At 63.3% G+C, this 57671-nt stretch carries 46 protein-coding genes and 2 pseudogenes; 25 read left to right on the top strand and 23 right to left on the bottom strand.

Annotated features, from left to right (window positions below; all coding sequences use genetic code 11):
* Positions 1–69 precede the first annotated feature (69 nt).
* From NKH98_RS25940 to NKH98_RS25930, 3 genes are all read right to left on the bottom strand, one after another.
* The gene (locus NKH98_RS25940; RefSeq protein WP_352902822.1) at positions 70–1722 is read right to left on the bottom strand and encodes an ABC transporter substrate-binding protein; all 1653 of its coding nucleotides are present in this window, start codon (positions 1720–1722) and stop codon (positions 70–72) included.
* A 261-nt stretch (positions 1723–1983) separates the two neighbouring features.
* Positions 1984–8034, bottom strand: coding sequence for a translocation/assembly module TamB domain-containing protein (locus NKH98_RS25935; RefSeq protein ID WP_352902819.1), 6051 nt, complete (start codon positions 8032–8034; stop codon positions 1984–1986).
* Positions 8034–9962 carry an autotransporter assembly complex protein TamA gene (locus NKH98_RS25930; RefSeq protein WP_352902816.1) on the bottom strand — a complete coding sequence of 643 codons (1929 nt, stop codon included), beginning with the start codon at positions 9960–9962 and terminating at the stop codon, positions 8034–8036. The genes NKH98_RS25935 and NKH98_RS25930 overlap by 1 nt, the downstream gene beginning before the upstream one ends.
* Before the next feature lie 273 nt (positions 9963–10235).
* On the opposite strand from NKH98_RS25930, the gene NKH98_RS25925 reads away from it, so the two are divergent.
* The 7 genes from NKH98_RS25925 (at position 10236) to NKH98_RS25895 (ending at position 22892) form a co-directional block, all read left to right on the top strand.
* Positions 10236–15716: an alpha-2-macroglobulin family protein gene (locus NKH98_RS25925; protein WP_352902813.1), complete on the top strand. Its 5481-nt coding sequence runs from the start codon at positions 10236–10238 to the stop codon at positions 15714–15716.
* Between the two features lie 214 nt (positions 15717–15930).
* Positions 15931–18021 (top strand): penicillin-binding protein 1C, encoded by a 2091-nt coding sequence (gene pbpC / locus NKH98_RS25920; RefSeq protein WP_352902810.1) that lies wholly within the window; start codon positions 15931–15933, stop codon positions 18019–18021.
* 27 nt (positions 18022–18048) lie between these two features.
* Entirely contained in the window at positions 18049–18780 is a 732-nt protein-coding gene (locus tag NKH98_RS25915) for a M15 family metallopeptidase (protein WP_352902808.1), read from the top strand.
* Between the two features lie 222 nt (positions 18781–19002).
* Positions 19003–20031: a sulfate ABC transporter substrate-binding protein gene (locus tag NKH98_RS25910; RefSeq protein ID WP_254819065.1), complete on the top strand. Its 1029-nt coding sequence runs from the start codon at positions 19003–19005 to the stop codon at positions 20029–20031.
* Between the two features lie 18 nt (positions 20032–20049).
* Complete coding sequence (gene cysT, locus NKH98_RS25905) at positions 20050–20901, top strand: sulfate ABC transporter permease subunit CysT (protein WP_023720880.1); 852 nt, start codon at positions 20050–20052, stop codon at positions 20899–20901.
* On the top strand, positions 20894–21778 hold the full coding sequence (gene cysW, locus NKH98_RS25900) for a sulfate ABC transporter permease subunit CysW (protein ID WP_254819066.1): 885 nt from the start codon (positions 20894–20896) through the stop codon (positions 21776–21778). Before cysT ends, cysW begins: the two co-directional genes overlap by 8 nt.
* Before the next feature lie 73 nt (positions 21779–21851).
* Positions 21852–22892: a sulfate/molybdate ABC transporter ATP-binding protein gene (locus NKH98_RS25895; RefSeq protein ID WP_352902805.1), complete on the top strand. Its 1041-nt coding sequence runs from the start codon at positions 21852–21854 to the stop codon at positions 22890–22892.
* 14 nt (positions 22893–22906) lie between these two features.
* On the opposite strand, the gene NKH98_RS25890 is transcribed toward NKH98_RS25895, so the two are convergent.
* Entirely contained in the window at positions 22907–23305 is a 399-nt protein-coding gene (locus tag NKH98_RS25890) for a type II toxin-antitoxin system VapC family toxin (RefSeq protein ID WP_352902802.1), read from the bottom strand.
* The gene (locus NKH98_RS25885; protein ID WP_254819069.1) at positions 23305–23577 is read right to left on the bottom strand and encodes an antitoxin; all 273 of its coding nucleotides are present in this window, start codon (positions 23575–23577) and stop codon (positions 23305–23307) included. Before NKH98_RS25885 ends, NKH98_RS25890 begins: the two co-directional genes overlap by 1 nt.
* 283 nt (positions 23578–23860) lie before the next feature.
* Here NKH98_RS25885 and NKH98_RS25880 point away from each other — a divergent pair, with 283 nt between their 5' ends.
* Both NKH98_RS25880 and NKH98_RS25875 read left to right on the top strand, forming a co-directional pair.
* A complete protein-coding gene (locus NKH98_RS25880) occupies positions 23861–24847 on the top strand; it encodes a sulfate ABC transporter substrate-binding protein (RefSeq protein WP_352687523.1) in 987 nt (328 codons plus the stop codon).
* A gap of 245 nt (positions 24848–25092) precedes the next feature.
* A complete protein-coding gene (locus tag NKH98_RS25875; protein ID WP_006202816.1) occupies positions 25093–25542 on the top strand; it encodes an RrF2 family transcriptional regulator in 450 nt (149 codons plus the stop codon).
* Here the strand turns inward: NKH98_RS25875 and NKH98_RS25870 are convergent.
* The 7 genes from NKH98_RS25870 to NKH98_RS25840 all read right to left on the bottom strand — a co-directional run bounded on the left by NKH98_RS25870 (position 25539) and on the right by NKH98_RS25840 (position 33522).
* On the bottom strand, positions 25539–26018 hold the full coding sequence (locus NKH98_RS25870) for a gluconokinase (RefSeq protein WP_352902800.1): 480 nt from the start codon (positions 26016–26018) through the stop codon (positions 25539–25541). The two genes, NKH98_RS25875 and NKH98_RS25870, sit on opposite strands and share 4 nt — an antisense overlap.
* 71 nt (positions 26019–26089) lie before the next feature.
* Positions 26090–27076 carry an ABC transporter permease gene (locus NKH98_RS25865; RefSeq protein WP_254819072.1) on the bottom strand — a complete coding sequence of 329 codons (987 nt, stop codon included), beginning with the start codon at positions 27074–27076 and terminating at the stop codon, positions 26090–26092.
* Positions 27073–28053, bottom strand: a complete 981-nt coding sequence (locus NKH98_RS25860) for an ABC transporter permease (RefSeq protein WP_352475436.1) — start codon at positions 28051–28053, stop codon at positions 27073–27075. The genes NKH98_RS25865 and NKH98_RS25860 overlap by 4 nt, the downstream gene beginning before the upstream one ends.
* Positions 28050–29591, bottom strand: a complete 1542-nt coding sequence (locus NKH98_RS25855; protein ID WP_352564357.1) for a sugar ABC transporter ATP-binding protein — start codon at positions 29589–29591, stop codon at positions 28050–28052. Before NKH98_RS25855 ends, NKH98_RS25860 begins: the two co-directional genes overlap by 4 nt.
* A gap of 79 nt (positions 29592–29670) precedes the next feature.
* Positions 29671–30795 (bottom strand): sugar ABC transporter substrate-binding protein, encoded by a 1125-nt coding sequence (locus tag NKH98_RS25850; RefSeq protein ID WP_352807309.1) that lies wholly within the window; start codon positions 30793–30795, stop codon positions 29671–29673.
* Positions 30796–31089: 294 nt separating this feature from the next.
* Positions 31090–32118 (bottom strand): HTH-type transcriptional regulator GntR, encoded by a 1029-nt coding sequence (gene gntR / locus NKH98_RS25845; RefSeq protein WP_254819076.1) that lies wholly within the window; start codon positions 32116–32118, stop codon positions 31090–31092.
* A 171-nt stretch (positions 32119–32289) separates the two neighbouring features.
* Positions 32290–33522, bottom strand: a complete 1233-nt coding sequence (locus NKH98_RS25840) for an MFS transporter (RefSeq protein ID WP_352902798.1) — start codon at positions 33520–33522, stop codon at positions 32290–32292.
* 175 nt (positions 33523–33697) lie between these two features.
* On the opposite strand from NKH98_RS25840, the gene NKH98_RS25835 reads away from it, so the two are divergent.
* The gene (locus NKH98_RS25835; protein ID WP_352475440.1) at positions 33698–33985 is read left to right on the top strand and encodes a DUF3175 domain-containing protein; all 288 of its coding nucleotides are present in this window, start codon (positions 33698–33700) and stop codon (positions 33983–33985) included.
* A gap of 84 nt (positions 33986–34069) precedes the next feature.
* On the opposite strand, the gene NKH98_RS25830 is transcribed toward NKH98_RS25835, so the two are convergent.
* The 3 genes and pseudogenes from NKH98_RS25830 to NKH98_RS25820 all read right to left on the bottom strand — a co-directional run bounded on the left by NKH98_RS25830 (position 34070) and on the right by NKH98_RS25820 (position 35176).
* Positions 34070–34246 (bottom strand): hypothetical protein, encoded by a 177-nt coding sequence (locus NKH98_RS25830; RefSeq protein WP_352902797.1) that lies wholly within the window; start codon positions 34244–34246, stop codon positions 34070–34072.
* A gap of 58 nt (positions 34247–34304) precedes the next feature.
* Positions 34305–34674, bottom strand: a pseudogene (locus tag NKH98_RS25825) (IS5 family transposase); the annotation flags it as partial.
* 22 nt (positions 34675–34696) lie between these two features.
* Complete coding sequence (locus NKH98_RS25820) at positions 34697–35176, bottom strand: hypothetical protein (RefSeq protein WP_352900575.1); 480 nt, start codon at positions 35174–35176, stop codon at positions 34697–34699.
* Between the two features lie 387 nt (positions 35177–35563).
* On the opposite strand from NKH98_RS25820, the gene iolE reads away from it, so the two are divergent.
* From iolE to NKH98_RS25800, 4 genes are all read left to right on the top strand, one after another.
* Positions 35564–36475 carry a myo-inosose-2 dehydratase gene (gene iolE, locus NKH98_RS25815; protein WP_352902794.1) on the top strand — a complete coding sequence of 304 codons (912 nt, stop codon included), beginning with the start codon at positions 35564–35566 and terminating at the stop codon, positions 36473–36475.
* Between the two features lie 200 nt (positions 36476–36675).
* A complete protein-coding gene (locus NKH98_RS25810) occupies positions 36676–36882 on the top strand; it encodes a LacI family DNA-binding transcriptional regulator (protein WP_352902793.1) in 207 nt (68 codons plus the stop codon).
* Between the two features lie 4 nt (positions 36883–36886).
* On the top strand, positions 36887–38353 hold the full coding sequence (gene mocR, locus NKH98_RS25805) for a rhizopine catabolism transcriptional regulator MocR (protein WP_352902791.1): 1467 nt from the start codon (positions 36887–36889) through the stop codon (positions 38351–38353).
* Positions 38354–38541: 188 nt separating this feature from the next.
* Positions 38542–38907: a GFA family protein gene (locus NKH98_RS25800; protein WP_352644841.1), complete on the top strand. Its 366-nt coding sequence runs from the start codon at positions 38542–38544 to the stop codon at positions 38905–38907.
* Between the two features lie 31 nt (positions 38908–38938).
* On the opposite strand, the gene NKH98_RS25795 is transcribed toward NKH98_RS25800, so the two are convergent.
* Positions 38939–39382 (bottom strand): SRPBCC family protein, encoded by a 444-nt coding sequence (locus tag NKH98_RS25795; protein WP_023675820.1) that lies wholly within the window; start codon positions 39380–39382, stop codon positions 38939–38941.
* Positions 39383–39552: 170 nt separating this feature from the next.
* Positions 39553–40797 (bottom strand): DegT/DnrJ/EryC1/StrS family aminotransferase, encoded by a 1245-nt coding sequence (locus tag NKH98_RS25790; RefSeq protein ID WP_352902788.1) that lies wholly within the window; start codon positions 40795–40797, stop codon positions 39553–39555.
* 347 nt (positions 40798–41144) lie between these two features.
* Between NKH98_RS25790 and NKH98_RS25785 the strand changes: the two genes are divergently transcribed.
* From NKH98_RS25785 to NKH98_RS25765, 5 genes are all read left to right on the top strand, one after another.
* The gene (locus tag NKH98_RS25785; protein WP_352902786.1) at positions 41145–42119 is read left to right on the top strand and encodes a polysaccharide deacetylase family protein; all 975 of its coding nucleotides are present in this window, start codon (positions 41145–41147) and stop codon (positions 42117–42119) included.
* 66 nt (positions 42120–42185) lie between these two features.
* Positions 42186–43154, top strand: coding sequence for a rhizopine catabolism ABC transporter substrate-binding protein (locus NKH98_RS25780; RefSeq protein WP_352644847.1), 969 nt, complete (start codon positions 42186–42188; stop codon positions 43152–43154).
* 205 nt (positions 43155–43359) lie between these two features.
* Positions 43360–44475, top strand: coding sequence for an ABC transporter permease (locus NKH98_RS25775; protein ID WP_352491125.1), 1116 nt, complete (start codon positions 43360–43362; stop codon positions 44473–44475).
* Between the two features lie 14 nt (positions 44476–44489).
* The gene (locus NKH98_RS25770; protein ID WP_352902852.1) at positions 44490–45302 is read left to right on the top strand and encodes an ATP-binding cassette domain-containing protein; all 813 of its coding nucleotides are present in this window, start codon (positions 44490–44492) and stop codon (positions 45300–45302) included.
* 32 nt (positions 45303–45334) lie between these two features.
* Positions 45335–46441 carry a Gfo/Idh/MocA family protein gene (locus NKH98_RS25765; protein ID WP_352902784.1) on the top strand — a complete coding sequence of 369 codons (1107 nt, stop codon included), beginning with the start codon at positions 45335–45337 and terminating at the stop codon, positions 46439–46441.
* 26 nt (positions 46442–46467) lie between these two features.
* Here NKH98_RS25765 and NKH98_RS25760 read toward each other — a convergent pair whose 3' ends face one another.
* Both NKH98_RS25760 and NKH98_RS25755 read right to left on the bottom strand, forming a co-directional pair.
* Positions 46468–47241, bottom strand: a complete 774-nt coding sequence (locus tag NKH98_RS25760; protein ID WP_254819087.1) for a FadR/GntR family transcriptional regulator — start codon at positions 47239–47241, stop codon at positions 46468–46470.
* A gap of 30 nt (positions 47242–47271) precedes the next feature.
* Positions 47272–48273, bottom strand: coding sequence for a LysR family transcriptional regulator (locus tag NKH98_RS25755; RefSeq protein ID WP_352902782.1), 1002 nt, complete (start codon positions 48271–48273; stop codon positions 47272–47274).
* 106 nt (positions 48274–48379) lie between these two features.
* Here NKH98_RS25755 and NKH98_RS25750 point away from each other — a divergent pair, with 106 nt between their 5' ends.
* The 3 genes and pseudogenes from NKH98_RS25750 (at position 48380) to NKH98_RS25740 (ending at position 50566) form a co-directional block, all read left to right on the top strand.
* Positions 48380–48997 (top strand): nitroreductase family protein, encoded by a 618-nt coding sequence (locus NKH98_RS25750; protein WP_502894324.1) that lies wholly within the window; start codon positions 48380–48382, stop codon positions 48995–48997.
* Positions 48994–49857 (top strand): EamA family transporter, encoded by an 864-nt coding sequence (locus NKH98_RS25745; RefSeq protein ID WP_352902779.1) that lies wholly within the window; start codon positions 48994–48996, stop codon positions 49855–49857. Before NKH98_RS25750 ends, NKH98_RS25745 begins: the two co-directional genes overlap by 4 nt.
* Positions 49858–50081: 224 nt before the next feature.
* Positions 50082–50566: pseudogene (locus NKH98_RS25740) on the top strand (nucleoside deaminase).
* Positions 50567–50659: 93 nt separating this feature from the next.
* Here the strand turns inward: NKH98_RS25740 and NKH98_RS25735 are convergent.
* Complete coding sequence (locus NKH98_RS25735) at positions 50660–51556, bottom strand: NAD-dependent epimerase/dehydratase family protein (protein WP_352902776.1); 897 nt, start codon at positions 51554–51556, stop codon at positions 50660–50662.
* 146 nt (positions 51557–51702) lie between these two features.
* Here NKH98_RS25735 and NKH98_RS25730 point away from each other — a divergent pair, with 146 nt between their 5' ends.
* Positions 51703–52641 carry an NAD(P)-dependent oxidoreductase gene (locus tag NKH98_RS25730; protein WP_352902773.1) on the top strand — a complete coding sequence of 313 codons (939 nt, stop codon included), beginning with the start codon at positions 51703–51705 and terminating at the stop codon, positions 52639–52641.
* A 563-nt stretch (positions 52642–53204) separates the two neighbouring features.
* Here NKH98_RS25730 and NKH98_RS25725 read toward each other — a convergent pair.
* The 3 genes from NKH98_RS25725 to NKH98_RS25715 form a co-directional block, all read right to left on the bottom strand.
* The gene (locus NKH98_RS25725) at positions 53205–53447 is read right to left on the bottom strand and encodes a hypothetical protein (RefSeq protein ID WP_352902770.1); all 243 of its coding nucleotides are present in this window, start codon (positions 53445–53447) and stop codon (positions 53205–53207) included.
* Positions 53447–54223, bottom strand: coding sequence for a FadR/GntR family transcriptional regulator (locus NKH98_RS25720; RefSeq protein ID WP_352902767.1), 777 nt, complete (start codon positions 54221–54223; stop codon positions 53447–53449). Before NKH98_RS25720 ends, NKH98_RS25725 begins: the two co-directional genes overlap by 1 nt.
* 144 nt (positions 54224–54367) lie before the next feature.
* Positions 54368–55357 carry a sugar-binding protein gene (locus NKH98_RS25715; protein ID WP_254820533.1) on the bottom strand — a complete coding sequence of 330 codons (990 nt, stop codon included), beginning with the start codon at positions 55355–55357 and terminating at the stop codon, positions 54368–54370.
* Between the two features lie 427 nt (positions 55358–55784).
* Here NKH98_RS25715 and NKH98_RS25710 point away from each other — a divergent pair, with 427 nt between their 5' ends.
* Entirely contained in the window at positions 55785–56525 is a 741-nt protein-coding gene (locus tag NKH98_RS25710) for an ATP-binding cassette domain-containing protein (protein WP_023675804.1), read from the top strand.
* 33 nt (positions 56526–56558) lie between these two features.
* Positions 56559–57557 (top strand): ABC transporter permease, encoded by a 999-nt coding sequence (locus NKH98_RS25705; protein WP_254820532.1) that lies wholly within the window; start codon positions 56559–56561, stop codon positions 57555–57557.
* Positions 57558–57671: the final 114 nt, after the last annotated feature.

The following is a 57671-nucleotide window of genomic DNA, read 5'->3' as shown; positions in this document are numbered from 1 at the left end:
GACTTCCGGTCCATGGATCATGCAAAGAGCGACGGAAAGGGGCGAGACGCCCCTTTCCGGATCGTCCGGTCAGGCCTGCTCGAGCCAGACCTTGCCATAGTCGCGCTCGAAGGTCGGGTGCATCTTGTAGTTCTGCACCGCCTTGACCGAATGGCTGTAGAGCTTGCGCCAATAAGGCTGGATGATAATGCCGGAATCCAGCAGGATCTGCTCGATGTCCTTCATCATTTCCTTGCGCTTGGCGGCGTCGGCGACTGCGAGCGCAGCATTGAGCTTGGCATCCCACTCCGGATTCGACCAGGCCGTCTCGTTCCAGGCTTCACCTGTGCGATAGCCGATCGCCAGAACCTGGACGCCGAGCGGCCGCATGTTCCAGTTGGTCATCGACAGCGGATACTTCGTCCAGTCGTTCCAGAAGGTCGAACCCGGCAGCACGGTACGCTTCACCTTGATGCCGGCGTCGCGCATCTGCGCGGCGATCGCATCGCCTGTATTCTTGTGCCAGTCCTCGTCGACCGTGATCAGCTCGTGCTCGAAATCGGCCTGGCCGGCTTCCGCCATCAGCGCCTTCGCCTTTGCCGGGTCGCGAGCAATCTTCGGCAGTTCGTAGTATTCCGGATGGATCGGGGCGACATGGTGGTTTTCGGCAACCGTGCCGGCATTGCCGTAGCCGAGCTGGAGGACGACATTGTTGTCGACCGCGAGCTGCAGGGCGTTGCGAACCTTCTGGTCGCCGTAAGGCTTGTTGGTCACATTGGTGCGGCAGACGATCGTCGAGGCGGTGACAATCTCCGACTTCACCAGGTCCATGCCGTCGAGGATTGACACATAGTCGGCCGACGTCTCGAAGTTGGTGTGCACCTCGCCTGCTTCGAAGGCGCTGACCATGGCCGCCGGATCGGTGCCGTAGTCGATGAACTCGATGCCGTCGAGGAAGACGTCACCATCCCACCATTTGTTATCTTCGCGGCGCTTGTAAACCACTTTCTGGCCGACATCGTAGGAGACCAGCTCGAACGGCCCAGTGCCGATCGGGCAGGACTTGAAGTCGCCGCCTTTTTCATCGAACGTCTTGTGGACGATGAGCCCGGGATAGTCGCACACGTTGGGAATGAGGGCGATATCCGGCTTGCTGAGCGTCAGCTTGATCGTGTGGTCGTCGACCTTGGTCACCGCGCTCTCATCCAGCTTGTCGTCCTTGACCAGCGAACCGAGGCGACCCGGCATGGAATTGCCTTCGGCCTTCTTGTCGGCCCAACGCTTGAGGTTGAAGATGACGTCGTCTGCGGTGAACGGATCGCCGTTGTTCCAGGTGACGCCTTTGCGCACATGCAGCGTGTATTCGGTAGCGTCGTCATTCACGTCCCAGCTCTCCAGCAGATAGGGGCGGAATGTGTATTCGGTGGTATATTTGACCAGCGGCTCGAGCGCCTGGCGCTCGGCATTGGCGATTTCCGACCAGTCGGACTTGCGCGGATCCTTCGGATCCTTGATCCATTGCGCGACCTTCAACACGCCGCCTTTCTTGCCCTGGACCTCTTCCGCCTTGGCCGGCGTCGGGTCTGCAAGGCCAAGCATGCCATAGGCCATCGCCGTCGAGGCTCCGAAGACGCTGGCGAGAGCCAGAAATTCGCGACGATCCATCTTGCCTGCCTTGGCGTCTTCGGCCATGGCCAGGATGTGATCGGGAACGCGGTCGCCGTTACTCTTGTAGATCGTCATGACTAACTCCCATTGTTGGCTTTCTGCCTTTTAACATTCCGCATCCGCGCCATGATGTCAAAGACGGCACGGATTGGGAACATGCCAAGGAATGTGCAACTTTGAAAGCAGGGCGGTTCGCGCGATAGCGACAGTCTTGGCGCAAATTTGCTACTGCGCCAGGGATTTCGCCCGAAATCTCCACGGACAATTAACCCGGGACATTCGCTGCTGCGCCGCTCGTTCTTCGGGCAACCAGTTGTTCTGCGCGAACGCCCGGTTTCAATATTCGCGTTCGTAGAAAACACCGCCTTTGGCTTCGCCGGCGTCGGTTGCCTCGCCACGCAGCTTGACGCCGCGCCCAACGTCGAGATCGACGGTTGCCTTGCCCGAGCCCGGCCTGTCGCCCTTCTGGATCGTCACGTAGGTGCGGTCGTTGAGATACTTGCCCGCCGAGACGGCGGTGCCGCCCTCTTCGTCGGTGATCACGTCGAGATCGTCGACGCCGATCGCGCTGCGCAGGTTCTGCAGCAGGGAGGTCGAGCCGCCGACGCCGGCCAGTTGTCCGGCAGCTTCGGCAAGCTGAGCGATCTGCAGCGGCGACAGGTTCGACATCGAACGGCCGAAGATCAGCTGCGCCAGCACCTCGTCCTCCGGCAGCGCCGGTACCGAGGAGAAGGTGAATTTCGGGTTGGTCGCCTCGCCCGACACCACGATGGTCACGGTGGCGCTGGTCGTCTTCGATTGCGCCGTGAGGTTGAGGTAGGGCACCAGAGAGCCGGAAAAGCCGACCGTGCCTTCGGTGAAGGTCAGCCGTTTGGCAAGGATCGTCAGCCGCCCTCGCCGCAAGGTGAAGGTGCCGACCGCCTGGGGTGACGATGCCGGGCCTGTCAGCCGCAGCGAACCGCCGAGCTCGGCGTCGACGCCCCTGCCCTGGATGAAGATCTGGCTCGGCGCATTGACCGTGACGTCGAGATTGAGGCCGCTGCCGCCGCCACCGCTGCTTGCAGCGGCCGGGCGCAACGCCTTGTCCTGCGCACGCACGGCGGCCGGCGCATTCTTGTGCTTTACGTTGAGCTCGGCCAGCGAGCCGGGCAGCTTTTCGGGTACGGTGATGACGGTCTTGGCCAGGTTGACGGTACCGGAAATCACCGGCGCGGAGGTGAGCGGCCCCTTAACGGTCAGGTCGCCGCCAAGATTGGCGGTGACTACCTTGCCGTCGGTATAGCGGCCGTCGACGAGCTTGATCGACAGATCGGCCGGAAAACCCTTAGCCGGATCGATGCCGACGGTGCCGCTGGCCGAAAGGCTGCCGCGCGTCGACAGCGTGCCGGTCAGTCGATTGATCCTTGCCACGCCGCCACCGACGGCGACATCGGCAGTGATATCGTTGATCGCAAGCCCCGAACGCGCGTCGAGAAGGCGGGCGCCTGACGTGCGGACCGTGCCTGAGATCACCGGCGACGTTGCCGGGCCGCGTACCTGTATATCGACGTCGGCCGTGCCGCTCAAGGACAAGCCTTGCGCGGCGAGTGTCCTGGTGAGGAAGGCGAACGGCACCTTGCCGGAAAAGTTGAGATCAAGGGTGGGCGCGCCTGATGTCGTCATCGTGCCGCCGCCCTTGAGGCCGAGGCCGGCGGCATCGCTCATGTTGGCGTCAAAGGTCAGTCTGTTGCCCGAATAGGTACCTGAGGATGAAACGCCCATGGCGCCGAAGCCTGCACCACGGGTCTGCGACGTCTGAACGCCTGCTGCATCGATCTTGAAGGCAACGGCCGGATTGGCCGGCGCACCCGTCACCTTCACCGTGCCCGAGATGGAACCGGCGGCATCGAGGCCCGGCGAAAAACCGTTGGCTATCGAGATCGGGACGCGGGCCAGCGTCGCGTTGAGGTCGAGCGCCTGCCCAGCTTTGCCCGTGACCGTCGCCGTGCCGCCGCCGAGGTTGAGCACCAGCCTGTCGAAGCTGGGCACTCCATTGGCGATGTTGATGGTCGAGGCCTGGGCGATAGCCGCCTTGATGCCGCGGATGGTCGCCTCGCCGGAGGCAAGTTCGACCGTCGTCGTGCCCTTGACCGCCTTGACCCGCCCACCGGCTTTCAGCGGAATATCCTTGACAGTGGCGCCACCGGAAAAACCGGTCCATTCGCCGTCGCGCTTCAGATCGACGTCGACGCCACGGATAACCGTGCCGCCAGAGGTGACGCTGTCGGCACGAATTTTTCCCGAGATCACTGGTGCCGCCAGATAGTTGGCGATCAGCGCATCGATGGTCACGGCCTTGGCCGAGACATCGCCGCGCGAGATCGAGCCCGTCATCGCCTTGACGGCGACCTGCGGCACGGCGCCCGCCTTGGAGAAGGCGATAGTGCCGCGCACATCGCCATCGGCCTTTTCCAGTGCCAGGGCAGCAAGCGGACCGATATCGGGCAGGTCAAGTGCCACCGTGCCGACCGGGACGAAGGCATCGTCAAGCGCCAGGTCGCCGGAAATACGGTTCTTGCCCAGCGACAGCAAAAGCCCATTGATGGCGCGTTTGCCGTCGGATGTCGCCAGCACGGCGCTGCCCTGCAGCGGTTGACCCGCGACGTTTCCGGTGAGTTGCACATTCGCAGCCGGGTTGGCGGCATCAGCCTTGCCTGTGGCAGTAAGCTTCAGGCCAGTGATCTCGCGCGCCGCGACCGAAAGCCTGTCGCTGTTGACAGTCAGCGACAGATCCGGCGCGGTACTGGCGCCTTGCGCATTCAGCGCGAAAGAGATGGCGCCTTTGGCGTCCTTGGATACCAGCGAGACGTCGCCCAGCGCGCCTTTGACGTCGGCGCTGAGCTTGTTGTCGGCAAGGCTCGCCTGCCCGTCTGCCGTCAGCGAACCGGACGACAGCCTGACGGCGTTGGCGGCGACATTGCCGTTGGCGTCTCGCTTCAGCGCGGCACTGAGTTGTGTTCGCTCGGCGAGCACGCCACGTACCGCCGCCGGCAGCGCCGCCGACGCGGCATCCGCCTTGAGATTTAGATCGATGGCGCCGTCGGCCAGCGAGACCCGCCCGTTGAAGCCGCTGTTCAACGCGTCGCTGGTCACGGTGCCGCTATCGATGATGACAGCGTCGGCGGCAAGGCTGCCGGCGAGTTTGGCACTGACCTTGCCGGCGATCAGCGGTGCGACTGTCGGATTGTCGAGGCCGATTTTTTCGGCGATCACCGAGCCGGAGATCGGCCCGCTCCGGGCTTTCACGTCGAAGCGATCGGAGTGCAGCGCCAGCGTGATGCCCTCGACCTTAGCCAGATTGGTGGCGGCCGATGGCAGTGTCGCGGAGATGTCGAGCTTCGGCTGCGTGCCCTGCCCGGCCGCCTTTAGCGATATCGCCTGCAGCTCGAGCTTGATCGGGCTTGCCTTGCTGCCAAGCGACAGCGGCAGGCTCGGACCGGTCGAGGCGAGGTCGAGCGAGAAATCGCTGGCGCCGTTCGGATTGACGGTGCCGGCTGCCTTGCCGGAGATTTTCTCGCCGGCAAGCGTCGCCTGCTCGATGGCCAGGCCGCTGGCCGGCGAGAAGCGGCCTGCCGCATCGAGATCGAGCGGCCCGAGCCCGGCCCGCCGGGTCTGGCTGGTTTCGGCGCCGCTGAGCCGGGCGTTGAAGCGGATGTCGGGGGCAGCCGACGATCCCGTGACCTGCGCGGTGCCGCTGAGCGCGCCCACGGCATCGAGACCCGGTGAGAAATCATTGGCAAGCGATGCCGGGACCGCCGACAAGGTGGCAGCGAGATCGAGCGTCTGGCCAGCCGTACCCGACACGGCAACCGAACCGCCGCCGACACCGAGTGCCAGGTTCTCTATGCTCACGATGCCATTGGCGATTGTCAGCGCCGACGGCTGTGTGATCGCTGCCCTGATGCCGCGGATGATTGCCTCGCCCGAGGCAAGCTCGATAGCGGTGATGCCGTTCGCGATCCTGACCCGCCCGGCCGCGCTGGCCGGAATGCCGGCGACCGTGGCGCCGCCGCTAAAGCCGGTCCAGTCGCCATCGCGCTTCAGGTCGACATCGATGCCGCTGATCACCGTGGTTCCCGAGGTGATCGTGTCGGCTTTGACCTTGCCGGCGATCGCCGGGGCTTTGAGATAATTGGCGACCAGCGCGTTGACGGCGATTGTCTTGGCCGCCAGTTCGCCGCGCGAAATCGCGGTGCTCGTCGCATCGATCGCGACCGTCGGTGCTCCATTGTCGTTGGCGAAGCGGATCGTGCCACGCACGTCGCCGGCTAGCGTTTGGCCGGCAAGTCTGGCCAGCGGGGCAATATCGGCGGCATCGAGGGCCAACGTGCCGAGCGGCAGCAGGCCGTCGTCGAGCCCGAGGTCGCCGGAGACCTTGTTGTCGGCCAGCGAGACGGCAAGTCCATTGATGGAGCGCTTGCCGTCGGTTGTGACCAGCGATGCCTTGAGGTCGAGCGGCTGGTCGTCGACCGAGCCGGTCAGCGAGACATCGGCGGCGGGACTGGCGATATCGGCCTTGCCGCGCGCGCTCAGCTTGATCTGCTTCACCGCATGGCCGGACGCCGTCAGGCTGTCGCTGCTGGCCGAAACCGAGAAGTCCGGCGCGGTGCGCGCACCGCTTGCGGTCAGCGCGAAATCGACTGCGCCGCCGACCTTCGCGCCAACCAGCGGCGACAGCACCGACACGTCGCCGAGCGTTCCTTTGATATCGGCTCGGATATCGGTGCCCTGCGCGCTGGCGGTGCCGCTGGCGTTGAGCGTGCCGGAGGTGAGCTGCAATGCATTGGCGGCAAACGCACCGTCCGGGTCGCGGGTCGCGGTTGCGGAAAACTGCACGCGTTGGCCGAGAACCGAACTGACCTGCGGCGGCAGCGCCGTCGAAGCCGCGTCGGCATTCATCTTGAGCGTCATCGACAGATCGGCCAGCACCACGGTGGCCGTTACGGACGCATTGAGCGCGTCGCTGCGCAGCGTGCCTTGGTCGACGATAATCTGTTCCTTGCTGACGGAGCCGGCGAGACCGGCGCTGACCCTGCCCGTTATCAGCGGCGCCAACGTCGCAACGTCGGTGTTCAGGCCGGCCGCCGTCAGCTTGATGGTGACAGGCCCGCTACGGTTCTGGATGTCGAAACCATCGGAATGCACTTGCCCGATCAGGTCGTCCACCCGCGTGCCGCCAGCCACCACCGAGACCAGCGACGCGCCGATATCCACCATCGGCGCCTTGCCATCGCCGAAAGCGCGGGCCGTGGCGTCCTTGATCGCCACGGTTATCGGCTGCGCCTCGCTGCCGAGGCTGAGCACGATAGGCGGCCCCTTTGCGGCGAGCTTAACGGAAAGATCGCTGGCACCGTTCGGATCGACAGTGCCGACGGCCGTCGCGTGCACGGCATCGCTGTCGATATTGGCGCGCTCCACGTCAACGCCGCCGGCCGCGGTCGCTGTGCCGGCGAGGTCGAAGCTGGTCTTGCCGGCAAACAGCGGCTTCAGATTTTCGGGCAGGAAGCGCTCGAATTCGCCGTCACCCTTGGCCTCGACATAATGACCCTTGTCCGTGAGCTGATGACGACCGGTAAGCTGGGTGACGATCCGGCGATCGACGACAAAGGTCCCGATGCCATTCCAGTTGGCGAGCGGTCCGGTGCCGGAAACGACAATCTCGACCGGCGGCGCGCCCGGCAACTTGAGCAGGTTGGCGATGATGCCGCCGGCCGGCTCGGATGCCCTCAAGTCGAGGTCGAGCTTGTTGTCGGCCGGCGCGAATTGGGCTTTGGCGTCGACCGTGCCTTGCTTGCCGTCATGGCGAACGATGTTGAGATTGGTCTCGATCGCCAACGGCGAGGCATCCGCCTTGAGCGCTCCCTTGGCTGCGAGCTCGGCAACACCGCTGCCGGCCAGAGCCTGCCCGAGTGCGATTTCGGGAAGGTCGAGCTGCTTGACATCGATGGAAACCGGCAGCGTGGTCGCCCCGCTTTGGCGCGGCTGTGTATTGGCCACCGGCAGCCTTGCCAACTCGATACGCTCGGCCCCAATGCGATCGGCGCTGAAGCTCTTCGACAGGAGTGCCAGCGGCGACCAGTCGACGGCCACCTTGCGCGCCACCATCCAGGCGCCTTCGCGATCCTCCAGAACGACATGATCGACCCTCAGCGCGCCCGACCAGATACCGTCGATGCCGACGACAGTGACCTTGCGATCACTGGTCGAGGCCATGGTCGAGATGATGCCGGCAAGGTTTTCGCGCCCGCGCTCGGTTTTGGTCAGCACGACGAGCGCCCCCACCGCCGCTGCCACGACAATGAGCAGCGTGTAGAAAAGGATACGAAGGATGCGCCTGAATATTGCCATCAGAATGCCTGGCCGATGCCGGCATAAATGCCGAAATGAGGATCGTCGGGGCCGCGGTTGAGCGGCACTGCCGCGTCGATGCGCAGCGGCCCGAACGCCGTCAGATAGCGCAAGCCTACACCCGCGCCGACCTTCATGCCCGAAAAATCGGGAACCTGCCTCGTCGACACCGTGCCGGCATCGACGAACGGCACGACGCCGATCTTGTCGGTGACGGCGATGCGCAGCTCGACCGAGGTCTCGAAAAAGGAAAGCCCGCCGATCGGCTCTCCATTGCTGTCCTTCGGGCCGATGCCTTGATAGGCATAGCCGCGCACCGAACCGCCGCCGCCTGAGTAGAAGCGGCGATCTGCCGGAACATCTTGAAGACTGGCGCCGATGATAGAGCCGATGGCGACACGTTCGGCGAAAACGAATTTCGAGGCCGAATCGAGCGACTGGTAGGCCGACCCCTCGCCCTTCAGCTTGACGAAGGCAGCCCCGCTCAAAATGTCGTAGCTCGGCTCGGCATAGGCCAGCACCCTGAAGCCCCGGGTCGGATTGAGCTTGCTGTCGCGATTGTCGTAGACATATTGCAGTGGAATGCTGGCGATCAGATAGGTGTGCTTGCCGAAAGCGTCGTGGATCCTCGAATAATCCAGCGCGACTTGCGCGGAAACCGTCTGCTTCTTGTCGAGTTCGTAGGATAGGCCGGTACTGCCCTTGACCGAGAAATGGTCATAGGCGTCGGGGTGCTCCAGCACAGCATTGACGCTGGCAATGAATTTCGACGCCGGCCCGACCACGCCCGGCTTTTCGAACATGACGCCGGCATTGTAATTGAGCTGGGTCAAGTCGTTGCTGCCGATGCCGCTGATCTTGCCGTCGATGCGCAGCTTTTCGGCGCGGCCAAACAGATTGCGATGCCCCCAATAGCCTTCGAGGCCCAGCCCTTCGGTGTTTGAGAAGCTGCCGCCAATGCCGAAATAGCGCGGCTTGCGTTCGCTGACCTGGACACCGATCGGGACGTTGCCCTCGGCGTCGAGGGCGTCGGCTTCCTTCACCGTCACGCTGTTGAAGACCTCGAGGCCGAGCAGCCGGTCGCGTGCATCGTCGATCTCATCGGGCGAATACTGGCGGCCACGCTTCAGGCCGGTCATATATTCGGTGAAGTCGCGGTCGACCTTTTCGGTGCCCTCGACAGTGGTGTCGCCATAGCCGGCGACCGGGCCGGCCGCGACGGTGAGCGTCACGTCGAGCGTCGAACCGGCGTGCTCGGCGACGATCTCGCGGCCCGTCACCTTGGCCAGCGGCCTGCCTTCTTGCTTGAGTGCCCGCACGATCGCCGCCTCGGCCTTGAGCACGGCGCCCGAACTGGCGTCACCGCCGGCGATCAGACCGAAATCGGCACTTGCCAGCCCCGCTGCATCGCCTTTCAGTCTGATGTTGCCAAGCGTGAATTTCGGCCCGGCCGCTATGCTTATCACCACCGGAATCGGCTGCGGGCCGGAAAACTCGGCATCGGGCGGCAGACCGTCGAGCGGCTTGCCTTGAATGGTGATGGTGACGACACCCTCGTAGCGCGCGTCCGCGTAGAGCGCGGCGACAAGTTGCTCACGGTCGCTGCGCGCCTTGGCCAAAAGACCCAGCGAACCTGATACCGGGTGTTCCTCGTCGGCTTTCAGCGCCGAGGCGTTTTCGAGCTTCTCGGCGAGATCCTTGTCGGCGTCGGGCGTCTCGATCGTCACGGCATAGCGCAGCGGGTCGACGATCTCGGCATCTTCGTCCTTCGACGATCCCCATAGCTTGATGCCGAAAATCTCGAAGGCTGCCGCATTTCCGGTCTCGACAATAAGTGCCGCCGAGCACAGCAAGGCGAAAAGCAGGGCGCGCAAAAGCGCGCGCCGTGGCGCGGTTCCTCCCGACATCTGCCTTTCATACGCCGGCATTACGCTCCTAGCCTAGCTCGCAAACCTAAAATTGGAATGAAGTTCTGAAGCACTCGTAAAGGGGCCACAATCCAATTGCTGAAATAGACAGGGCTTGGAACTCACACCTTCTGCGTCGCCGCAAGAAAGCGTGATCCCCTGTCCTATGGAGCTACTACCGGTCATCGGCCGGAAAGCAAACCGTTGGCAGGCGGATCCTGCCGCGTCCTGATGTTGACAAGCGCGACTGAAGCTTGAAGATTTCTGGACGTCAGCACTTGTCTGGAGGGGTTTATGGCAATGCGCGCGGCTCGTGGTCTATCGATTCTTTTCCTTCTCTTTTTTGCCTGGAGCGGTGTCGCGCAAGCGGCCGAAGCCCGGCGGGTGGTGACATCGGACAATTCCGACTATTTTGGTTTCGATCTCAGATCCGACCAGAATGTCAGCCTCGACCAGTGCAAGACCACCTGCCTCGGCGACCCGGCCTGCCGCGCCTTCACCTACAATCTCAAGGCCAAATGGTGCTTCCTTAAATCCGATTACAACTCGTTGAAACCCTTCAGCGGCGCCGTCGCCGGCAAGGTCGTCAACATCGATGGCGATCCCGACATCGGCGCGCCACCCGAACTGGCCTTCTTCCCGAACTGGATGGCAGACCAGGCCCAGCAATACCGCAACAAGCTCACTGGCCCGACCTACACCAAGCCGACCGAGGGGCTGACGGCGCTGAGCGCCGCCGCCGAACAGTCGGCGCTGACGGGCGATCATCGCTCGGCCATGCACAAATACGAGGCGGCGGTTTCGGTGTTGCCTGACAATGGCCAGCTTTGGCTCGAGCTGGCGCGCGAAACGCTTGCCGTTCATCCGACCGCCAACAGTTCGGAGCCGTCGATGCTGCCGGCGAACGCCACTTCCGCCGCCTTCAATGCCTACAAATTGCTGCGCACCACCAAGACGCGCGCCGACGTCCTGGCGCTGCTCGGGGACGGCCTTGATCGCCGCGATCTCTACAGGCCGGCCCTGCAGGCCTACGAGGCGAGCCTCGCTCTCGTCAATTCGCCGGCAGTCAGGGCCGCCTACCAGGATCTCAAGGCCCGCAAGGGTTTCCGCGTCATAGATCATACCGTCGATGCCGACACCAGCGCGCCACGCATCTGCGCGCAGTTCTCCGAGGAGCTGGTCAAGACCGGTGTCGACTACTCGCAGTTCGTTACTGTCGACAACGCCGCTCCCAAGGGCGTCGAAGCCAAGGACAAGCAGATCTGCGTCGAAGGGCTCGAGCACGGCCAACATTATGACGTGACCTTCCGCGCCGGCCTGCCGGCCGCCATTGGCGAGGTCACCGCGGCACCGGTGGTTCTGTCGATCTACGTGCAGGACCGCGCGCCTTCGGCCCGCTTCACCGGCGACAGCTTCGTGCTGCCCGCCGGCGCACGCCGCGGCATACCGGTCGTCACCGTCAACATGAATGCCGCCGAAATGAAGCTCTTCCGCATCGGCGACCGCTCGCTGGCCCAACTTCTGTCGGGATATCAGTTCCTGCGCCAGCTTGACGGCTACGACATTTCGAACATCTCCGAACAGATGGGCGAGCCGGTCTGGCAGGGCCAGCTCGACATCGCCAACGATCTCAACAAGGAAGTCACCACCTCCTTCCCAATCGATGAGGCGTTGCCGAAGCGCAAGCCCGGCGTCTATGTGCTGACCGCACAAGCCGTCGACGATCGCAGCGACGACTATGATTCGCACGCCACGCAATGGTTCGTCGTCTCCGATATCGGCCTGTCGACCTATACTGGACAGGATGGACTGAACGTCTTTGCGCGTTCGCTCGCAACCGCCAAGCCGATTGCCGGCGCCGAGCTGACGCTGCTGGCCAGGAACAATGAAATCCTCGGCACCGCGACCACCGACGCGGAAGGGCGGGCGGTGTTCAATCCCGGCCTGACGCGCGGCGACAGCGGCATGGCGCCGGCCGTGCTGATGGCCAAACAGGGCGACGACGATTTCGTCTTCCTCGATATGGGCCGCGCCGGCTTCGACCTGTCCGACCGTGGCGTCGCCGGACGGCCGGCACCTGGCGCGCTCGACGTCTATGCCTGGACCGAGCGCGGCATCTACCGCGCCGGCGAAGATGTCCATGTCGCGGCTCTTGCCCGCGACAGTGCCGCCAAGGCGGTCGAGAACCTGCCGCTGACCTTCATCTTCTCGCGGCCCGACGGCGTCGAGGACCGCCGCATCGTCAGCGACGGCGCGTCGGCCGGCGGTCACGCGGTCGACCTGCCGCTGGAACCCAACGCCATGCGCGGCACCTGGACGGTGGCGATCCATACCGATCCCAAGCAGGCGGCGGTCGCCAGCCAGATGTTCCTGGTCGAGGACTTCGTACCGGACCGCATCGAGTTCGACCTGTCCTCCGACAAGCAGGAGATCGCCCAGGGCGAGACCGCCAACATTACCGTCGACGGCCGCTTTCTCTACGGCGCGCCGGCCGCAGGCCTCGCGCTTGAAGGCGAATTGACGCTGTCGACCGCCCGCGACTGGGACCGCTTCAAAGGCTATTCCTTCGGTCTCGCCGACGAACAGTCGGCTGAACCGACAGTGACGCCCTTCACCGGCCTGCCGGTGGTCGGCGAGGACGGCAAGGCAACCTTCCCGGTCTCCGTCGATCAATTGCCATCCACCACCAAGCTGGTCGATGCCAAGGTCACTGTCAGGATGCGTGAAAGCGGCGGCCGTGCCGTCGAGCGCTCGCTGAATATCGGCATCCGCCCGCAGGGCCACATGATCGGCATCCGCCCGGATTTCGACGGAGACGAGGTGCCGCAAGGCGGCACGGCCAAGTTCAGCCTGATCGCCGTCGACCCAGACGGCAAGCGTGAGGCGCTGAAGGGCGCACAGTGGTCGTTGGTCAAGGTCGAGCGCAGCTACCAGTGGTATCGCTCGAGCAACTCCTGGAACTATGAGCCGGTCACCTTCACCAAGGCGGTGGCCAACGGCCAGGTCGACCTGAGCGCCGATGGCGAGGCTACGGTGTCGCTGCCGGTCGACTGGGGCCGCTACCGGCTCGAGATCGAGACAGCGGATCCGGAAGGCCCGGCCACCAGCTACGAGTTCGACGCCGGCTGGTATGTCAGTTCCACCACCACCGAAACGCCCGACGGCCTCGAGATCGCCCTCGACAAGGATACCTATGCGGCGGGTGAAGTGGCCAAGCTCAAAGTGTCGCCGCACTTTGCCGGCGAGCTGCTCGTCACCATCGGCGCCGACAAGCTCCTGAAGACCGTCACCGCCAGCGTGCCGGCCGGCGGCAGCACTGTCGACATCCCGGTCGGCGACGACTGGGGCGCCGGCGCCTACGTCACGGCAACGCTATTCAGGCCGGGCGATGCGCAAGAGACACGCATGCCGGCGCGCGCCATCGGCGTCAAATGGCTGAAGCTCGATCCCGGCTCGCGGAAGCTTGCCGTCAGCTTGGCGACGCCGGGCAAGACCATGCCGCGCCAGCAGCTGTCGATCCCGGTCGCCGTTGCCGGCGTGCAGCCCGGCACCAACGCCTATGTCATGGTCGCGGCCGTCGACGTCGGCATCCTCAACCTGACCAACTACAAGGTACCGGATCCGGAGAACTGGTTCTTCGGGCAGCGCATGCTCGGTCTCGAGGTTCGCGACATCTATGGCCGGCTGATCGACGGCTCGCTGGGCACAACCGGTAAGCTGCGCACCGGCGGCGACGGCGCCAACATGCAATCGCAAGGCAGTCCGCCGACCGAAAAGCTGGTCGCCTTCTTCTCCGGCCCGGTCCAGCTTGACGCCGACGGCAAGGCGCAGATCGACTTCGACATTCCGCAGTTCAACGGCACCGTGCGCGTCATGGCCGTCGCCTGGACCAAGGAAGCGGTTGGCCATGCCCAGTCCGACGTCATCGTGCGTGATCCGGTGGTAATCACCGCAGGCCTGCCGCGCTTTCTGGCGCCCGGCGATTCCGCCGTCATGCGGCTCGACGTCGCCGACACCGACGGCCCCGCAGGCGACTACAAGCTGACCGTCAACACGACAGGCGACCTGTCAACCGGCAATGCCGCCTTGCCTGAAAAGCTGACGCTCGCCAAAGGCAAGCGGCAGACACTGACCGTGCCGTTGATTGCGCAGACCGCAGGCAACGCCTCGATCACCATCAGGCTTGCGCATGCCGACGGCACCGCCGTCGAGCAGACGCTCTATGTGCCCGTGCGCCCGGCGCAACTGCCGGTGACCACCCGCATGGTCGTCGACCTCAAGGGCAATGGCGGCGCGCTGCGCGTCGACAAGGAACTGCTGGCGGCAAGCCTGCTCGATGGCGCTTCGGTCAGCGTCGGCGTTTCGCAGGCGGCTGCCTTCGACGTGCCGTCGCTGCTGATGACGCTCGACCGCTATCCCTATGGTTGCGCCGAACAGACCACCAGCCGCGCCATGCCGCTTCTCTACGTCAACGACATGGCTTCCGGCATCGGCATGGCCAGCGACCCCGATCTGCATGGCCGCGTCCAGGACGCCATCTACAAGGTGCTGAGCTACCAGGCATCGGCCGGCAGCTTCGGCCTGTGGGGTCCGGGTTCCGGCGATCTGTGGCTCGACGCCTATGTCACCGATTTCCTGACCCGGGCGCGCGAGCAGAAATATGACGTGCCGGCCTTGGCGATGAACCAGGCGCTGAGCAATCTGCAGAACGCGATCGGCTACGATCAGGACATCCAGGATCGCGGCAGTGAGATCGCCTACGCGCTCTATGTGCTTGCCCGCAACAAGAAGGCCTCGGTCGGCGATCTGCGTTACTATGCCGACACCCAGCTCGAAGCCTTTACCAGCCCGATGGCCGTCGCCCAGCTGGCGGCGTCTCTCGCGCTCTACGGTGACACGCAGCGCTCGGAGGCGACCTTCCAGGCCGCGCTGCAACTGGCCAAGTCGACACCCGAATATGACTATTACCGATCCGACTATGGCTCGCCGCTGCGTGACGGCGCGGCGATCCTGGCGCTTGCCGCGGAAAGCAAGCCGGTTCCGACCATCGTGCCGGCGCTGATCCAGTTGGTGACCAGGGAACGCGCCGACGCCAGGTGGACCAGCACACAGGACGAATCCTGGATGCTGCTGGCGGCCCGCGCGCTGAAGGCAGGCAATGATTCGATCGCGCTGACCGTCAACGATGCACCGCATGCCGGCGGCTATTCGGACCAGATCGCCGGTGGCGACCTGGCCGACAGTCCGCTGACCATCGTTAATACCGGCAGGAATCCGCTACAGGCGGTCGTCACCACTGTGGCCTCGCCGATCCAGCCTCTGCCGGCCGGCAGCAACGGCTTTACCATCAGCCGTACCTACTACAAGCTCGACGGCACAGAGGCCAACGTGACGGAGGTCAAGCAGAACGAACGCTATGTCGTCGTGCTCAAGGTTTACGAGCAGAACACCTGGCCTTCGCGGCTGCTGATCACCGACCTGTTGCCGGCCGGCTTCGAGATCGACAATCCGGGCCTGGTCTCCAGCGCTCAATTGACGAACTTCTCCTGGCTGGCGCAGACCGATGCCGCCCATCTCGAATTCCGCGACGACCGTTTCGTCGCGGCGTTCAATCCCAACGACGGCGACGGCGACCGCAATATAACGCTCGCCTATGTCGTGCGCGCAGTGACGCCGGGCACCTACGCCCACCCGGCAGCAACGATCGAGGACATGTACCGGCCGCAATATTCGGCCCGCACCGCCACCGGCATGATGGAGGTCAAGGCGCCGTAAGGCAAAAAAAGGCCGATAGGAATATGGCGATGGCGCTGCCCCTCATTGCCTTGCCGGGCATTTCTCCCCGTATAGAGACGGGGAGAAAGAGCCATGCGCCGAAGTTTTCGCCGAACCTTAACGCCGCAGAGAAAGCGCCAAGGGTCGCGACAGCCCCCTTCTCCCCGTCACTAAACGGGGAGAAAGTGCCGGCAGGCGGATGAGGGGCGGCGCCATGCTCTCCAGAAAATTCCTGCGCCGAGCGGCCATAGCGGGCATTTCCTTGGCCGGTCTCGCTGCAATCACCGCCGTCGCCCTCTGGCAGCTCGACCGCGCATTTCCGCCGCCGCTGCCGGCTGCTTTGACGGTCTCGACCGAGGTGCAGGACCGAGACGGCCAACTGCTGCGCGCCTTCGCCACGCCGGACGGCTACTGGCGGCTCGCTACCAGCCTGGACCAGATCGACAAGCAGTTCGTCGACATGCTCGTCACCTATGAGGACAAGCGTTTCTGGGGGCACCAAGGCATCGACGTGCTGGCACTGGCGCGTGCCGCCGGCCAGTTCGCGACCAGCGGCCATATCGTCTCCGGCGGTTCGACGCTCTCGATGCAGCTCGCCCGCCTGATCGAACCACGCGACAGCCGCAGCCTCGGCTCGAAGATCAAGCAGATGCTGCGCGCCCTGCAAATCGAACGGCGGCTTTCCAAGCGCGAGATCCTCGAACGCTATCTGACGCTGGCGCCCTATGGCGGCAATCTCGAAGGTGTGCGCGCCGCTTCGCTCGCCTATTTCGGCAAGGAGCCGAAGCGGCTGACGGTTTCGGAGGCCGCCCTGCTCGTCGCCTTGCCGCAATTGCCGGAAAAGCGACGCCCTGATCGCAATCTCGAGATTGCCCACGCTGCCCGCGACAGGGTGCTGACCCGCATGGTCTCGGCAGGCCTGCTCGGCGAACGTGAGGCCGCGCGTGCCGCGCTCGACGATGTGTCGGGGCTGCGGCGCACCTTGCCGGCGCTCGCTGCCCATGCGGCCTATGCAATGCTGCCCAAGGCCATCACCGGCCAGAAGCTGCAACTGACGATCCGCAAGAGTGTCCAGGAAGGGTTGGAGCAGGTGGCGAAACATGCAGCCGCCAGGCTCGGCCCTCACCTCTCGGTGGCCATGGTGCTGGCCGATGCCCGCACCGGCGATATCCTTGGCGAGGTCGGCTCTGCCGATTTCTTCGATGCCACCCGTTCGGGCTGGATCGACATGACCAAAGTCGTCCGCTCGCCTGGCTCGACGCTGAAGCCGTTCATCTACGGCCTCGCCTTCGAACAAGGCCTGGTGGCGCAGGAGATGCTGATCGAGGACAGCCCAGCCGATTTCTCCGGCTACCGGCCGAAGAACTTCGACCTGGGCTATCAGGGCGATGTCAGCATCAGGCAGGCGCTGCAATTGTCGCTCAACGTTCCGGCGATCCGCGTGCTCGACGCGGTCGGCCCGGCCCGGCTGATGGCGCGCTTTCGCCAGGCCGATGTGACCCCTGTACTGCCCGTCAACGAGGCGCCTGGCCTGGCAATCGGCCTCGGTGGCGTCGGGATGACACTGCGCGACCTGGTTCAGCTCTATGCCGGCCTTGCCAATGGCGGCAAGGCACACACGCTGAGTGACGGTACGGAGCCGGCGAATGCCGAACGCTCGACCACCACCATCCTCGACGGGCAGGCGACCTGGCAGATCACCGACATCCTGTCAGGCGTCAAGCCGCCTCAGGGTGCCGCCCAACGCGGCATCGCTTACAAGACCGGCACCTCCTACGGCTATCGCGACGCCTGGTCGGTCGGCTTTGACGGCCGCTATGTGCTCGGCGTATGGGTCGGCCGCCCCGACGCCGGCGCGGTGCCCGGCCTGTCCGGCTACATCTCGGCGGCGCCCATCCTGTTCGAAGGCTTTGTCCGTTCCGGCCTGGCCGCCGTACCACTGCCAAGCCAGCCGTCCGGCGTCCGGCGTCCCAAACGCGAGGAGCTGCCGGTGACGCTGACGCGCTTCGGCGCCGGCACCGATGGGCTGGTGCAGGCGACGCCGACCGAACCTGCGCCAACCATCATCTTTCCGCCCGACGGCGCCCGCGTCGATCTCGGCACTTCCTCGGCCGACGCCTCGCCGCTGGTCCTCAAGCTGCAGGGCGGCCGCGCACCATTCCGCTGGCTGGCCAACGGCAAGCCGCTGGTCGGCATCGACCGGCGGCGCACCGCGACCTGGCAGCCGGACGGCGCCGGCTATTCGACCCTGACCGTGATCGACGCGGCGGGACGCGCGGCCAGCGTGAAGGTTTTTGTCGAGTGAAAATTTCCCTTGAATAGATTCCGGCAGGTGATTCAGGGGATTGGGGTTTACGCCTTGCTTTCGGCCGCCGGTATTTCCTCGGCCTTTGCCGACACCCTCCCCGCCGGCTTTGTTCGGCTGGCCGACATCGATCCCAGTATCCGGCAGGATATCCGCTATGCCGGTCTCGAAAATTTCCTGCATCGCAAGGTAAGCGGCTACGACGCGCCGGTATGCGTCCTCACCAGGCAAGCGGCGCAAGCGCTTTCGGCAGTGCAGAAAGCGATTGCTGCCGAAGGGCTGACGCTGGTCGTGTTCGACTGCTACCGCCCTGCGCGGGCTGTCTCCGACATGAGTGAATGGACAAAAACGGGCGGGCCACCGGACCCGCAATGGTATCCAAAGGTCAAGCGCAAGGATCTCATCGCCAAGGGCTATATCGGCGAACTGTCCACCCATTCGCGCGGATCGACGGTCGATGTCGCGATCGCCCGGGTCGACCATAAAAAACGGGCCGGCCGCACGAGCGCTCCGAAACCGGCCTGCGGCGCGACCGATGCCGACACGCTCGATTTCGGCACCGGTTTCGACTGTTTCGATCCGGCGAGCGAAACGGCTCACCGAGCGATAGACAATGAAGCCGCGGCTAACCGCAAAAGACTTGTCGAGGCGATGCGCGCCGGCGGCTTCAAGAATTACCCACGCGAATGGTGGCACTTCACGCTGGAAAACGAGCCGTTTCCAAGAGAGCGCTTCAACTTTCCCGTTGCCGGCGAATAAGCTGCCGAAACCTCGTTCGGACGAGACGCAGCCATTGCCGAAGAGCTGGCCGTCTCTAGTTAATCGCGTCGGGAGCGCGATCATGGTCCATGCGGGAAAATAGTTCCTCGCATCGCCGAAACCAGGCGAAAAATTGCTTCAATGAGCCAAAAAAGGCAACATTGATTGCATCTAAATTCTATCAATTCGGTAGATTTGGCGCGAGTTCAACGGAGGCGGAAAATGACCAAACCTCATTTCAGGAAACTGCTCGGCGCACTGGTCGCCACATCCGTCCAGTTCGGCACGCTCGGTTTCGCGTTTGCCGACACCACCATTCTCAACGTGTCCTATGATCCGACGCGTGAGCTCTACAAGCAATTCGATGAGGCCTTCATTGCCCACTGGAAGGCAGAGACAGGCGAGACGGTCACCGTCCAGCAGTCACATGGCGGATCCGGCGCGCAGGCTCGCGCCGTGATCGACGGCCTCGACGCCGACGTGGTGACGCTGGCGCTCGAAGGCGATATCAACGCCATCGTTTCGAAAGCGAAGAAGATCAATCCAGACTGGCGGACGAAATTCGAAAACAATTCGGCGCCCTACACCTCGACCATCATCTTTCTCGTCCGCAAGGGAAACCCCAAGGGCATCCATGACTGGGGCGATCTGGTCAAAGAGGACGTCCAGGTGATCACGCCGAATCCCAAGACCTCCGGTGGCGCGCGCTGGAACTACCTCGCCGCCTGGGCCTATGCCAGCTCCAAGGATGGCGGCGACGAGGCCAAGACCAAGGAATTCGTCGGCAATCTCTATGCGCATGTTCCGGTTCTCGACACCGGTGCGCGCGGCGCCACCGTGACCTTCGCGCAAAAAGGGCTGGGCGACGTGCTGCTCGCCTGGGAAAACGAGGCCTATCTGGCGCTCGACGAGTTCGGCGCCGACAATTTCGATATCGTCTACCCGCCGACCTCGATCCTGGCCGAGCCGCCGGTCGCCGTGGTCGACGCCAATGTCGACGCCAAAGGCACACGCAAAGTTGCCGAAGCCTATCTGAGCTATCTCTATTCCAAGGAAGGCCAGACGATCATCGCCAAGAACCATTATCGCCCTTCGAAGCCCGACCTGGTGCCGGCGGAGGACCTTGCCAAGCTGCCTGAGATCAAGCTGATCACCATCGACGACCCGCTTTTTGGCGGCTGGAAGAAGGCACAGCCTTATCATTTCGGCGATGGTGGTATATTCGACCAGATCTACAAGCCGGCCCAGTAGCATTTAGATCAGGACGACATGACCACAGCACCCGCCAAGGCGGGGTGGCGATTCAGGCAGCCGAGCGTCATTCCGGGTTTCGGATTGACGCTCGGCTTCTCGCTTGCCTACCTCACCCTCATCATCCTCATTCCCCTGTCCGGGCTGATCTGGCGCTCGGCGGCGCTCGGCTGGACCGACTTCTGGGCGATCGTCACCGACCGCCGCACCATCAACGCGCTTGAGATCAGCTTCGGCACCGCCTTCATTGCCGCCGCTGTTAACGTCGTCTTCGGCACGATCGTCGCGTGGGTACTGGTGCGCTACAGCTTTCCCGGCCGCCGCATCGTCGATGCCATGGTCGACCTGCCCTTCGCGCTGCCGACAGCGGTCGCCGGCATTGCGCTGACCACGCTCTACGCACCGAACGGCTGGATCGGAAGCCTTCTGACGCCGCTCGGCATCAAGGTCGCCTACACGCCGCTTGGCATCGTAATTGCGCTGATCTTCATCGGCCTGCCCTTCGTCGTCCGCACCGTCCAGCCGATCATGGAGGAGATCGACAAGGAGGTAGAGGAAGTGGCCGCCACGCTCGGCGCCAATCGCTTCCAGATCATCAGCCGCGTTCTGCTTCCCGGACTGGCGCCGGCCATCGTCACCGGTTTCGCGCTGGCCTTCGCGCGCGGCGTCGGCGAGTACGGTTCCGTCATCTTCATCGCCGGCAATCTGCCCTATAAATCCGAAATCGCACCGCTTCTGATCGTCATCCGGCTGGAGGAATATAATTATGCGGCGGCGACCGCGATCGCGGCGATCATGCTGGCGCTGTCCTTCGTCATGCTGCTGGTCATCAACCTGGTGCAGACCTGGAGCCGCAAGCGCTATGGCTGACCCGGAAATCAAATCCTACGCGCCGCACCATGAAAGCCAGTCGCCGGCGGTGACCGAAAGCCGCACGGCGAGGACCGTGCTGATGGCCGTAACGTTTGCGTTCCTTGCCATCTTCCTGCTCTTGCCGCTGATCATCGTCTTCAAGGAAGCTTTCGCCAAGGGCATCGAGGCCTACACACAAGCGCTAGGCGAACCGGACACGCGTTCGGCGATCCGCCTGACCCTTCTGGTCGCGGCGATCTCGGTGCCGCTCAACATCGTCTTCGGCATTTCCGCCGCCTGGGCGATCGCCAAGTTCGAGTTCAAGGGCAAGGCGTTCCTGACCACGCTGATCGACCTGCCCTTTTCCGTCTCGCCGGTCATTTCGGGGCTTGTCTACGTGCTCTTGTTCGGCGCGCAAGGCCTGCTCGGCGCCTGGCTCAAGGCGCATGGCATCGTCATCCTGTTTGCGGTGCCGGGCATCGTGCTGGCCACGATCTTCGTCACCTTCCCCTTCGTCGCCCGCGAGTTGATCCCGCTGATGCAGGAGCAGGGCAATGGCGACGAGGAGGCGGCCCTGTCGCTTGGGGCCAATGGCTGGCAGGCGTTCTGGTACGTGACGTTGCCCAACGTCAAGTGGGGATTACTGTACGGCGTGTTGCTGTGCAATGCCCGCGCCATGGGTGAGTTCGGCGCGGTCTCGGTGGTGTCCGGCCACATACGCGGATTGACCAACACCATGCCGCTGCATGTCGAAATCCTTTATAACGAGTACAATGCCGCCGCCGCCTTTGCCGTCGCTTCGCTGCTTGCCGGCCTGGCGCTCGTCACGCTGGTCTTGAAAACACTTCTCGAGATGCGCTACGGCGCCGAGATCGCCGCGACGCGCGGACACTGACAAAATGCATGTCGCCCAAAAGTGGGAACCGGTTTTGGGATAACGACATGCATCAACTACAAAAGGGATTTGCATGGAAGTTCGCGTTGCCAACGTGCGCAAGGAGTTTGAGCGGTTTCCGGCCCTCCGCGACGTTTCGCTCGACATCAGGTCGGGAGAACTGATCGCTCTGCTGGGACCCTCCGGTTCCGGCAAGACTACGCTGCTCAGGCTGATTGCCGGATTGGAGCGGCCGACCCGCGGAAAGATCTTCTTCGGCGAAGAGGATGCCTCGCAAAAGTCGATCCAGGAGCGCAATGTCGGCTTCGTCTTCCAGCACTACGCGCTATTTCGCCATATGACGGTCGCCGACAATATCGGCTTCGGACTCAAGGTCCGGCACGGGCCGTCGCGCCCGTCGGCGAAGGAAATCCGCCGCCGCGCCTCGGAACTCCTCAACCTCGTTCAGCTCTCCGGTCTGGAAAAACGCTATCCGGCACAGCTTTCGGGCGGCCAGCGCCAGCGCGTGGCGCTGGCCCGCGCCATGGCGATCGAACCGGCCGTGCTTTTGCTCGACGAGCCGTTCGGCGCGCTCGATGCCCAGGTGCGCCGCGAACTGCGCCGCTGGCTGCGCGACATTCACGACGCCACCGGCCACACCACGGTCTTCGTTACCCATGACCAGGAAGAGGCGCTGGAGCTTGCCGACCGCGTCGTGGTGATGAGCCAGGGCCGCATCGAGCAGGTCGGCACCGCCGACGAGATCTACGACACGCCGAACTCGCCCTTCGTCTACGGCTTCATCGGCGAATCGAGCTCGATCCCGGTCAAGGTCGAGGACGGCCAGGTCTGGATCGCCGACCGGCCGATCGGGCTCTCCGCGCCGCATGCACCGCAAGGCGAAGCGACGCTGTTCTTCCGCCCGCACGACGTCGATCTGGTGGAAGAATGCAACGGCTGCATCGCCGGCACGGTCGCCGCCAGCCGCCGCGTCGCCGGGACCAGGCGGGTCGAGCTCGAAATTGGCGGCGAACGTCAGCGGGTCGAGATCGAATTGCCCGTCGACCATCCTGCGGCGCAGAAAAGTCGCGTGGCTTTTCGGCCGCGGCGCTGGAAGCTTTTTCCGGCTGCTTGATCTTCTATCAGGCGCTACACCAGCCAGTTCTCGACCTTCAGGCCTTTGATCCGGTTGAACTCCCCGGTGTTGGCCGTCACCAGGGCAGTTCCCAGCGCACGGGCGTGAGCAGCAATAAAAAGGTCGTTTTGGCCGATGGTCTGGCCCCTGCCTTCCAGTTCTGCGCGAATCGCGCCGTACTCGGCATCCACCGGCACATCGAGCGGCAAGACGGGAATCTCAGCCAGCAATTCCTCGACCTTCTTGTGCAATTTGGCCGATCTTTTCTTGACGCAGCCATATCGCAGTTCCGACGCGACCACGACGCTGGTACACACGGCGGCATCTCCCACGCGCAGGACAGCGCTTGCGGCTTTCCCGGCCGGATTTCGGATCATGTCGCTGACAATGTTCGTGTCCAGCATGAACCGCATCAAAAAAATTCCTCGGATTTGACAGGCATATCCTCGACATCGGGAAAGTCTTCCTCGACACCGGGCGGTGGCTCTTTCGCCCACTGCGCGAGCAGTGCGGTGAGGCCAGGCTTGCGGACCGGCTCGATGATCAGGCGGTCGCCTTCACGGCTGATCAAGACCTTTTCGCCGGGAAGTTCGAACTCGACAGGAATGCGCACCGCCTGGCTGCGATTGTTACGAAACAGCTTTGCCTCTTTCGGCGGGGTTGTTGAATGGCGGTGTTGAGGCATGACAACAGCTCCTTGTATATACTATTTGTATATGCCACACAGCGGGGCGATGCAATCGCATTGCGCCGCGTTGGCCGGCCGGGAACCATCGTACACGCCGACGGCATCGGCACCCTGCCAAGCTGTCCTGAGACTCTGCTTGAAAGAAAAAACTAGAAATCGCCCACAGCGGGACTACTTTTTCTCGCGATAACGTCGAGGGGCCGCTCTGCGTGCCTCGTCGCGCACGAGGCCTTGCCGCTATGGTCCGGCAATAAGCGTACCGCATTGGAGCCCTGTTTTCATGAAGCGATTTTTGCTTGGCGTCGCCACATTGGCCGGCCTGGTCCTCGCATCCTCCCAAGCCTGGTCGGCCGACAGATTGCTGAACGCCTCTTACGATGTCGGTCGCGAACTGTTTGCGCAGGTCAACAAGGCGTTCGTTGCCGGCCACCCCGGCGTCACCATCGATCAGTCGCATGCCGGAACCTCGGCGCAGGCGCGCGCCATCGCCGAAGGCCTCGGCGCCGACGTGGTCACGTTCAACCAGGTCATCGACATCGACTTCCTGGTCAAGAAGGGCCTCATCTCCGCCGACTGGCAGAAGGACTTTCCGGATAACGCCTCGCCCTTCTATTCGCTGCCCTCCTTCCTGGTGCGCGCCGGCAATCCGAAGCACATCAAGGATTGGAACGATCTCGTCCGCGACGACGTCCAGGTGATCTTCCCCAATCCGAAAACCTCCGGCAATGCGCGCTATACCTATCTCGCGGCCACCGCCTACGCCAAGGAAGCCTTCAAGGGCGACGATGCCAAGGTGAAGGAGTTTGTGACAAAGCTGTTCAACAACGTGCCGATCTTCGACACCGGCGGACGCGCCGCGACCACCACCTTCGTGCAGCGCGAAATCGGCGACGTGCTGATCACCTTCGAGTCGGAAACGCGCGGCGTCCGCAAGGAGTACGGCGAGGACAAATTCGAGCAGGTGACGCCTTCGGTCAGCCTGTTGGCGGAATTTCCGGTGGCGATCGTCGATACGGTCGCAGACGAGCATGGCACGCGCGATCTTGCCAAGACTTATCTCGACTTCCTCTATACGCCGGAGGGCCAGGATATCGCCGCCCGCAACGGCCTGCGGGCCCGCGACCCGGCGGTCGCCGCCAAATACAAGGCTGAGTTTCCCGACGTCCGGCTGCTGACGGTGGAGGAGGTCTTCGGCGGCTGGGCCAAGGTCCAGGCCGAGCATTTTGCAGCGGGCGGCCTGCTCGACCAGACCTACGGCAGCCGCTGAGGTCGCCAACTCGTTGAAAGCTGGCCCTTGCCGGCTTTTCCTCCATTTTGCCCGCCGAAATTGCAGCTTCCGCACCTTCCAGACCGCCCGCCCGCCAAAACGTTACGAAGAATCAACGCGTTTGCGCGCAATATGTCGTCGGGCGGCCTGTCTGCGCGAACAGCATCGCACGGCCAAACCGTCATTATTTGCACACAAACAGCCGCCAGATGCGGGTGGTTGGGGCTTTATGGGTTGGTTCGGGCATGCTTACCAAAAAAGGCAAATACGGCCTCAAGGCCCTCGTGCATCTGTCGGGCCTGCCGGTCGGCCAGCTCGCATTCGTCAATGACATCGCGGTCGCCAACAACATCCCGAAGAAATTCCTCGATGCCATCCTGGGCGAGTTGCGCAACGCCGGCTTCGTCCAGAGCCGCAAGGGCAAGGAAGGCGGTTACCGTCTCGCCCGGCCGGCTTCCGAGATCAAGATCGGCCATGTCGTGCGCGTCCTCGACGGGCCGCTGGCGCCGATCCCCTGCGCCAGCCGCACGCAATACCAGCGTTGCGAGGATTGCGACGAGGCGACCTGCCAGGTCCGGCATATGATGCTGGAGGTGCGTCAGGCGATCGCCGAGGTGCTCGACAACCGCAGCCTCGCCGCCATGCGCGACGCCGACAATGACGATTTCCCGGTCGAGCTGACGTCGCAGATCTAGCGCGCGAGCAGGCTCAAGGCGGTCGCGACGGTGTCGGCGACCGAACGCGTGCCATCCAAGGTCATTGCCGCCTCGTCCGCCGCTGGCGGCTCGAGCGTGGCGAACTGGCTGTCGACCAGGCTTGCCGGCATGAAATGACCCTTGCGACTGCCTACGCGCTGTTTCGCCGTTGCCGGGTCGATCTCAAGGTAAACGAAAATGATATCCGCGCAAAAGCCGCGCAGGCGATCACGATAACTGCGCTTCAGCGCCGAGCAGGCGGCGACCACACCTCGCCCGCTTGCGACCGACGCGGCTATGCGCTGGCCGATCGCGTCGAGCCAGCCTTCACGTAGCGCGTCGGTGAGCGGCTGCCCGCTCGCCATGCGCGCGACGTTTTCGGGTGGATGCAGCCTGTCGCCTTCGATAAAGAGCGCGCCCAATGCCGCTGCAAGCGCTTCACCGACGACCGACTTGCCGCAGCCGGCAACGCCCATCACCACGATGGCGGGCGTCGCTCGAACAGTGCTCGCCGGTCTATATGCCACGTCTTTCCCGGTCATGCAGGTCAGCGGCTTGCCGGTGCACGGCCATAGAGCAGCAGCATGGCGACGATGACGACGCCATAGATGATCTGCCGTCCCGCCTCCGGCATCTGCATGACGGAAAGAATGGATTGCAAAAGCGTGATCAGGATCACGCCAGCGACGGTGCCGAGATAGGAACCGCGCCCACCGAGGATCGAGGTGCCGCCGAGCACCACCGCTGCTATCGACGGCAGAAGATAGGCGTCGCCCATCGACTGTGCCGCCTTGGAGGCATAGCCGGCCAAAAGCACGCCGCCGAAGGCGGAGAGCCCGCCCGAAACCGCAAAGGCGATCATCACCACGCGCCTTGTGTCGATGCCGGAAAGATAGGCGGCACGCTCGCGGTTGCCGATGCCATAGACGGTGCGGCCGAAGCCGGTGCGGGTCAGCACGAACACCATTGCGGCGCCGATCAGTGCCCAGATGAGAACGGCGTTAGGCACGCCAGGAACGGCAAAGCCGGTCGCCAGATAGCGCATCGCACCGGTCGCCGAATCCTGCGGCGAGAAACCGCCCGTGTAGACCACCATCAGCCCCTGCGCGACGGCGTTGGTGGCAAGCGTGATGATCATCGAGGGAATGCGCAGATAGGCGACGCCGATGCCGTTGACGACGCCGATCAGAACACCGCAGAAGATGCCGAACGGAATGGCAAGCGCCACACCGACCGGCCCATAAGCGGCCGCGGCGCAGGCCATCATCGCGCCGGCCGCCACCGACCAGGGTACCGACAGGTCGATCTGGCCGAGCAGGATGACCAGCATCATGCCGGTGGCGATGACGCCGAGAAACGACGCCACCTTGAGCTGCTGCAAAAGGTATTCAGGCGACAGGAAGCTGCGCGAATAGAGGCTGCCGAGGAACAGCAGCAGCACGATACAGGCGAACGCCGTCAGCACCGCAGGGTCGGCGCGGCGGAGGAATTTCGGCATGCGGCCGGCGAGACCACTCACAGTCGTTTCGCTCACAGGAACCACTCCAGCCGGTTGCGGACGCGAAACAGGGCGAAGGCGCCGAGGCTGACCGCGATCAGCAGGATGACGCCCTGGAATAGAGGCTGCCAGAGCGGATCGAAATCGAAGACGAACAGCAGGTCGCCGATGGTGCGGAAGGCAAGCGCGCCGAAGATCGCGCCGATTGCGCTGCCTTTGCCACCGAACAGCGACACGCCGCCGAGCACGACCGCGGCGATCGAAAACAGCGTATAGGCATTGCCGCTGGCATAGGCCGCATCGCCGGTATAGGTGAAGAACGTCAGGAACAGCCCGCCGATCGCGGCAAGCAGCCCGGCAAGCGTATAGGCGGCGAACTTTCCACGCCGGATCGGCACGCCGGACATGTAGGCCGCCATCTCCGAGGAGCCGGCTGCATAAGCGGCGCGGCCGAGAACCGACCGGCTGAACGGCACCCAGACAACGAGCACGACCGCCAGCAGCGTCACCAGGCTCGCCGGCACAATACCAAACAGGCGCCCGGTCAGCGCATCGGCGAGCCCTTCATTGACCGAGCCGCCCGGAAACGGCCGAAGCAGCAGGGCGATGCCGAAATAGACCGCACCGGTGGCGATGGTGGCGACGATCGGCTGCAGGCGTCCATAGATGACGATGGCGCCGTTGATTGCCCCGCACAGCAGCCCGGTGCCGAGCACGGCGATGACGCCGAAGGCGGTCTCGAGGCCGGTGCCGACGACCAGCCACGAGGCCAGGCAATTGGTCAGGGTGAAGATCATGCCGACGGAGAGGTCGATGCCGGCGGTGATCACCACCAGCGTCTGCGCCATCGCGACGAAGGCGAGCAGCACGCCCTTGTTCGACGCCGTCTGCACGACATTGGCGGTGAAGCCCGCCGGATGGTTCGAGGTGTAAATGATGAACATGACAACGAAGATGCCGAACGCCAGCAGCGTTCCGCGCTGTTCGGCGAGCCAATAGCGCCAATCCTTCACGCGTCTGCTCCTTGCCTTGGCATCTCTTCGTGAATGTTGAGCGCGCTGGCAATCAGCGCCCTCTCGGTGATTTCGGCGCCGACCAGTTCGCGCTTGACCGCGCCGTCATAGAGCACCAGCACTCGGTCGCAGCAGCCGATCAGCTCGTCATAGTCGGTCGAATAGAACAGGATCGCCGCACCCTGGTCGGCAAGCTTGCGCATCAACTGGTACAGCTCCTGCTTGGTGCCGACATCGATGCCGCGCGTCGGGTCGTTGAGCAGGATGATGCGCGGCTGCCGCATCAGCCATTTGGCGATGACGACCTTCTGCTGGTTGCCGCCGGATAGCGCGCCGACCGGAATATCGAGGCCGGCCGTCTTGATCGCCAGAAGACCGACCATGTCGTCGATCAGCCGCTGCTCGGCGGCGCGATCGATGATGCCGGCCCTGGACAGCCGGTCGAGGGCGGCGAAGGAGAGATTTTCGCGCACCGTCATCGGCAGCATCAACCCTTCCGTCTTGCGATCCTCCGGGATCAGCGCCATGCCGATCCGGTCGTCACGCGCCGCGGCCGGACTGGCGATCGCCACCGGCCTGCCGTCGATCAGGATCTGGCCCGACAGGCCACGCAGCACACCGAAGAAGGCGAGCAGCAATTCGCGCTGGCCCTGGCCGTCGAGGCCGCCGAGCCCGACCACCTCGCCCGCCCCGACCGATAGCGAGACATCGTGCAGCCGATCCGTCCAGGACAGGCTGCGCGCCTCCAGAACCGGCGTGGCTGCGGCAGCCGCCCGCGCGGGTTTGGGCGGAAAGATGTGGCTGTATTCGCGCCCGATCATCAGTTCGACGACCTCGTTGTCGCTCTTGGTGCCGGCCGCGTAGCTGGCGACATTTCGGCCATTGCGGAACACCGTGCACTGGTCGGCCAGCTCGGCGATCTCGTTCATGCGGTGCGAGATGTAGAGCAGCGCCAGCCCTTCCGAACGCAGCCGCTTCAACACGGCGAAAACCCTGGCGACGTCGGCCGCGGTCAGCGCCGAGGTCGCCTCGTCGAGGATCAGGATGCGCGGCTTGCGCGCCAGTGCCTTGGCGATCTCGACCATCTGCCTTCTTGAAAGAGGAAGATCCTTGACCAGCGCCAGCGGATGGATATCGGACGCGCCGGCGCGAGCCAGCGCTTCTTCGGCGATGCGGCGCTGCGCCTTGCGGTCGATCATGCCGAAACGCTTCGGCGGATCGGAAATGACGATGTTGTCGGCGACGCTGAGTTCGGGGACGAGTGACAGTTCCTGGAAGATGCAGACGATGCCGGCCTGGTTGGCGGCGGCCGGCGAAGCGAAGCTCACTTCGTTTCCGTCCAGCATCATGCGGCCCTCGTCGGGCGCGACGACCCCGGCCATGACCTTGATCAGCGTCGATTTGCCGGCGCCGTTCTCGCCGAGGATGGCGTGGATGCTGCCTGGAGTGACCGACAGTTCGGCCTTCTCCAGCGCGCGCACGCCGCCATAGCGCTTGGATATGCCCTCCATGCGGAAGAGCGGAACCGCACCGTCCATCGGCCCTCCCCAGGCGCTTGGCAATCAGGATGTCGAGCGCCGACGCCGCGGGATCTCCCGCTGCGTCGGGCTGTCGGAGTTACTGGTTTTCCTTGCTCTGGCCCATGATTTCCTGCGCCGTGAAATTGATGCCGCAGGTCGGGAAGGAATTGCCGACGAAGAAATTGTCGGACTGGTCGGGGAAGTAGTCCTGGCCTTCCTTGAAGTTCGGATCCTCGACGATCGCCAGCGGCAGCTTGATCGATTGCGGCACGACCTGCCCTTCAAGTGCTGCAATCGCCGTCTTGATGGCAACCGCCACCTGAGCCGGGCCGGTGCCGGCCGACGAGCATTTCAGGCCTTCTGCGGCGAACTTGGCGCAGAATTTGCGGAAGCCGTTCTCCGTCTCGCCGCCGAACGGCACGAACGGATGCTTGGCATCGATCATCGCCTGCACGATGCCGGTATCGCCGCCCTGTCCGGTAATGCCGTCGAAGGGGCCGTTGGTGGCAATGGCATCGGCGGTAGCCTTTTGCGCAACGCCGTCATCCCACTTGCCGACGACCTCGGTGACATCCCATTTCTTGCCGGAGGCGTCGAGAACCTCGTGGATGCCGTTATGGCGGTCGGTATCGACGGATGTGCCGGCTACGCCGCGCACTTCCAGCACCTTGCCGCCGTTCGGCACGTGCTTGACCAGCCAGTTGCCCCACAATTCGCCAAGGCCTTTCTGGTCGACATTGACGTTGATGGCATCCTTGGTGTCGAGGATGTTGTCGAAAGCGACCAGCACCACGCCGGCTTCCTTGGCCCGCTTGATGACAGGGCCGAATGCGGTCGGGTTCTGGGCGTTGACGACGATCGCATCATAGCCGGAATCGATGAAATTATTGATTGCCGAAATCTGGGCCGGCACGTCTTCGCCGGTCGAGACTACCTTGAATTCCTTGAGCTTGGCCGCGACCTCCGGCTGCGCTGCATAGGCTTTTGCCGTCTGCACCATCTGGATGCGCCACGTGTTGGCGATATAGCCGTTGGCCAGAGCGATGCGGTACGGGCCGTCTTTCTTGGGGAACTTGAAGAACTGCGTATCGGCCGACCAGGGCGCGAAGCAGTCAGGCTCGGCCGATGGCCCCTTGACGATTTCAGGCTCGGCGATCGCCGACGAGCTCAGCATGACAAAAGCAGTGGCGGCAACGATACCGCCAACGAGTGACTTGATCATCGATATTCCTCCCATTTGCAGTTTTGTTTGTTCTTACGCCGATGAAATTGGCTTTTCGAGCCCGGCACCTCCCGCCGTACCCGCTGTGCGTTCAGGTGGCCGAATGCCGACCCGATCCCCTCCTTTGTTGCCCGGCTAGTCCCGCAAAAACTATCATATTATACATAATAAACAAGCATGAGCTGTCGCTTATGTATAATAAACAGCTTCCGCTCTTCTGAGCGATGTGCCAACCGGCGATAACTGGTAGCGCTACCATGACGTAGTGTAAAGCGTCTTGCGTTGAAGCTCGCTTCAGCGCGCCGTGCTTTCACGTCGCTTGAGTTCGAAGCCGAGATCGACAACGCGCGACTCCGGCCTGTTGCCCTCGATCGCCGCAAGCGCCATGGCGACAGCCCGCCGGCCGATCTCGTAACGATAGGTTCGAACGCTGGTGACCGACGGAAACGCCACTTCCATCATGTCGAGATCGTTGAAGCCGACGATGCCGATCGTCTTCGGCACGGCGATCGAAGCGCGATGGCATTCGAACAGCACCCCGAGGGCTATGTCGTCATTGTTGCAGAACACGCCGTCCAGGCTCGGCACCTTGGCCAGCGCGTCGCGGAACAATTCGCGGCCGAGGGTGACGCTGGAGGGCACCGGCGTGGTGGTGGTAAGCCGCGCATCGAACAGGCCGGCCGCCTCCATCGCCGCGCGATAGCCGGCCAAGCGCCGCTGCGAACGCGGATCCATGCGCGCCCCGATGAAGCCGATCCGCCGATAGCCTGCCTCGATCAGATGTTCGGCTGCCGCTTTGCCGCCCTCGAAATGTGAGAAACCGACCATCATGTCTACCGGATCGGGCCCGGTCTCCATCACCTGCACCACCGGACAGCCTGCCGTTTCCAGCAGTTTTCGCGACGCCGGCGTCTGGTCGATGCCGGCCACGATCAGCGCCGCCGGGCGTTGCGGGCCAAACACCTGCAGCAGCCGCTCTTCCTCGAGGCCGGAATAGTGGGTGTTGCCGAGCTGGATCCGGAAAGGGCCGTCCGACAGGCTGTCGTAGATGCCGCGCACCACTTCGGCAAAGACGTTGTTGGTAAGCGACGGCACCAGAACGCCAAAGACCTCGGCGCGCGCCGAAGCCAGCGCCCGCGCATTCGGGTCGGGCACATAGCCGAGCTCATTCACGGCGGACTCGATCTGGCGGCGCAGATCTTCCGAGACACGCCCCGGCTCACGCAAGGCGCGCGATACGGTAATGGCGCCGACCCCGGCCTTGCGCGCGACGTCGGCGATTGTCGGGCGGCCGCCGCCGCGGCGCGAGCGCGGCTTGATCACCGCATTGGTCCCGAGGCCGGGCAACCGCCCAGATGCGACCGTGAGACGATGTTCAGCGTCTTTGCCACTGCTGCCTGCCAACCTGGCCCGTTGCCACACCTGTCTGGCGTCGCGCAGCCTTCGGCTATTGTCAAGCGACGGACGGAGAGGCTGTACCCGTACCGCCGTGCTTCAGGCCGTCACAGCAGCGCTGCGCCGGGCCTTCCACAGCAGCAGCACCATCGCCAAAATGTTCAGCAGGTTCCAGGCGATGCCGTTGAGGAACGCGGCGGCATAGGAACCGGTCAAATCATAAATCCAGCCCGACAGCCAGCCGCCGATCGCCATGCCGAAAATGGTCGCCATCATGACGATGCCGACGCGCTGGCCAGCCTCTTTGGCTGGCATATATTCGCGCACGATGATCGCATAACAGGGCACGATGCCGCCCTGCGACAGGCCGAAGACCAGCGAGACGACATAGAGCGAGGCAAGCCCGTCGAACGGGATATAGAACAACAGCGACAGGCATTGCAGCACCGAGCCGATCAGCAGGGTTTTCACGCCACCGATGCGATCGGCAAGGAAGCCCGAGCCTAGCCGGCTGACGACGCCCGCCGCCAGCATGATCGACAGCATATCGGCGCCATGTGCCACCCCGTAGCCGAGATCCATGCAATAGGCGACGATATGGACTTGCGGCATCGACATCGCCACGCAGCAGCCGAGCCCGGCGACGATGAGCAGTGCCTGCAAGGCCGCCGGCGACAGTGAGATCGGCTGCACCACGCGGCTCCCCGGCGATCCCGGAGCCGCCTGGGGCGGTGCGCCGCGCCGGAGCAGCAGGATCAGCGGCACCATGGTAACCAGGCAGACGGCGCCGATCGCGGCATAGGTGAAGCGCCAGCCTTGCGCCTGCATGACATAGGGCATCGCCGTCGGCCAGATCGCTCCGGCGAGATAGTTGCCGGACGCGGCAGCCGTCACCGCAACGCCGCGGCGCCGGTTGAACCAGTGCGAGATGTCGGCAATCAGCGGCCCGAAGATTGCCGACGAGCCGACGCCGATCAACAGACCCTGGACGAGGGTGAACTGCAGGATCGAACTGGTCAGCGACGCCAACAGGAAACCGGCGCCAAGTGTAATCGCGGCAATCAGCGCCGGCACCCAATACCCCATGCGGTCGATGGCGCGGCCGACCAGCACATTGCCGGCGGCAAAGCCTACCATCGTCGCCGTGTAGGGCATCGAGGCAGCGGCGCGATCGACGCCGAATTCTGCCTGCACGGCGGGCAGCACCACGACCACAGCCCACATGCCGACCCCGCCGATCGTTGCCAGCAGCATCGAGATGCCCAGCCGTATCCAGGCATAGGCACTGTCGATGCCGGAACTTTCTGCCTGGCTTGAGACGATTGGGGTCAAGAGCGTTTCCTGTCCGCAGTTCTTGAATCGGCGGTTCAGACCACTATCGGCGCATTCGCGTCGCCGAGCAGCGCCACGATGGGCAATCCGTGGCTCCAGGGATTTCGGGCCGAAGTGGAACAGCGGCCCACCATGGGGCGTTTTCCCGGCAACGACCTAGTTGAAGGAGTTTGCCATGACCGCGCAACGGAAATGGTCCGCCGACGTCACCGAGCATAGCGACGCGCTGGACCTCGAGGAACACATCTTCGAATCGCACGATCCAAGGAAGATCGCCGCCTCGCTGAAGCGGTCGGCCGAGCGCAGCGACCGACGCAAGGCAGGGCCGTTTCAATCGGCCATGTCGATGCTGAATTTTTACATCAACCGCGCCGGCAAGAACCTGCCGGCGGCGCAGAAGAAAGTTCTGGAGGACGCTAAAGATGAACTGCGCGTCCTTTTTGGCCGCTCAAAGGAGGACTAGTAGTGAAAATCTGACGCTTGGTATCCGTTGGGAATGGCGGGAACCGACCCGAAGCGGAACTTGGCGCATCTACAGCGAACGAAGTCACACCGCAATAAAAGAGATCGCGCCTATTAATACAATTGCCGCTGCTGCAGCAAACCAATAAGACGAGCGTAGAATGCTGCGGTCGTTTTTATTTCCATGGCTTCTTACAATCATAACCAGTCCGACCGAGCAGAAGATAATTCCCACAAGGGCCGACAGAAAAAAGAGATACATACCGGTCTCCACTCCAAGGCGAGCACTTTAGCAAATGTTGGGCATCTGTCGATGGTTACCTTCGCTCGCTGACCGCATTACGCAAGGCGTTGGCATCATAGCCCTTGTCGGCGAGCAGCATGGCACCCTCCGGCAAATCCGTGATCAGGTCCGCTGCTGAGGCAATGTCACTCATCTGACCTGCCGTGTGCATCAGTTTGATCGGCATGCCTTTGGCGTCGACAAGAGCATGGATTTTGGCTGTCAGCCCGCCTCGGGAACGACCGAGACAATAATCTCGATCCCCCTTTCGCGCCCTGCTGATGGACGCGAACAATAGAGGTGTCGATCATCTGCACCTTGCCGTCATGGGCTTTGGTGATTGCGTCCATGAGGCGGTCCCACACACCTGCTTTCCGCCATCGGACGAAGCGATTGTAACAGGTGGTCACTGTCGGCGCGGGCTGTCAATCACGGTGCGGATAGCGTCGGCGGAATGTATTCGCTGTCCGGCACGGGAAGATGCCCGTCCGTTTCGATAATTACAGCCCACATCTCGAAGTTGACAAGCGCTGTGCAATTCACATCTGCCTGCCGAAGGTATGGTGCGCCATAGCTGCATGAGGCTCCGGCTACCTTGGCGATAAAGCCGGGTTCGCTTCCGATTGCACCGAACGCTACACCGTCAACAGCAAGGATAGTCTTGTAATTTTGCCAAAGCCGGGCTGACGCCTCTTTTGTACGGAAAATCAACCAGTTCCTTCCGTCCGAAAAGCTGAAAGTGATCGTTCCATCGGAGAATTTGGTCCGCGTGACTTCACCGGTGCAGCTGGAGGTCAGCTTCTCGTTTCGGACGATAAGACGCTTGCACTCACCCTTGACCGTCCAAATCTCGGGCGGGCCATCTTTCGGTTTGGCTGAGGCCCCGACTGCCCCTGTTGTAAGCGCCAATATTACTAAAACCCGGGCTGCCCCCTTGAACAAATCACACCTTTTTTGGCTGAGCTATGACGAGTTTTTTTAGGCTATTCCTGTTAAAACCACTGCCTAGAACCCCTTAAATCTTGATTTGAAACGACGTAGATACGGGTTCGCAAGTAGGCCGCTTTCCACCCATCCCAGTCATTCCGCCTTTATGAGCTTACGGCCTAATCCACCGCCTATGTCGGCCTTCCACCCAGAGCGGCTGTTATCGTTACCATCAGACTTTCACCACCAGGATCGACCACCATCGACTGGTTCTGCCAAATTCGGCTGAATTGGACCTAGTGACGGGTCCTCCTTGCCGCCAGTCTGCAGGCTCGGCTTGTATTCCCAAGCCCGCAAAGGTCTGGCGCCATGACGGTCAAGATCGGCATCAATCCCATCACCTGGAGCAATGACGACGTTCCGGCGCTTGGCGGGAACACGCCCCTGGAGACCTGCCTGTCGGAAACGGCGCAGGCCGGCTACCGCGGCACCGAGCTCGGCGGCAAATTTCCGCGCCAGGCCGAAGTGCTTGGGCCGCTCCTGTCTTCCTATGGCTTGGAACTCGTCTCCGGCTGGTATGATGGCCGCATTCTCGACCGCACGGTCGACGAGGAATTCGCGGCGATCACTCCGCATCTGAAGCTGCTGCGCGACCTCGGCGCCAGGATCGTCGTCTACGCCGACACCTCGCGTGGTCGCCATGACGGTATTTTCGCACCGATCTCCGAGCGTCCGCGCCTCGCCGACAGCGACTGGCCGTCCTATGGCGAGAAACTTACCGCCCTCGCCGACCGCATGGCCGCATTCGGGGTCGGCATGGCCTTCCACCACCACATGGGCACCATTGTCGAGACGGACGATGAAGTCGACAGGCTGATGGTGGCGACGGGCCGAGGCGTTGGCCTGTTGTTCGATACCGGCCACTGCCTGTTTTCGGGCGGCGACCCGCAATCGCTGCTGCAACGGCATCTCGACCGTATCGTGCATTTCCATTGCAAGGATGTTCGCAGGGCGGTGCTGGAACGGGCACGCCGCGAGGACATGAGCTTCATGGCCGCGGTAATGGACGGCATTTTTACCGTGCCCGGCGACGGCTCGGTCGATTTCCTGTCGTTGCTTAAACCCCTCGCCGCGCGCGGCTATGAAGGTTGGATCGTTGTCGAAGCCGAGCAGGATCCGGCCAAGGCGCATCCGCTGACCTATGCCAGCAAAGGCTATGTCTCGCTGCTCGCCACCGCCCGCGAAGCCGGCTTCGAAGTGGCGACGCGGCAGGCAGACTGACCGGACCGCATTGCGAGCCGGAGGAACATAATGGGCGCGCGCCTCGATGGGGTTAGCGACGCTAAAGCGCCCGGCGATCCGCGCCGTCTTGCTCCCTGTGCGGCGCGGATCGCAGAATCCCGGCTCTGGATTTCAAACCCCGACTTTCAAGCTTGAGGCCGGCCGGAGGCCGTGTCTTGATGCAACCGAGGAGGAGCGACATGGCTTTCGAAGCTGCGCTTGGCATGGAACGGCTTTGCACCATCCGGGAGATCGCCGAGAAGGCGGAACTTGGCACCGCCACCGTGCATCGCGCGCTGAAGAACAGCCGCGAGGTCCGCCCCGAAACCAGGCGACTGGTGCTTGATGCCGTCTGTCGGCTCAACGAGGAAAAGATCGCCCGCGCTGCCCGGTTCGTCGGGGGATAGTGCCGTGGCCGACCACATGCGCCTTTCCCTCGACATCATGTCGGTCGACCGCGCTTCGGAAGAACCGATGCATCGTCAGATCTACGGCGCCTTGCGACGCTTCATCCTTGACGGCCAGATCCCGCAGAACACGCTGCTGCCGTCGACGCGCTCGCTGGCCGAAGATCTGAAGGTCGGGCGCAACACGGTCATCGCCGCTTATGACCAGCTCCTTGCCGAAGGTTTTATCGAGGCACGTGCCGGATCGGGCACTTGGGTGGCGTCGATCCAGCAGAACCGCCCGTTAGCATCCCTGCGCGCCGGACTGGCAGCGCCGCAAAAGCTGTCGCAGCGTGGCCAGACCATCGTCAGCGGCCCGCAACCGCCGCGCAATGCCGGCGTCATCAATTTCCATCCCGGCGTGCCTGAAACGGCATCGTTTCCGTTCACCATCTGGTCAAGCCTTCTGGTGCGCAATGCACGCAGCCGCGACGAGAGCCTGCTTGGTTATCTGTCCTTTGCCGGCCACCCCGGCCTGCGTCAGGCTATTGCCTCGACCATCGGCCTGTCGCGCGGCATCAGCTGCACCGCCGACCAGGTGATCATCGTCACCGGTGCGCAGGCAGCGCTCGATCTCGTCTCGCGCGTGCTGATGGACGAAGGCGACCATGTCTGGATGGAGGAGCCCGGCTATCTCGGCGCCAAAAGCGCCTTTCTCGCCAGCGGCGCCAAATTGGCACCATTGAAGGTCGACCGGCGCGGCTGGCATCTTGCCGATCCGGAGCTGCCGCCGCCGCGGCTGATCTATGTGACGCCATCCTGCCAATGGCCGTTCGGCACCATCATGCGCATCGAGGAGCGCCTGCAACTGCTCGACATCGCCGAACGCAACCGCGCCTGGATCGTCGAGGATGACTATGACGGCGAATACCGGTTCCGCGGCCGGCCGGTGCCGGCCCTGCGCGGTCTCGACCACGCCGACCGCGTCGTCTACATCGGCAGCTTCGGCAAGACGCTGATCCCGGCGCTGCGCATCGGCTATCTGATCGTGCCGCGCGAACTGTCGGTGCCGTTCGATCGGGCAGTGAGCATCACCGGCCAGTTCGCGCCGCTGATCCTGCAGGCGACGGTCAACGACTTCATCACGCAGGGCTATTTCGCCACACACCTCAAGCGCATGCGCCGGCTCTACGCGCGTCGGCAGGCGAACTTCGTCAAGCTGTGCCAGGAGCATCTGGCCGAATGGCTGACCGTCACGGAAAACGATTCCGGCATGCAGCTGCTGGCGAGCTTCGTCAGGCCCTACAAGGACAGTGACGTGGTTGCCGCCGCCCTCAAGGAGGGGCTCGACGTCCAGGGCATCTCCATCAACTACCACTCTACTGAACCCGAGCACGGCCTGCTGCTCGGCTATGCGGCGATGGACGAACGCCAGATCCTGCGCGCCGTGCTGGCGCTGCGCGCCGCATTCCTAAGGTTGGACAGAAGCTAGGCCAAGCGCGTCATCTCGTTCACCGCGGTTGCAACGTCGCCCGAGGCGATTAGAAATGCGGCATCGGTCCTGGTCCTTCGCCGCGTTCACGCAAGGAGCCACTCACAAGGCCGAACTCCCCGAAAACCTGAAGCATGCCACCGCCGCTATGGCCCGGCGGCGCATTCATCTGAACCATGAGGATTGCCATGAGAACCGCATCCTGTGCCTGCGGGCAGCTGAGGATCTCCTGTGAGGGAGACCCGCAACTGGTTGCACAGTGCCACTGCCTCGACTGCCAGAAGCGAACCGGCAGCACGTACGGCGTCGCAGCGTTCTTTGCGCGCGACAAGGTAGAAGCCGAAGGCGACGCCAGCACCTACAGGCGATCGGCTCGGAGCGGCCATCACGTCACTTTCCATTTCTGCCCGGGCTGCGGCTCGAGCGTCTTCTGGGAGCCCGAGCGAAAGCCTGAATGGATCGCCGTCGCGGTCGGCTGCTTCGCCGATCCCGCCTTTCCGGCTCCGGCGCATGTTGGGTGGGAAGAACGGCGCCATCCCTGGGTTTCCGGTTAGCGACGCCAACCCGCCAGGGCAGCGCTTTATCCTACTGGTTGATCTCGGGTTCAACGAGCTTCGCCAGATTTCGCAGCGACTCCTGCCAGCCGAGATAGCACGCCTCGACCGGGATGGCGTCTGGAATACCTGCCTGCGTGATATTCACTTCGGTGCCGACCGACACCTTCTTCAATGTCACGGTCACCTCGATCTCGCCGGCCAGGTTGGGGTCGTCGAACCGGTCGGTGTAACGCAGCTGCTCATTGGGCACGAGCTCGACATATTCGCCGCCGAACGAATGACTGTCGCCGGTGGTAAAGTTGCGGAAGGACATTTTGAACGTACCGCCGACTTTCGCCTCGAAGTGATGAACCGTGCAGGTGAAGCCGTTCGGCGGAAGCCATTTCGCAAGTGCGTCGGCCTCGAGGAACGCGCGGTAGACTTTCTCCGGGCTTGTTGTCAGAACGCGGTGCAGCCGTACGGTGCCGGGCATATCGTTAATCCTCCGTGTTGGTGATCGATGCCCCCCTAGGACGAGCGGAGCCCGGCCTATCCGACACGGGCCCGCGGGTTTTTTGACAACCGGTTATGCCGGCCGGAATCCTCGCCCGGCCACCGGACAAGGAACTCGACCGCAGGGTAGCAAACCGCGCCGGAACTGGTCTAGTTCACACTGTCGAACTTCTGCAGATCAACCGGTGCCGCCTTGCGCAATTCGATATCGTCGAGAGAAGCATTCTCCAGCGCCACCCGCGCCGCCGCGTCGATGTTGTGGATCATGTCCTGAATGTCGCTATCGCTGTGCGCCGGGTTCATGGCAATCATCACGGTGCGGTTGAGGATGTCGAGCGAGCGCTTGCCGAGGGCGTCGGGATAATCCAGCCGCAGGCCCTGGTTCTCGGGCAATGCGTAAGGATTGAGCGCCGGATGATGCGCCCCTTCATGCATCAGCACCTGGTCCCACTGGGTGAAATTGTGACGGCCGGTCTTGCCGGCAACGACGCTCGGAATGGTCTTCGAAAAGGTCTGCGCCGCCTGCTCGCTCGGCAGCAGGTACATCACCTGTGCGGCACAATCGTCGTCAGCGCTGTTCATCGGCGATGGCGTCAGCCCAAGATTGCTAAGGTGGCGGGTACCGGCCAGCACCATTTTCTTCTCGGCCCGCATCGCCTCGATGATCCCGTCCAGCCGGTCGAGCTGGACATTGAGCATCGCCCCCATCAGTTCGGAAGCACGCGCGCCGATGCCGGCGAAGGGTTTGATGCTGTCGCTTCTGCCCTGCCAGTAGAAATGGCAAGGGTCGATGGCGCAGCGCGCCCGCTCAGCCACTTTCGGGTCGCTGGTGGCGATGCCGCCGCCCTCGCCCGAGGTCATGTTCTTGAAGTAGTTGAAGGAATAGGCGCCGGCATGGCCGATCGAGCCGAGCCTGCGGCCCTCATAGCCGCCGCCGATGCCTTGGCAGACATCCTCCAGCACCAGCAGACCGCGCTTGGCAGCAATGTCCATGATCGCATTCATGTTGCAGGCCGCGCCCCACATATGCACCGGGATGACCGCCCTGGTGCGCGGCCCGATGGCGTCCCGCAGGGCGATGGGATCGATGGTCAGGCTCTCGTCGATGTCGACGATGACGGGAATGGCCCCGACCGAAAGCACCGCGGTCGCGGTCGCCATATAGGTGTGAGCCGGCACCAGCACTTCGTCCCCCGGGCCGATGCCGAGGCCGATCAGGCCGGCGGCGAGCCCATAGGTGCCGCTGGCGGCCAGCGCGAAATGCTCGACGCCAAGATGCTGCGCATAGCGGGCCTCGAAGCGGTCGCATTCGCTGTCCTTGCCGTAACGAAACAGCGCGCCCGAGCGGATCACCCTGGCAATGGCTTCGATTTCCTCTTCGCCGGCGGTGTACATGACAGGCCTCCAAGTCATTTGGTAATGTGGGTCGCTCGATGGTGTGGACAGCTGTAGGCTTGTCGGCACAGTTTGAAAGAACCACTCCGCCGCTATTCGACCAAGCCATCTGCGCCCGGAAGACGGTTCCTATGAATGGTTTTGAACCCTGATTGGGGAAATCGGCAGCTAAGTGTCTCAGCCGGCAGGCAAATCGTATCCATCCGAATTCGCCAAAGTGGCCCTGTCGGAAAGCCGGGTTTCGGCGTTCCATTCCGGCCAGTTGGGCAAACGGTTGGTTCCATGAAATACGGGACACACTTTGGAAGACCCTCGAAACCGGTATGCCGGCGGGAAGGCGGCCATTCGTGAACGCCGCCGGCTCCAGCAAACGGATCGTGCTCCACGAGGACGATGTCGGCATGTGCCACGGCGCCAACAGCGCCTTCCTCGAATTGAGCGGGCTGGGTGTCTGCAGTTCCGGCGCGGTGATGGTCCCGTGCCCCTGGTTCCTCGAGATGGCCGAAGGCGCCGCCGCCAACCCCAGCCTTGACCTTGGCGTCCACCTGACGCTGAACAGCGAGAAGCAGCATTACAAATGGCGGCCCTTGACCGCGCCGTCGCGAGCGGCCGGCCTGACCGACGAGTTCGGCTTCTTCTGGCCGGATGTGGCGACCACGCGCCGCAAGGCGGTGCCGCAGGCGGTCGAGGCCGAGCTTCGCGCCCAGATCGACACCGCCTATCGCGCCGGCATCGACGTTACCCATCTCGACGCGCATATGGGCGCGGCATTGTCGCCGGAATTTTGCGACATCTACATCAAGCTCGGGCTGGAATATCAGCTGCCCGTGCTGCTGACCAAGACGCTGTCCGCCTATTCCCCCAACGACAATCTGGTCGGCGTTACCGAGGAGGCGTTCCAGCGCGGCGTGGCGCTGGCCCGCGCTAGCGGCTTTGCCATTTTCGACGCCGCGATTCAGACAACCTGGGGCCGGCCGCGTTCCAGGTCGATCGAGCCCGCTTACAAAGCGCTCATCGAGGGTGTGCGCGAGGGCCTGACCTTCTTTTGCCTGCATTGCAACGCGCCCGGTGAACTCGAGCTGATCGAGCCGCGTTCCGCCTATATCCGCACCGAAGAGTACGAGCTGTTCCGCGACCAGGGCTTTCGCGACTGGCTCGCCGCACAGCCGATCGACGTCATCGGCATGAAGCCGCTGCGCGAGGAGCTTCGCGCCACGCTCTCGGCCGGGCGGTCATCGACAACGGCCCGCGGCAGCAACGCGGGCGAACAGCGATTGGCGTCGGCAAAGGCCCGCAAAGCGGCCACCCGATCCGCGACGTGAGCCGATCGTCGCGGCCGGAAACGGCGCCAGAGGGATTGGAACTGCAACGATAAATGGGAGAATAAGATGAAAACTCTTCTGAAAGCGGCATTGGGCGCCTTCCTCTCGGCAGGCCTGATGACAGGCATTGCGTATGCCGCGGGCCTCAAGGATCCGAAGGACGTCCGCATCACCTTCGTGGTGCATGGGTCGGCGTCCGATCCCTATTGGTCGGTGGTCAAGCGCGGCGTCGATGACGCGGCCGCCCTCACCGGCGCCAAGGTCGAATATTACGCGCCGCAGGTCTTCGACGTGGTCGAGCAGGCCCGGCTTCTGGACGCCGCCATTGCCACCAAGCCGGACGGCATCGCCGTCTCCATCGCCGACGCCAATGCACTCGGCAAATCGGTCAAATCCGGGCTTGCCGCCAATATTCCCATGGTGGTTCTGGATTCCGGCGAAAAGGAAGGCGCCGAGCTCGGCACGACGCTCTATGTCGGCACCGTTTCCGAATATGATTCCGGCAAGAAGGCCGGCGAGCGGCTGGCCAAGGAAGGCACGCTGAAGGTCGTTTGCATCAATCACGAGGTCGGCAATGTCAGCCTCGACCAGCGCTGCCAGGGCCTCAATGACGGGCTGAAGCCATCCGGCGGCGGCACCGAGGTTCTGGCCGTAGCGCCCGATCCCGCAGACATCCAGCGCCGCACGGAAGCCTATCTGTCGGCACATCCCGACACGCAGGCCGTCTTCGCGCTTGGCGCCACTGCCGCCAACCCGCTGATCCCGATGTTCCGCGACAAGGAACTGTTCGGCAAGCTCAAGCTCTATACCTTCGACATCAGCCCGGAGGTTCTCGACTCTGTCGTCGCCGGCGAAATGGGCTTCGGCATGGACGCCCAGCAATATCTGATGGGCTATCTGCCGGTGATCTACCTGGTCGAGCAGGCGACGCACGGCTTCTGGCCGCAGAACAACGCCTATACCGGACCGCTGTTCATCGATACGCCGGAAAAAGCCAAGGCGATCCTGGCGCTAGCCAAAGAGGGCATCCGCTAATGCATGTCGCGCAAAAGTGTGCAGCGGTTCTGCGGTAACGACATGCATCAAAATTTAGGCCAGCGCTCCGACGGAACGGGAGAAAGCGCCAAGCGCTCTCCCGTTCGTTCGAAGATTGCGATTTGAGCGATTGGAGAGCCTAATGGCGGTCGTGGAAGACAAGGCGATATCTCCGGGTGAACTGAAGGCGACCGACCGCTTCGGCATGACGTCGAAGCGGGCCGCCGGCGCCGACGAACGGTTGGCCAGCACCGGCAAGCTGACCCAGTGGCTGCGCCGGCCGGAAGCCGGTGCCGCCGGGGGGCTGCTTGCGACGATCATCATCTTTGCGCTGCTGCCGGGCGCGGCGAACCTCTATTCGCTGCAGGGGTCAATGACCTTCCTGACGCTGTCGGCGGAGCTCGGCATCGTCGCCACCGCGGCAGCACTCCTCATCATCGCCGGCGAGTTCGATCTTTCGGTCGGCTCCATGGTCGGCTTCGCCGGTGTCGTCATCGGGCTGACGGTGAAGTACTGGGGACTGCCGCTATGGGGCGGCATCGCCTGCGCCTTCGCCGTTGCCATCCTCACCGGCTATCTCAATGGCCTGATCGTGGTGAAGACGCGCCTGCCCTCCTTCATCGTCACGCTGGCCACGCTCTATATCCTGCGCGGACTGTCGATCGGCATCACCCGCGCCGTCACCGGCCGCACCCAGATCCCTTACATACTCGAAGGCGCACCGGATCCGGCGACGGCCGGCATTTTCAACGGCCATCTGCTCACCGGCCTGTTCCACTGGATGGGCGCGCAAGGCTGGATCGCCACCCGCAGCGACGGCATCCCGTTCGTCGCGGGCATTCCGATGTCGATCGTCTGGTGGCTTGGCCTGACGGCGCTGGCCGGCTACGTGCTGACCCAGACGAAATACGGCAACTGGATCTTCGCCACTGGCGGCGACCTGATCGCAGCCCGCAACGTTGGCGTGCCGGTCGATCGCGTCAAGATCAGCCTGTTCATCTACACCGCCTGCGCGGCGACGTTGCTTGCCACCATCCAGGTGATGGAGGCGGGCTCCGCCGACACCACGCGCGGCCTGCTCAAGGAATTCGAGGCGATCATCGCCGCCGTCATCGGCGGCGTGCTGCTCACCGGCGGCTACGGCACCGTCTATGGCGTGCTGTTCGGCGCGCTGATCTTCGGGCTGGTGCAGATGGGCATCTTCTACACCGGCATCGACACTGACTGGTTCAAGGTCTTCCTCGGCATCGTCATCCTGATGGCTGTGCTGGTCAACAACTACATCAGGCTGAAGGCGCTCGGCCGCGGAGGTGGCAAATGACTGCGCCAGCCCAAATGAGCGAACCGGCTATGGAACTGCGCGGCGTCAGCGTCAATTTCGGCTCGGTGCGCGCGCTCCAGGACATCGACATCAAGGTCTATCCGGGCGAGGTCCACTGCCTGCTTGGCGACAACGGCGCCGGCAAGTCGACGCTGATCAAGGTTCTGTCCGGCGTCTACCGGCCGAGCAAGGGCGAAATCCTGGTCGACGGCAAGCCGGTCACCTTCCGCAGCCCGCGCGACGCGCAGGAGCTCGGCGTGGCAACGGTGTTCCAGGATCTCGGCATGATCTCGCTGATGTCGATCACCCGTAACTTCTTCCTCGGCCGCGAGCCGACCAAAAGCAGCCTGCCTTTCTCGCGCATCGACAAGGAGCGCGCCAACACCATCGCCAGGCAGGCGATGGCCGACATCGGCATCGACGTGCGCGATCCGACGCAAGCCGTCGGCACGCTGTCGGGCGGCGAGCGCCAGTCGGTGGCGATCGCCCGCGCCGTGCATTTTGGCGCGCGCGTGCTGATCCTCGACGAGCCGACCTCCGCGCTCGGCGTCCACCAGGCGGCGATGGTGCTGAAATTCATCATCGAAGCTCGCATGCGGGGCCTGGCCGTCATTTTCATCAGCCACAACATCCACCATGCCTATCCGGTCGGCGACACCTTCACCCTGCTCAACCGCGGCCGCAATCGCGGTACCTACGCCAAGTCGGAGATCTCGCGCGACGAGGTCATCTCGATCATGTCGGGCGGCGAGGATCTGAAGGCGGTCGAGGCGGAGATTGCCGGCCTGCTCGCCCAGATCGGCAACCGGCCGCCTGCGGCGCCTTGAGCTGACAATCGGACATTGCGGGGAATGATCCAATGAGCAGGATACGCGTCGGGGTCGTCGGCGCCGGCATGATCTCGCAGCTCGAGCATATTCCCAATCTGCTGCGCCTCAGTGAATTGTTCGAGCTGGTCGGGGTCGCCGATCCCTCCAGGATTTCGCGGCAGTTCGTCACCGACACCCATGGCGTTGCCAATTTCGAAACGATCGACCAGCTCTTCGACCAACGCCTCGACGCGGTGGTGATCGGCTCGCCGGACCCGCTACATCACGAACAGGTGCTGGCGGCGCTGGCGGTTGGCCTGCATGTCTTTTGCGAAAAGCCGCTCTGCTATTCGCTGGCGGAAATCGCCGAGATCATCGCCGCGCGCGACGCCGCCGGGAAAATCGTTCAGGTCGGCTATATGAAGCGCTTCGATCCGAGCTACCGGCTGGCGCTCGCTTCGCTGCCTGGAACATCAAGCACGCTGCGCGCGGTCTCGGTGGAAGTGAACGATCCCGACGCCTGGCCGTTCATCACCCACCAGCCCTACAGGCGCGGCACCGATATCCCCAACGACTTGATCGCCGCTGTTGCCGCCAAGCAGAAGCGCCAGGTCGAATACGCCATCGGTGTCCCCGTGACGAAGCTCGCTTTCCGTGGATTTATCGGCGCTTACAGCTCGGCCTTGATTCACGACGTCAACGCCGTCCACGGCCTGCTCGACGCGCTCGGCGTGCCGGACGGCGAGATCGTCGGCGCGCAGATCTTTGCCAATGGCGACGGCGGCCAGGGCGCCGTCAAGTTGCTGGACGGGCAGGCGCTGTGGACCATGACCCATCTCACCGTGCCCAAGCTCGCCGACTACAAGGAGCGGATCACGCTGTTCTTCGACGATGCCAGCCTCGAGCTCGAATTCCCCTCGCCCTGGCTCAACCATCATCCGACCCGGCTGACGGTGACGACCTCGGACGGTCACATACTGTCCAAGCGTGATTTGCGCGCCGGCTACGCAGAAGCCTTCGTCGAGGAGATGCGTGGCTTCTGGGCGGCCATCGTCAATGGCGACCCCGTCGTCAACCCGCCCGAACACGCCGCCCGCGACCAGGAGCTGCTGCTCGGCCTGACATGGCATCATCTGGCGACTGCACCCTTCAACTGAGCGCTCAACCTGTAGCCGAACGGCCGCTACCTGGACTTGATGACGCTGTCGGTATTGGCCAGCAGCTTGCGCACCGCATTGCGAGCCGCGTCCGGCCGCTGCAGGCGAATGCTCTTCTCGATTGCCTCGTGCAGCCTCTGCGCATGCTGCAAATCGTCGAGTTCCCGCGTCGTAAAAGCGAACAGATGATCGAACGCCGATTCGATCAGCACGCCGAGCGGCACCAGCAGATCGTTGCCCGAGGCGCGCAGGATGGCGAGGTGAAACCGCGTGTCGGCGCGCGTGCGCTCCTGCAGGTTGGTCGCCTCGCCCATCTCGCGGCAGGCCTGGCTGATCTCGGCCATTTGCTCGTCGGTGCGCCGCATCGCGGCAAAGGCGCTGGCCTCCGGCTCAATGATGTGGCGGAATTCCTGCACGGTCCTGAGGAACACCTCGCGGTCCGGCGAGGTCGCGTACCAGGCCAGCACATCGCGATCGAGCAGGTTCCAGCGCTCTTTCGGCTCGACCCAGCTGCCGATTTTGGGACGTGACGACAGCAGGCTCTTGGCCATCAGCATTTTGATGGCTTCACGCACCGCCGAGCGGCTGACGTCGAAGGTCTCGGACCATTTGGCTTCGTTGGGCAGGATGGTTCCCGGCGGATAATCGCCGCGCACGATCCTCAGCCCGATCTCGTTGGCGAGCGACGCGTGAACGCTCGACCCCGGTATGCGCGCCGCATCGGCCCGGCGAATACCGCTCGTGCGTTCGGCGAACGCCTCGGCCGCTGTCTTTCCCTTGTTCGGCTTCGCGTCCTGCATAGCTCCACAAAGTCCGGATTTGGAGGCGTGTCAAGGAGATGAAATCGACGGCAATATCTCAGTTTGGTTTTCCGCCTCAGTCCCCTCCCCGACACCGCGCCTTGCCGAGCGCCCACGCCGGAGCGGCACAAACAGCTTCTCTTTGTTCCGACTGAATTCCTCGATCAGGAAATCTAGGAAGACGCGTATTTTCGGGGCAAGATGCTGCCGTGCCGGATAGACCGCGTAGAGCGTGGTTTCGACCTTTTCCCAGTCATCCAGAGCCGATTGCAGCCGGCCTGCTTTCAGGTCGCTCTCGACATAGGGATAAGGGATCAGGCTGACGCCGAAGCCGGCGCGCAGCGCATCGCGCACGGCAAGGCTTGACGAGACCGTATATCGTCCGTCGATGGCGACCCGCTCGACGCGGCCGTCCTTGCGGAATTCCCATATGTCCGCATGCCCCGAGAGGCTGAACCGGATGCAATTGGCCGCCTTCAAATCGGCAGGCGTCTTGAGCCGGCCATGCTCCTCGAAATAGGACGGAGCTGCGCAAAGCACGTGCGGCATGACCGCAAGCTTTCTCGCGACCAGGCTGGAATCCTCGAGATTGTCGCTGCCGCGAATGGCCAGGTCAAATCCCTCCCGCACGATATCGACGCGCCTGTCGTCAAGATGCAGATCGAGTTTCAAATCGGGATAGCGCGATAGGAACGCGGGGATGGCAGCCGAAAGCCGCGTCAACGTGACAGTCATCGGCGCGCTGACCCGCAACGTGCCGCTCGGCGCCGTCTTGACCGGGCCGAGGACCTGGTCGGCCCTGGCCAGCGCATCGAGCCCCTGCGTGACATGCTCCAGATAGATTCTGCCTTCTTCGGTCAGGGCCATGCGCCGCGTTGTCCGGTTGATAAGCCGCACCCCCAGATGCGCCTCCAATTCGGCGATGTTCTTGCTGACCGCGGGAGGAGAGAGACCGAGCCGCCGTCCGGCTTCGGCAAAGCTGTTCAGTTCCGCCACATGGCGGAAAACCTGCAACGCAGTCAGGCGATCCATCTCATCATTCTCTTCTAGTAAACAATGTCTTTCAATTATCGCGTATTATCGCTCGTTGGTAAATTCTCTATCTGCTATCCGAACGGCTTGCTCGATTCGGAACGACATGATGACCAACCCCACAATCTCCCTGATCGAGCGGCGCATGTCGGCCAATCGGTTCGATGCCTCGCACGCATTGACGGATGCCGAGGTCGAGGAACTGGCACGCCTCGCAACGCGCGCGCCAAGCGCCTACAACCTTCAGAATTGGCGGTTCATCGCCGTGCGGACGCCGGAAGCAAAGGCGCGGTTGCGCAGCGTGGCCCATGGCCAGGCCAAGGTGCAGGAAGCAGCGGTCACCTTCATCGTCTGCGGCGTACTGCCCGACCACGCTGCCCTCAATGCCAGGCTGCGTCCTTTCGTCGAAGCCGGCTTCATGCCGGCGGATATGGCTTCGGGCTGGCGGGAGGGCGCCCGCGCCCAATATGCCGATCCTCTAGCGGCCCGCGACGAGGCGGTGCGCTCGGCAACGCTCTGCGCTGCAACGCTGATTTTCGCGGCCGAAGCGCTGGGGCTCGTCTCCGGTCCGATGGCCGGCTTCGATGCCGAAGGCGTGGCGCGCGAGTTTGGCCTTGGGCGCAATGAAGTGCCGGTGATGCTCATCGCAGTCGGCCGCGCCGCGCCCGGAAACTGGCCGCAAAAGCCCCGCCGCCCTCTTGCCGAAGTGCTGGAAATCTTATGAAAACGCGCCGTTTCGATCTGTTGCTTACAGCCATTGCACCCGCAATATGGGGCAGCACCTATATCGTCACCACGCAGTTCCTGCCGAACTTCTCGCCGATGACGGTCGCAATGCTGCGTGCCTTGCCCGCCGGATTGCTGCTGCTCGTGATCGTTCGGCAACTTCCAACGGGCATCTGGTGGCTGCGCAGTTTCGTCCTCGGGACCCTCAACATCTCGATCTTCCTGAGCCTGTTGTTTGTCGCCGCCTACCGGCTTCCGGGCGGGGTCGCCGCGACCGTGCTGTCGGTCCAGCCGTTGATCGTGATTTTCCTTGCTGCTGCCCTGCTTGACAGCCCTGTCCGCCGGTTGGCGATCGTCGCCGCCCTTGTCGGGATCGCAGGTGTCGCATTGCTGGTGCTGACCCCGAATGCGGCGCTCGATGCGGTCGGCGTTGCCGCCGGCCTCGCCGGGGCGGCCTCTATGGCCTTCGGAAGCGTACTGGCCCGTAAATGGCAACCGCCAGTATCGCTGCTTACCTTCACGGCATGGCAGCTGACCGCCGGCGGTCTGCTGCTCGTTCCAGTGGCTCTGCTTTGCGAGCCTTCCATCCCGCTGCCGACCGGCGCCAACCTGCTTGGACTGGCGTGGCTCGGGCTGATCGGTGCGGCGCTGACCTATGTCCTCTGGTTCCGGGGCATTGCGCGACTGGAATCCGCAGTGGTGTCATCGCTGCTTTTCCTCAGCCCGGTGACCGCCGTGCTGCTTGGATGGGTATTTCTGGATCAGACGCTGACCTTGCCTCAAATCGCCGGCGTCGTTTTCGTCATCGGCAGCATCTGGCTGGCTCAACGGCCCAATCGGAACGAGGCTTTAGCCTGAGCGGGAAGTGGGTCAGTTTGAAATTTGACCGCCGGCTTGGTCGTGCGTACGCAAGAGGTTGCCAATGCGCTAATCGCCACTGGCACGCTTTGTACGGCCCGCGCTTTCCCGCCTTCGGTGCCATCGCTGGTCGGGGCGCGTGAAACTGAGGCACTACCGCCTAGGCCGCCACCTTGTGTCGGCGGATTGTTCGGCACTATGGTCAAGCGGCGGAGGATCTGCCGATGCCACAACGGCCCTATGATGAGCGTCTGCTCCGTCAGGCGTTCGAAGTCGCGCGCCGAGCCCGCGATGCTGGCGAACATCCCTTTGGTTCGCTCCTCGCCGATACGGCAATGTGTTGCGCGAGCAGCCCAACGCTTACAAAGCCGGCGGGGGCGACCGCACCGCTCACGCCGAAAGGCTGCTGGCCTCGTGGGCGGCGATGAATGTCAGTCTCGAAAAGCTGGCTTCCTGCACCCTCTACACCTCGGCCGAACCTTGCGCGATGTGCTCTGGGACAATCTATTGGGCGGGCATCGGACGGGTCGTCTTTGGGCAGAGCGAACATGACCTCAAGCGGGTAACGGGTGCACATGTCGAGAATCCCACGCTCGACCTGCCCTGCAGGATCGTCTTCGAAGCCGGGCAGCGTCCGACTGAAGTCGTCGGCCCGCTGCTTGCCGATGAAGCGGCGCAACTCCAGGCCGATTTCTGGAAAGACAAGTAGCTCGATTGCCCGCGCGCGGCAAACGCGTGAGCCTAGCCTCATGACGAAAAAATCGGGGCTGACCCAGTGGCGACTCCGCGTCAGGTGCGCCCGTCAGCTCGTCTTGACGTACTTCCGCCAGCTGTGCTCCGGCCGGAAGCCGAGCATGTCGCGCGCCTTGCGGTTGGAGAGCAGCGTCTCGTATTCGCCAAGATCGCCCTTGACGGGCACGTCGGGATAAAACCGCTTCAAAAGTTCGGCCGTCGGCAGGTCGGACGAGGTGTCGTCATTGGCGGCGTTGAACACCTGATAGCCGAGCCCGTCCTTCTCGATGGCGCGCAGCGTGATCTGGCCGAGGTCGCGCGCGTCGATATAGCTCCAGGCGATGCGCTTGCGGAAACCCGGATCGGCGAACCATTTCGGAAACAGCGAATATTCATGCGGCTCGATGACGTTGCCGATGCGCAGGGCGTAGATGTCGCTGCCATCGCGTTGTGCAAACGCCCGCGCGGTCTTCTCGTTGACGACCTTGGACAGCGCATAGCTGTCCATCGGATCGACGTCGTACTCCTCGTCGAGCGGGAAATACGTCGGATCGCGCGGTTCGTTGGCGAAGACCAGGCCGTAGGTGGTTTCGCTGGAGGCGATCACCACCTTGCGGATGCCGAGCTTCACCGCCGCCTCGATGACGTTGTAGGTGCCGAGCGCGTTGATGCGGAACACCTCGTTGTCGGGCGTGATCATGATGCGCGGGATCGCCGCGAAATGCACCACGGCATCGACCGGCTGCGTACGCAGCGACGGGTCGAATTCATGCAGGCCCATATAGCTCGACAGCGCGTTGAACACCTGCCCGCTGTCGGTGATGTCGGTGATCAGCGTGCGCACCTTGGGATTGTCGAGCGGCTTGGTGTCGATGTTGAGTACCTGGCAGCCCTGCTCGACGAGATACTGCACGACGTGGCGCCCGGCCTTGCCGCTGCCGCCGGTGAACATAATCCGCTTCGTCATTTTGCTCTCCCTGGAATTCATGTGTATTGTCAGACAATATCGAACTCTGCAATCGCCTGCCATGGCATGCGGCAAAAACCCGCTTCAACAATTCGCCGGCAAGCTGCAGCGCCGTCATCCATCATTGCAAAATAGGACGAAACGACATGAACACGACCGCCGCGAGCGAAAAGATCGGCTTCATCGGGCTTGGCCTGATGGGACACGGGATCGCGAAGAACATCGTCGACAAGGGCTATCCGCTGACGTTTCTCGGCCGCAAGAACCGCGCGCCGGCGCAAGACCTGCTCGGCCGCGGCGCCAGGGAAGCGGCGACCTCGCGCGACGTCGCGGCGGCCTCTGACATCGTCTTCATCTGCGTCACCGGCTCGCGCGAGGTGGAAGCCATCATCCGCGGCCCAGGCGGCCTCAAGGAAGGCCTGAAGCAGGGATCGGTTGTCGTCGACTGCTCGACCTCTGATCCCGTTTCGACGGTGGCGCTGGCCGCCGAACTCAAGGGGCTAGGCGTCGATTATGTCGATGCCCCGCTCAGCCGCACGCCGAAGGAGGCTTGGGAAGGCACGCTCGACGCCATGGTCGGCGCGCCCGATGCGGTCTTTGCCCGGCTGAGGCCGGTGCTCGAAACCTGGGCCGGGCGCATCGTCCATATCGGCGACACCGGCGACGGCCACCGCATGAAGCTGCTCAACAACTTCATTTCGCTCGGCTACGCCGCGATCTATTCCGAAGCGCTGGCGCTGGCGCAGAAGGTCGGCATCTCGCCGCCGCGTTTCGACAGCGTCATCCGCAACGGCCGCATGGATTGCGGCTTCTACCAGACCTTCATGCGCTGGACGCTGGAAGGCGACCGCGACGCGCACAAGTTCACCATCGCCAATGCCTTCAAGGATCTCACCTATCTCGAATCGATGGCGGGTGCTGCCGGCATCGCCAACCCGCTCGGCAACGCCACCAAGAACGCCTTCGCCGGCGCCTTTGCCACCGGCCCCGCCGACCAGTACGTGCCGATGCTGGCCACGCATATCGGCAAGGTCAACGGCGTCGACCTGATGCCGACCAGGGACGGCAAGAAGCAGACGATCTGAGAACGTTGGGATTAACGCCTGGGAGTGTCGCAACTGTAGACGTTCGCTGCCGACCAGCTACAGCCGCCAATCTCCAACGCTGGCGATTAGCCACATGACACCACACCTCGTCATCCCAGGGCGGAGCAGGAGCGAAGCGACGTCGCGCAGACCCTGGGATCCATGCCGTGATATCAGCCGAAGAATGCAGCGGCTCAGAACGGCGCTTGTATCCCATTGCGCTCGTTGCCCTTCCACCATGACCGCGAGCCAGAAGCTGCTGAAGCGCTGGCTCCGCCAATGGAAGACCGAATTGATCGAGACGACCAGTCCCAGAGTGCTTCGAGCTTTTTCGCAGGACGGGGGTGGCAGCGTTTGGTTCTGGCCCGCTGGAGCACTGCCGCAAGGTAACGGCATGGATCCCAGGGCCTGCGCCGCGTCGCTTCGCTCCTTGCTCCGCCCAGGGATGACGAAGGGAGGGGATGACGAAGGGAGGGTTTCGGCTAATCTCCTAAATTTGCGATTTGCGACTGACGGGAACGATCGAACCCGACTTACACGCAGTTGGCCGAGAAACGATCGAATCAGCGCCGGAACCGGCCGATAACGTCGTCGGTATTGGCGAGAAGTCCGTGCACCAAAGCACGCGCACTTTCGATCGGAAGAAGCCAAAAACAAAAACCCGCCTCGGTGGGCGGGTCGTCGGCGCCAATTCGCACCATACCCAAATTAGTAGCATAGCTGCCGGCACAAATCAAGAACAAATACATTGCGACGATAAAAACCGAATTCCTGTCCCACCCGAGTTCGCCGTCCTGTGCAACCATCACCGCCGCGACCGGCCGATAACGTCGTCGGTGTTGGCGAGAAGTCTGTGCACCGCGGCACGGGCTGCAGCCGGCCGCTGCAGGCGGATGTTCTTCTCGATTGCCTCATGCAGCCTCTGCGCATGCTGCTGGTCGCTGGTTTCGCGCGTGACGAAAACAAACAGGTGATCGAGCGCCGATTCGATCAGCACGCCGAGCGGCACCAGCAGATCGTTGCCCGAGGCGCGCAGGATGGCGAGGTGGAACCGCGTGTCGGCGCGCGTTCGCTCCTGCAGATTGGTTGCCTCGCCCATCTCGCGGCAGGCCTGGCTGATCTCGGCCATCTGCTCGTCGGTGCGCCGCATGGCGGCAAAGGCGCTCGCCTCCGGCTCGATGATGTGGCGGAATTCCTGCACGGTCCTGAGGAACACCTCACGATCCGGCGAGGTCGCGTACCAGGCCAGCACATCGCGATCGAGCAGGTTCCAACGCTCTTTCGGCTCGACCCAGCTGCCGATTTTGGGACGTGACGACAGCAAGCTCTTGGCCATCAGCATTTTGATGGCTTCGCGCACCGCCGAGCGGCTGACGTCGAAGGTCTCGGACCATTTGGCCTCGTTGGGCAGGATGGTTCCCGGCGGATAGTCGCCGCGCACGATCCTCAGCCCGATCTCGTTGGCGAGCGACGCGTGAACGCTCGAGCCGGGAAAGTGTGCGGCGTCGGCGCGCCGAACGCCGGCCGGCCGCTCAGCCTCTGCCTTCTTGGCGGGTCGCTTTTTTGATGTCGCGTCCGGCATTCGTATTCCCCGGCAGCTGCTTGTCGAAAGCCTGAATTCAGGGCACGACAAGTCAGCGGCCTACGCTCCAAAGCAGCGTCGCCTCGTGCGTTTGTATGGACGATGCGTAACGGGGCGCCCGACGGGCGCCCCGTAATTGCCGACCTACTTCTGGATGCAGGTGTCGACGGTATCCTTGGTGCATTCGTCGAGGCCGGTGAACACCGGATCGGCCACCGGCTTGCCTTCGATCAGGTCGATCATCACCGAAGGCGCCTTGTAGCCCATCTCGAACGGCCGCTGGCCAACCAGTGCGGTCACCAGCCCGTCACGAGCAATCGCCACCTCGTCGCCGATCGTGTCGGCGGCGCCGATGACGAAGGCGTTGCTGGCGATCTTGTCGGCCATCGGCTTGAACAGGTCGCGATAGGGCTGCGGAGCGCCGAACAGCGGCCAGCCGCCCATGATACCGAAGGCGTCAAGATCGGGATTAGCGGCGAGGATGTCGGTCATCGCCTGCACGCCCTTGGCGCCGTCGTCATTGGTGAACACCGGGCAGCCGGCAACTTCGGTCCAGCCGCCTTCTCCTGCCAGCGCCGCGAGGCCGTCCTTGCCTGAAAGCGCGTCACGCATGCCCTGCGCGCGGCGCAGGATGTTGTCGGCCGCCGGATTGCCTTCGATGGTGCAGATCTTGCCGCCATTCGGCTTGGCCTTCTTGATGTATTCGCCGATCTTGTGACCCATCAGGTAGTTGTCGGTGCCGAGATAGGTCTTGCGCAGCGCCGCGTCTTCCTTGCTGAGGTCGGCGTCGACGGTCATGATCGGGATCGACGGATTGGCGCTCTTGATCGTCTGCGCGATCAATGGTGCGTTCGACGGCGAAATCGCCATCGCCACCGTGTCGGGCTTGCTCAGCATGTCCTGGACGATCTGGGCTTCACCGGCCTCATCCGAGGTCGACGCCGGTCCGGTGTAGAAGCACTCATATTCCGAGCTGGCGTTTTCCTTGTTCCATTTCTCGCAGCCCTGGTGGATGGCCTCGAAGAATGGATTGTCGAGACCCTTCACGACGATGACGAGCTGTTTCTTGGCCATGGCCGGCCCGGCACCCAACGCCATGACGGCGGCGGCAGCGAGCAATAGTGATTTCCTCATGTCAGTCCTCCCTTTTGAAACAAACGGACACCGCGTGCCCGCCACACACAGACCGACCCGGAGCAAGATGACAGAGGATGTCGCACTCGTGCCGCCAAGCCAGGTCGATAAGCATTTTCATATTCAGTCTCAGACAGGCACCGACAGATAGCGCCGGTTGCCAAATCCCTGACCGACAAACCCTCACCGATTCCTTCCGGCAACCCGGTGGCTCGGCGCAAGCTCCTCCGACACTTAGCTAATATCGCCTTGTCACCGACGTCAATGCTATTTGTCCTACAAAACTGATTTTTCGAAAGAAGCCGTGGTTGACGCCAAGAAGGCTTATGCGTAAATGGGCGAAATCGCTGCTTCCGGGAGGAACTGGGAAGAGCGAAAGGCCGCGGCAGAACCGCAGGCCCCAAAGCACGGGGAGGCAAGAAGGCTGGTGGCGGTTCTCGAACTCACCAACATCTCGAAGCATTTTGGCGCCATCCAGGCGGTCAACGACGTTTCGTTGTCGATCGAGGCCGGACAGGTTGTCGGCCTGATGGGCGACAACGGTGCCGGCAAGTCGACGCTGGTCAAGATGATCGCCGGCAATTTCCCACCGAGCCATGGCACGATGCAGATGGACGGCAAGGAGCTGATCCTGCACAAGCCGGTCGAGGCGCGCCAGCACGGCATCGAAATCGTCCATCAGGACCTGGCGCTGTGCAACAATCTGACGGCCGCCGCCAACGTCTATCTCGGCCGCGAATTGCGCCGCGGCCTCGGGCCGCTTCGCATCCTCGACTATGCCGCGATGTACAAGCGTGCCGGCCAGATCTTTGCCGAGCTGAAATCCGAAACGCGCCCGCGCGACCTGGTCAAACAAATGTCGGGCGGCCAGCGGCAAGCGGTGGCGATCGCCCGCACCATGCTTTCGCAGGCCAAGATCGTGCTGATGGATGAGCCGACGGCGGCGATCTCGGTGCGCCAGGTCGCTGAGGTATTGAACCTGATCCGCCATTTGCGCGACCAGGGCATCGCCGTCGTGCTGATCAGCCACCGCATGCCCGACGTCTTTGACGTTGCCGACCGCGTTATCGTCATGCGGCGCGGCCGCAAGGTCGCCGACAAGACGATAGCATCCAGTTCGCCGGAAGAAGTCACCGGACTCATCACCGGCGCCATCGAACAGGTATGATTGACGCCTCAACCAGAGTAAAAAAGGTCGATAATGGCTGTCACCCTTGATCAGACGATCGCGCACAAGCAGCACACCTTGCTGAGCAAGGTGTTTGCCAGCCAGACCTTCTGGGTGGTGATCGCGGTCATCCTCGCCTGCCTGTTCCTGTCGGTGGCCACGGATTCCTTCGCCACAACCAAGAACCTCTACAACATCACCCGCAACGTCACCTTCGTCGCCATCGTCGCGCTCGGTATGACCTTCGTCATCATCACGGGCGGTATCGACCTGTCGGTCGGCTCCGTGCTTTGCCTTTGCTCGATGGTGCTGGCCGTGACCATGCATGCCGGCTACGGCATCGAGATCGGCATTGGCGCTGCGATCGCGACAGCGCTGATCATCGGCGCCTTCAACGGGGTTCTGATCGCCTATCTCGGCTTTCCGCCCTTCGTGGTGACGCTCGGCATGCTGTCGATTGCGCGCAGCCTTGCGATGGTCGCCTCCAACAACACCGTCGTCTTCCAGTTTGGGCCGGACCACGACAAGCTGCTGGCGCTGGGCGGCGGCGCATGGGTGTTCGGCATCGCCAATCCGGTGCTCTACATGATCGTGCTGGCGTTGATCACCGGCTTTGTGCTGCGCTGGACGAAATTCGGCCGGCACATCTTCGCCATCGGCGGCAACGAGCATGCGGCGACGCTGACCGGCGTTCCGGTGCGCCAGATCAAGGTTGTCGTCTACATGATCTCGGCACTGGCGGCTGGCCTTGCCGGCATCATCCAGACCGGCTGGCTGGGCGCGGTCACCACCAATCTCGGCAACGGCATGGAGCTTCAGGTGATCGCCGCCACCGTCATCGGCGGCGCCAACCTGGCCGGCGGCATGGGCACCGCTTTCGGCGCGGTCGTCGGCGCGGCGCTGATCGAGGTCATCCGCAACAGCCTCGGCCTGCTCGGCATCAATGCCTTCTGGCAAGGCGTGTTCATCGGCGGCGCCATCCTGCTCGCCGTGCTGTTTGACCGCATCCGCAATTTCAGGCGCAACGACTGACGTTCAAGCCCCAACGTCCCCTTCTCCCCTTGTGGGCCTGTTGCGTAATTCGCTGATTGTGATTCTCTGAGACGAAGCTCGGAGGGAATCGCGATGGCAGTGAAGCAGATGGGC

Source organism: Mesorhizobium sp. M0833, from assembly GCF_040319905.1.
In the GTDB taxonomy this organism is placed as follows: Bacteria; Pseudomonadota; Alphaproteobacteria; order Rhizobiales; family Rhizobiaceae; genus Mesorhizobium.
This window is presented reverse-complemented; position numbering and strand designations above follow the sequence as displayed.

What these genes read in the sequence shown, in the direction of transcription:
- NKH98_RS25890 (WP_352902802.1), bottom strand. Translation starts at nt 23,305, where the DNA reads ATGCGGTTCATGCTGGACACGAACATTGTCAGCGACATGATCCGAAAT.
- NKH98_RS25705 (WP_254820532.1), top strand. Translation starts at nt 56,559, where the DNA reads ATGGCTGTCACCCTTGATCAGACGATCGCGCACAAGCAGCACACCTTG.
- NKH98_RS25850 (WP_352807309.1), bottom strand. Translation starts at nt 30,795, where the DNA reads ATGATCAAGTCACTCGTTGGCGGTATCGTTGCCGCCACTGCTTTTGTC.
- NKH98_RS25730 (WP_352902773.1), top strand. Translation starts at nt 51,703, where the DNA reads ATGAACACGACCGCCGCGAGCGAAAAGATCGGCTTCATCGGGCTTGGC.
- NKH98_RS25735 (WP_352902776.1), bottom strand. Translation starts at nt 51,556, where the DNA reads ATGACGAAGCGGATTATGTTCACCGGCGGCAGCGGCAAGGCCGGGCGC.
- NKH98_RS25790 (WP_352902788.1), bottom strand. Translation starts at nt 40,797, where the DNA reads ATGTACACCGCCGGCGAAGAGGAAATCGAAGCCATTGCCAGGGTGATC.
- NKH98_RS25725 (WP_352902770.1), bottom strand. Translation starts at nt 53,447, where the DNA reads ATGGTTGCACAGGACGGCGAACTCGGGTGGGACAGGAATTCGGTTTTT.
- cysW (WP_254819066.1), top strand. Translation starts at nt 20,894, where the DNA reads ATGGCTGACCCGGAAATCAAATCCTACGCGCCGCACCATGAAAGCCAG.
- NKH98_RS25745 (WP_352902779.1), top strand. Translation starts at nt 48,994, where the DNA reads ATGAAAACGCGCCGTTTCGATCTGTTGCTTACAGCCATTGCACCCGCA.
- NKH98_RS25910 (WP_254819065.1), top strand. Translation starts at nt 19,003, where the DNA reads ATGACCAAACCTCATTTCAGGAAACTGCTCGGCGCACTGGTCGCCACA.
- NKH98_RS25765 (WP_352902784.1), top strand. Translation starts at nt 45,335, where the DNA reads ATGAGCAGGATACGCGTCGGGGTCGTCGGCGCCGGCATGATCTCGCAG.
- NKH98_RS25930 (WP_352902816.1), bottom strand. Translation starts at nt 9,962, where the DNA reads ATGCCGGCGTATGAAAGGCAGATGTCGGGAGGAACCGCGCCACGGCGC.
- NKH98_RS25755 (WP_352902782.1), bottom strand. Translation starts at nt 48,273, where the DNA reads ATGGATCGCCTGACTGCGTTGCAGGTTTTCCGCCATGTGGCGGAACTG.
- NKH98_RS25835 (WP_352475440.1), top strand. Translation starts at nt 33,698, where the DNA reads ATGACCGCGCAACGGAAATGGTCCGCCGACGTCACCGAGCATAGCGAC.
- NKH98_RS25775 (WP_352491125.1), top strand. Translation starts at nt 43,360, where the DNA reads ATGACGTCGAAGCGGGCCGCCGGCGCCGACGAACGGTTGGCCAGCACC.
- NKH98_RS25875 (WP_006202816.1), top strand. Translation starts at nt 25,093, where the DNA reads ATGCTTACCAAAAAAGGCAAATACGGCCTCAAGGCCCTCGTGCATCTG.
- NKH98_RS25855 (WP_352564357.1), bottom strand. Translation starts at nt 29,591, where the DNA reads ATGGACGGTGCGGTTCCGCTCTTCCGCATGGAGGGCATATCCAAGCGC.
- NKH98_RS25760 (WP_254819087.1), bottom strand. Translation starts at nt 47,241, where the DNA reads ATGCAGGACGCGAAGCCGAACAAGGGAAAGACAGCGGCCGAGGCGTTC.
- NKH98_RS25780 (WP_352644847.1), top strand. Translation starts at nt 42,186, where the DNA reads ATGAAAACTCTTCTGAAAGCGGCATTGGGCGCCTTCCTCTCGGCAGGC.
- cysT (WP_023720880.1), top strand. Translation starts at nt 20,050, where the DNA reads ATGACCACAGCACCCGCCAAGGCGGGGTGGCGATTCAGGCAGCCGAGC.
- NKH98_RS25795 (WP_023675820.1), bottom strand. Translation starts at nt 39,382, where the DNA reads ATGCCCGGCACCGTACGGCTGCACCGCGTTCTGACAACAAGCCCGGAG.
- NKH98_RS25715 (WP_254820533.1), bottom strand. Translation starts at nt 55,357, where the DNA reads ATGAGGAAATCACTATTGCTCGCTGCCGCCGCCGTCATGGCGTTGGGT.
- NKH98_RS25720 (WP_352902767.1), bottom strand. Translation starts at nt 54,223, where the DNA reads ATGCCGGACGCGACATCAAAAAAGCGACCCGCCAAGAAGGCAGAGGCT.
- NKH98_RS25750 (WP_502894324.1), top strand. Translation starts at nt 48,380, where the DNA reads ATGATGACCAACCCCACAATCTCCCTGATCGAGCGGCGCATGTCGGCC.
- NKH98_RS25940 (WP_352902822.1), bottom strand. Translation starts at nt 1,722, where the DNA reads ATGACGATCTACAAGAGTAACGGCGACCGCGTTCCCGATCACATCCTG.
- pbpC (WP_352902810.1), top strand. Translation starts at nt 15,931, where the DNA reads ATGCTCTCCAGAAAATTCCTGCGCCGAGCGGCCATAGCGGGCATTTCC.
- NKH98_RS25800 (WP_352644841.1), top strand. Translation starts at nt 38,542, where the DNA reads ATGAGAACCGCATCCTGTGCCTGCGGGCAGCTGAGGATCTCCTGTGAG.
- NKH98_RS25885 (WP_254819069.1), bottom strand. Translation starts at nt 23,577, where the DNA reads ATGCCTCAACACCGCCATTCAACAACCCCGCCGAAAGAGGCAAAGCTG.
- NKH98_RS25830 (WP_352902797.1), bottom strand. Translation starts at nt 34,246, where the DNA reads ATGTATCTCTTTTTTCTGTCGGCCCTTGTGGGAATTATCTTCTGCTCG.
- NKH98_RS25880 (WP_352687523.1), top strand. Translation starts at nt 23,861, where the DNA reads ATGAAGCGATTTTTGCTTGGCGTCGCCACATTGGCCGGCCTGGTCCTC.
- NKH98_RS25810 (WP_352902793.1), top strand. Translation starts at nt 36,676, where the DNA reads ATGGCTTTCGAAGCTGCGCTTGGCATGGAACGGCTTTGCACCATCCGG.
- NKH98_RS25870 (WP_352902800.1), bottom strand. Translation starts at nt 26,018, where the DNA reads ATGGGCGTTGCCGGCTGCGGCAAGTCGGTCGTCGGTGAAGCGCTTGCA.
- iolE (WP_352902794.1), top strand. Translation starts at nt 35,564, where the DNA reads ATGACGGTCAAGATCGGCATCAATCCCATCACCTGGAGCAATGACGAC.
- NKH98_RS25925 (WP_352902813.1), top strand. Translation starts at nt 10,236, where the DNA reads ATGGCAATGCGCGCGGCTCGTGGTCTATCGATTCTTTTCCTTCTCTTT.
- NKH98_RS25935 (WP_352902819.1), bottom strand. Translation starts at nt 8,034, where the DNA reads ATGGCAATATTCAGGCGCATCCTTCGTATCCTTTTCTACACGCTGCTC.
- NKH98_RS25770 (WP_352902852.1), top strand. Translation starts at nt 44,490, where the DNA reads ATGAGCGAACCGGCTATGGAACTGCGCGGCGTCAGCGTCAATTTCGGC.
- NKH98_RS25895 (WP_352902805.1), top strand. Translation starts at nt 21,852, where the DNA reads ATGGAAGTTCGCGTTGCCAACGTGCGCAAGGAGTTTGAGCGGTTTCCG.